Genomic DNA, 57,671 nt, shown 5'->3' on the forward strand with positions numbered 1-57,671 from the left:
CTGGCTATGTTTTGGATCGCGAAAAAGCAAAATGACAAGAGCATGGCGTCAACGTCCGCTTTGTCCGCTTACTTTGGCATCACGGAGCCAGCCATGTTTGGGGTCAACTTGTCAAATAAGTACCCGTTTTATGCGGCTATTATCGGATCAGCGACAGCTGCCATATTTATTACGTTAAATGATGTACTTGCACCTGCAATCGGGGTTGGCGGTTTGCCGGCATTTATCTCGATTATGCCTCAATCGATGGCCAGCTTCTTTGTTGGTATGGTGATTGCCGTTGTAATCCCAGTCGTCATGACCTTTGTACTGTCACGTTCCAAACGATTAAACAATAAGGCATAATAATTGTTCTGTTACGTTATAGGCTGTCCCGAAAGTGTCGCAGGACATGAGGGATAGCCCCTTTTGTTAGAGGGATAGTGCTACAAGTTGGTGCATGTCAGTTGGACAACACATGTTTACGTTAGTTATATGCGTTAGCGTATATGGGTTATAGGTATATTAATTTGAACCGTTACAACTAGAACAACAACAAATAGAGATAGGTCGGAATGTGAGGGGAGACCTGAGCGTCTTCGACAATTGGATAAGTATAGAGATAGGAGTGACCGGATATGGATTACACGCAGGGAGCGAAACCAATACTGTCAACGGACCGTGTAGCAGGTTCTGATCATGAGAAGGCGTTGGTGATGGATGATTGGCGCAAGTCGGTGGTGTATCAAATCTACCCCAAGAGTTTTAAGAGCAGCAGCGGGAGAGCAACGGGCGATTTAAACGGTGTGACGATGAAGCTTGACTACTTAAAACAGCTTGGCGTGGATTATATATGGCTGACGCCGATATACAAATCGCCACAGCGGGACAATGGATATGATGTCAGCGACTATTTTACGATTGATGAGAGCTACGGCACGATGGAGGATTTTGAACGCTTGGTGGCAGAGGCGGCGCAGCGCGGTATTCGAATTATGCTTGATATTGTTGTGAATCACACGTCTACGGATCACCCTTGGTTCCGTGAAGCGATTTCAAATCAGGCGGGGCCGTATCGCGAATACTACATCTGGCAGGATAAGCCCAATCAATGGCTGTCCAAGTTCGGAGGCTCGGCATGGGCAAAAGACGAAGTCTCAGGTCAGCACTATTTGCACTTATTTGATACAACACAAGCGGACCTAAATTGGGAAAATGAAGCGCTTCGCCGTGAGGTGTATGACATGATGCGCTTTTGGGTGAAAAAGGGTGTGACAGGCTTTCGTCTGGACGTTATTAATCTCATTTCCAAGGATCAGGCATTTCCAGATGATATCGGCATAAACGGAGTGGCTGGAGATGGACGCAAGTATTATACGGATGGACCACGTGTACACGAATATTTACAGGAAATGAACCGTGAGGTGTTTGCCGGTAAGGACCTTATAACCGTCGGAGAGATGTCCTCCACCTCTATTGATAACTGTATTAAATACTCAAATCCTGCACGCGGAGAACTCTCGATGACGTTTAGCTTCCACCATCTAAAGGTGGATTACCCAAATGGAGAAAAGTGGTCGCAGGCTGCGTTTGATTTTGAACAGTTAAAGCAAATTATGTCCGAGTGGCAGGAAGGCATGTATGCAGGTGGAGGATGGAATGCGCTGTTCTGGTGTAATCATGACCAGCCGCGTATCGTATCCCGCTTTGGCGAAGATGGCGAATATCGGGAGCTGTCAGCCAAGATGCTGGCTACTTCGCTGCACATGTTGCAGGGCACACCTTATATTTATCAAGGAGAAGAGATTGGCATGACCAATCCGAAGTTCGAGTGCATCGAGGATTATCGTGATGTAGAGACGTTAAATATATATGAGCTCAAGCGTAAAGAGGGGATGCCACTACATGAATTGATGGCCGCCATTCAGCAGAAGTCGCGTGACAACTCTCGTACCCCTATGCAGTGGGACGATTCAGCGTATGCGGGTTTCTCTGAGCATGAGCCGTGGATTCAAGCTGCGTCAAATTATAAAGAGGTAAACGTGAAAAATGCACTCTCACAGCCTAATTCTGTGTTCTATTATTATCAGAAGCTCATTCAACTGCGCCATGAGATGCCGGTCATTACATTTGGGAAATACGAACGTCTGGACCAGAACGACAAGCAAGTATGGGCGTATGCAAGAGTGATGGAGCACGAAGCGCTGATTGTGCTTAACAACTACTACGGCAAGGCAGCTTCTTTTGCGCTGCATGAAGAGGTACAGAACGTGTATGAGGGATGGAACTGTAAATTGCTGCTAAGCAATTACGAACATACGGCAGCAGCACCAGAAGCAGAGGCTTCATGCTTTGAATCTATCCAATTAAGACCTTATGAATCGATCGTATATTATCTTAAAAAATAACGGTGCAGATGATTCGGACGGTAGGAGTATGATACGATAGTTCCAACCAGAACGTTGGCAGGAACGAGGGATAGCGTCGTGAGCAAGTACGAACATATTATGGATGAAATTATTCAGCATATCGAGCATGGTAAATGGAAAGATGGTGTCAAAATTCCATCGGAGACGGAATTGATGGAGGGTTATGCGGCGAGTCGCGGTACAGTGCGCAAAGCAGTGGATCTGCTTCAGGAGCGCGGCTACGTTCAGAAGATACACGGCAAAGGGGTTTATGTTACTCGTAAGAAAAATATCGAGCTTAGCTTTGGCGGAATTGTCAGCTTCAAGGAAGCAAATGAAAGGCTAAAGCGGGGCTTTACGACTCATGTAAAAGAGATGTTACATCTGAAGGCGGATCGGGAGACAGCCAAGCTGCTTGGCGTGAAAGCAAAAACAGATTTGCATTTGATCAAACGTGTTAGACGGACGGAAAATGAAAATGTCATATTAGACATCAATTATTTTGTGACCGATATAATTACGGAATTAACTAAAGAGATTGCAGAGGACTCTATTTATGCGTACATTGAACAGCAGCTTCAACTGCAAATCAGCTATGCGCATCGTGTCATAGAGGTTCAGCCGTGTGGGGAAGATGATCGTCGTTATTTGGATTTGAATGGTACAGACTATGTTGTAGTCGTCAAGAACTTTACGTATTTATACGATGGCACACAGTTTGAATATACGGAATCACGTCATCGTCTGGACAAGTTTTATTTTTCTGATGTGGCACGCAGAATGTAGGCTGCGAGTTATACGAACAACAGCCTGCTATTCATTGACTACAATGAATAGCAGGCTGCCTTTATAAATATTGGATTATCCGGTTTGTATATAAAGACGATTGTGGAAGGGATCAGAAGGCATTATAGCTGACATACTCCCCGACAGGCTTGCGGTATCCACGTAGTCTGCGGCTGGTTGTGTCCTCTTTTCCGATCGTAATCAACATGACTGGCACATGGGTATCAGGTACATTTAGAATGGAGCACACAAGTTCAGGATCAAAGCCGATCATCGGGCAAGTATCCCAGCCCTTGTCCTTGGCAATAAGCATGAGCTGCATGGCCGATAGGCTTGCATTTCGAATAGCATCTTCACGCTGGAACGTCTCGCCTCTTTGCTCATAGAATTGTGTTGTGTTCTGAACATTCATATCGTACTCTTGCTTTGTCCATATGCCAAGATGCAGCATGCCTTCATAAATGCTGGCGGCTTGCTTGTGTGCTTGCGTGTCGCCAAGCACGAGAATTGCAGCTGAAGCCGTTTTGACTTTGTACTGTTTGTTGGCGGCTTCATATATTTGATCCAGCTTCTCGCGGTCTGTAATGGCAATGTAACGAGTATGCTGTAGGTTAAAGGCAGAGGGTGCATACTTGGTTAATGAAAAAATGTCTTCAAAATCTTGCTTGCTCATTTCAATATCGGTCTTGAATTTATTGGCGGAACGGCGATCCTTGACGATAGTTTCAAATGTATGCATAGGGCAAACTCCTTAATATGTATATTTTCGATTACAAGAAGTAGATTAGTTACAGTATATCATATAAACTATAAAAAAGTAAGTAGTTAAATAAAATTCACTAAGTTGTTACATTAATTGAACATAGCCTCGTTAATAGGGGAAAATTCCTTACTTTTCTTGTATTTTTAAATCGATCTGAGCTATAATCGTAAGGGTGTTTTAAATTACATATATTCTATGGAGAGGGGAATTTTGGTGAAGTCTAGCAAATGGAATATGTTGAAGCGTAGTGTGGCTAGCGGCTTAATTGCACTAGTCGCCATGCTGGGGATCGTCGTACCTGTACAAGCAAATGAAGCGTCTGCTTCTGTACCACAAATTAGCCCGTGGTCGATCAAAGTTTTAAATGAGGGGGAGAAGTACGGCATATTCCCACTGACGTGGTATTATGACGGTACATTCCAGAAACCGATTACACAAGACAAGTTTCAATCTCTTATAGCAGCAACATCTTCAAAGTTGGATGCTTTGGCATTAACGAAAAAACATAGTTATGCTGCACCTAAAGTTACAGGAGTAATTACTAGAGAAACAGTTATGACTTCCGTATACAGTGTGTTGGCACAGTATGAATGGCCTGAGACGCTAGAAATGGATAAATACGAGCCAATTGCGTATTTGCAGACGAAAGGCATAATTAATGGAACAGGCAAAGGGCTTGATCTGAATAAGCCAAGCACGGTCGAACATGCAGCGGTTATAGCTAGCCGACTGGTGGAATATGCTTATGATGCTGTCGGAGGCGGGGCAAAAGGACTGCTTTGGAAAGCAACACACGGTAAAAATACAATGTATTTGCTAGGCTCTATTCACTTGGGTGATCCTGTAATGTATCCGATGCAAAAGAAAGTAAGAGATGCATTTAAACAATCGGATTCACTCTGGGTAGAGGTGGATTTGCAAGGGAATCCAGACGCACTGGCGAGCTTCACCCAATTGATGTCCTACACGGACGGTACAAAGTTGAGTGATCATATCTCAAAGGAAACGTACGAGAAATTACAGAAGGTACTCACTAAATTAAACTTGCCAAAAGAGGTATTTGATACGTTTAAGCCGTGGGCAATCTCCAACAATCTCTCGACGTCGATGATGTCAAGCTCTTCTGAGGAGTCGGTGCAAGCGGCTGCACTAGGTATTGATATGTACTTTACTTCCTCTGCCTTGTTAACGGGCAAGCCAATCCATGAACTTGAAGGATTAAAACTGCAAGGTGATCTCTTTAACAACGTGCCGGCTGCGGTGCAAGAGAAGGAACTGAATGAAGCGTTGGATCAGGTTCTAACACCGACGGGCAAATCGGACGAAATGCTAGCAATGTTTAAGGGATGGCAGAAGCAATGGGCCAAAGGTGAACTGGAGCAATTTACGAAGTCATTCACTAGCTCGGAAGAGATGGTGCAAAGCGAGCAGGCTCAGCGTTTGTTCGGTGAACGCGATACCAATATGGCGAAGAAATTGATGGAACTGCTGGACAAAGAAGGCTCTTCCACTCATTTTGTAGTTGTCGGTGCAGGCCATTTTGTTATTAAAGATATGATCATTGATCAATTAAAGGCCAAAGGTTACGATATACAGTTTGTGCAATAAACCAGCAAGCAAGAGAAGCTGCTCTACGTTATCCAAGATGACGAAGGGACGCTTCTCTTTTTTTGTTCATCCTATTTAGTAAGGTATAGTTGTACTCGTTTAGGGAATCATTTTAAATTGGTAGCAGGAGATAAAGGAGGCAGCACTTATGGAAACGTGGTCGTCAGAGCAGGCGAAAAATGCGGTTTTGTTTCTTAAACAGGAAGCGCGGCCGTTAGAAAAGGTGCTATATGAGTGGGAATTTGAAGCGGGTTCCGTTGATGCGGTTATAGAGCAGTTAGCTTTATTTCAAAATAAAGATCGTGGGTTTGGCCGTGCATTGGAGCCGGATATCCGAATGAACAATTCATCGGTTATCGCTACTACGGTCGCGCTGCAAACGATGTCATATGTGAAGCTGCCCGTAGAGCATCCATTAGCAGCCGATGCGATTACCTATTTGCTGGATGCATATCAGACGGGCAAGCAAGGATGGAACATCGTACCCGACGAGGTAGAGGAGCATCCACGTGCACCTTGGTGGGATTATCGCGATATTTACGATGGATGGGGGAATCCGAACTTGGAAATTGTCGGTTACCTTTATGAATTCCCTCACGTTGCGATGGAGTTCAGGGAGAAGATTACGGAACATGCCGTACAATATTTGTTGGATCGTTCGCCTTTGAACGAATTCCATGAGCTGCTGTGTACATTGCGGATGGCTGCTCGTTTGCCGAAGGAGGTACTGGAACACCTGCAACCACAGATTGAAACGATGGTAGAGCAATGTGTCGTTGTTGATCCAGAGGCTTGGGACGGATACTGCCTCACACCGCTGCAAGTTGCCGATAGTCCGGATTCTGCTTACTATGAACGATTCGCAGCTGTACTTCCCATGAATCTGGCGCATTTGATTCACCAGCAGCAGCCAGATGGATCGTGGCATCCCGCATGGTCATGGGGACAATACGAAGCAGATTGGCCGCAAGCGAAACGAGAATGGCAGGGAATTCTAACCCTTCAAGCGCTTCGTACCTTGCGTGCTTACGGGCTGCTAGTTCTACAATAAAAAACGCAAGACGAATGCTCTTCTCGTCTTGCGTTCTCGTAATAACGGTAACAGTGCAGCCTGCGATAGATACAGTTTCTACACAGATCAAGCTAGTTTTGACGCAGGTTGGCCTGATGCAGGTGAGCGAGCAGCTCCTTCATATCTGCGAACAAACGCGCAAGCACCTCTGGTGACTGGCCTGCCTGGCTGTACAGCGCGCTTGGTATGCAGCGCGCTTCCTCCTTGAGGGAGTGGCCGCGCTGCGTTAACGTAATAATTACTTTGCGTTCATCTGTTTTATCGCGCTGACGGCTCAACAAACCTTGCGTTTCCATACGCTTGAGGAGTGGTGTCAGCGTGCCTGAATCCAGATAGAGACGCTGTCCCAGCTCTTTGACAGTTATTCCATTTTGCTCCCACAATACAAGCAGGGTCAAATATTGCGGATAAGTCAGATCAAGCTTCTCCAGCAAGGGCCGATAGAGCTTGGTCATTTCTCGTGAAGCGGAATAAAGCATAAAGCACAATTGATGGTCCAAGACGAATTGCTCATCCGTAGCTGGAGTAAGCTTATTTTGTGTAAACTGTTGCATGATGAATGCCCCTTATAGCAGCTTTTCGATATCCTTTGCCAGCTTCGCGGGATTGGTTTGTGGCGCATAACGGTCTACTACCTCACCCTTGCGGTTAATTAAGAACTTAGTAAAGTTCCACTTGATATCGGAACCGAGCAGCCCTTTCTTAGCTTGTGTCAAATACGCAAACAAGGGAGCAGCCTGTTCCCCTTTTACATCTACCTTTGCATACATCGGGAAGTTAACCCCAAAATTCAGCTGACAGAACTCCATCGTTTCCTTCATATTATCAAATTCTTGATTGTTAAATTGATCGCAAGGGAAGCCTAAGACAACAAGTCCTTGTTCTTTATATTGCTCATAGAGTGCTTGCAGCTCCTTAAACTGCGGGGTAAATCCACATTTGCTTGCTGTATTGACGATTAGCAGCACTTTTCCGTTATAGTCGTTCATAGATTGCGTTTCGCCATCTGGTTTGTGAACGTGAATATCATAAATAGTAGACAAAATAACCTCTCCTTTTGCTTGAATATTTGAAATGCTCTTGATTGCATGTAATATGTATAGTATACACATAAATTGTTCTAAATTCAATTGTGCACAATTTAAAATGGATGCAGAGGGATCTACTCGAGCTCTCTCCATTTTAAAAAGGAGTTTAGCTCACTAGGGCGCAGCTAATCCCATAAAGGAGCCAGATGTGCAGGGGGTAGATGACGTAGAACATATATTTAGCCCCACGAGCCTGATATCCACGTTCTCCGTTGTATAACGCAAACAGTATAGTTGCTCCGCACATCATCCACTGGTAGTTGACATACAAAAGATTATCCCACGTAAATACTTCTGCCCAAGGCAATGCAGTCAGATCGAGTCCGATGTTAATCGTGAGGATAGTTAGTAGGTATGCAGCGATCAGCGATGACTTTCGGTCACGGAAAGTATAAAAAATAAATACGCTTGCTACACCAAGCAAGGAGGCTTCCGACATTAAACCCCCGATTGAAGCTAGTAGAATGAATACACTTCCGAGTTCTGTCCGACCGCTTGTTTGTGTCCATTCTAGTGCGGTGAGCTGAAGGAGGGCAAAAGCAAGCGACAGAAAGATGTTATTAAAGATCGGATATTGTGGATTCGGCCAGAGGAACATAAGAAGCTGACTTCCAATCGCCATTACCACAGCAGCTGTTAGCATTCTGCTGATGTAGCGTCTTCTGCTGCTTGTCTTGTAAAATCCCTCGACAACTAAGTAGAAGAATATTGGTGCTACGATGCGTCCTATCCAATTCATCCATACAGGCATACCTGGGATGAATTGATGGATATGATCTACAATCATAAGTATTAGACCAATTATTTTTAAATGGAAGCTGTTTAACCGCATTGCTAAAGCTCCTTTGCTGCGGATACGGCGTTGCGTACAAGTGTGACTGCACACGAGTCTGATAGCCGTTCGTCTTTTTCCCATCATAAAACGAATGACGACCGAGCTACAAGCCATGACGTATAGGGATAGTCCATTAACGCCGTTTGCGGCAACAGTACACAAATGCGGGGGGAAAGTTCCACAGCACAAATCGGATGCGTTCCATATCAAAACGTTCAGCAAGCATCGCTTTCATTTGTAAGGAATATTGGAACGTAATAAATAAGCCGTCAATGGCAAGTGCTGCATCGACCTCATCCAAAATCCGCTTGCGGAGCTCTACTGTGAACATAGCAAATGGAAGACCGCTAATGACCGCATCCAGCTCTTTCAAGCCCTCTCTTTTCATTATTCGGGTAAGTTGCGTGGCATCTTCTTCACATACGGCTTTGCTGTATTGCTGACATAAAACTGCTCTCATATCGGGGTCCTTCTCAAATATGAGCGCTTTTACCAGTTGGGGCTGACCCATAATATGACGCGTGAATACACCCGTCCCTGCACCAAGTTCGGCTACTCTAGTTACGTTGGTACTCCTTAGGCAGCATGTCATCGCAGTTGCGAGCGCCTCTGAGCTAGGTATGAGACTGCCGATCTCATGAGGGTGCCGTATAAATTTATAAAAAAAGGCAACTGTGTCTCGCCATACCTTACGTTTCTTTTGATTGCTGTCCATCCGCATTTTCAAACGGTTGTCCTCCAACTATAAGTGACATTGACATACTAGAACTAAAATGCTGCATTAGCTTAGCTTGTCACATGAACGTTCAGCTCATTCATGATTCGTTTGCACAAGGCACGGAGTAAGCGATTGTGCTGCTCAGGGGATAGAGTCGGATAGATGAAGGTGGCTCCAAATGGTGTAATAGCCTAAACTAGAGCCAGACGATTACTGTGTTACCCATTCCATTCAAAAGAGGTGCATATTATGGATTTGCAATTGCAAGGCAAAGTTGCTATCGTTCTGGCTTCCTCCAAGGGCTTAGGATACGCAGCTGCTGAGGAGCTAGCCAGAGAAGGCGCATTGGTTACGCTAGTGGGCAGACATGGTGCGTTAATACATGAGGCAGAGGCCCGAATATTGGCGCAAACCGGAAGCAAGGCTATTGTGGTTCAGGGAGACATTACAAGAGCGGAACATATTGAGCGCATCGTTGCTAGCACGCTGGAGCAGCGTGGACGCATTGATATTTTGATCAATAACTGCGGCGGACCGACACCAGGCACGTTTGATCAGCTTAGCGACGAGGCATGGCAACAAGGATTCGAGTTAACGCTGCTAAGTTATGTGCGCTCGATTCGTGCCGTTCTCCCTTACATGCGCAAGCAGCAATTTGGACGAATCGTAAACATGACCTCTAGCACACATAAGCAGCCAATTGAAGCTTTGATGCTGTCATCTACATTTCGTGTAGGTGTGCTTGGATTAGCCAAAACACTTGCGCCTGACTTGGCGCGGGATCAAATTCTGATCAACACAGTGGGACCTGGCAGATATGCGACGGATCGTGTAGTTCAACTGGACCAGCTGGTCGCAAATTGTGAAGGTGTTGATCCATCATTTATTGAGGAGCGGGAAAAAGCATTAATCCCTTTAGGGCGTTATGGTCAACCAGAGGAAATGGGAAGGTTGATTGCTTTTCTGGCTTCACCAGCAAATAGTTATATGACGGGACAAGCGTTTCTGGTAGATGGCGGGGCGGTACGTGCACTTTAATCTGGACATTAAACCAAGCTGACGCAGCATTTCTATGTTTGATGTTTGTTCGCATTTGCCCGAGCCGCCGTCAGGTCAACGATATGTGCTGCATGATATAATGAGGGATACGCGTGTGGGAAGGCTGCCTTTATTGGCGCATACGCTGCGATGACAACGTAGTTCAGATTAGATAGAAACGGGATGTATGTAGGGTATTCAGGCCAACATTTGCGATACATAACGTGCATCCACACGATTTCAACAATAGGAATGAATGTAGAACATAGGAAGTAAATACATCATGTGCGTGTAGTGGAAGGAGAACGTATGAAATCTTTAGTATTGGCAGAGAAACCCTCGGTAGCACGTGAAATTGCAAGGGTACTCGGTTGCAGCACGAAGCATAAAAGTTATATTGAAGGCCCTGATTATATTGTGACCTGGGCGCTCGGTCATCTGGTCGGGCTGGCGGAACCGGAGGATTATGATCGTAAGTATCAGCAATGGAAGCTGGAAGATCTTCCGATGCTGCCTGAGCGGATGAAGCTGACCGTATTACGTGAATCGGCACATCAATATAAGGCTGTGCAGCAGTTGTGCAAGCGTGGCGACGTAAAGGAGTTGATCGTAGCTACAGATGCGGCTCGTGAAGGAGAATTGCTTGCGCGCTGGATCATGCAGATGGCGAAGTGGAACAAGCCGTTTAAGCGGCTGTGGATCTCGTCTCAGACAGATAAAGCCATTCGTGAAGGATTCCGTAAGCTGAAGCCAGGAACAGACTTTGATCGGCTGTATGAGTCTGCTCGCTGTAGAGCGGAAGCGGATTGGCTGATCGGCCTAAATGTGACCCGAGCGCTGACCTGCAAGTTTGAGACCCCATTGTCAGCTGGTCGGGTTCAAACCCCAACATTGGGCATGCTGATGACCCGCGAGCGTGAAATCGCCAACTTTAGCTCGCAGGAATTTGATCTGCTTGTAGCGGATTGCGGTGGTTTTGAAGCGATGTGGCGTGGAAGCAGCGGAGACGCCCGAATGTTTGATTTGACACAAGCGCAGCAGAAGGCTGCGCAATTGTCAGGCAAGCAAGCTATAGTGAAGGAGATCAACAAAACGAAGAAGCAGGAGCCGCATCCGCTTGCTTATGATTTGACCGAACTACAGCGTGATGCGAATCGCAAATATGGCTTCTCGGCGAAGCAGACTTCTAATGTGCTGCAACGATTGTATGAACAGCATAAGGTAGTAACCTATCCCCGCACAGACAGCCGATATTTGTCTTCCGATATGGTTGGTACGCTAAAGGATCGGCTGGAGGGGATGGCTGTCGGTCCATACGCTGCGTTAGCTAAGCAGCTAAAACGGACGCAGTTAGTTGTCACCAAACGAATTGTAGACGACAGCAAAGTTACCGACCATCATGCGATTATTCCTACGGATGAGCCGCTTCGTTATTCACAGCTCACGAATGAAGAGCGCAAGCTGTATGATTTAATTGCTCGCCGATTCCTCTCTTTGTTTATGTCACCTGTGGTGTATGAACAAGTGTCGTTGTCTTTAGCAATTGGGAATGAGACTTTTACGGCCAAGGGGCGTACGACGCTGGATAACGGCTGGCGACAGGCGTATGACAACGATTGGCATGAACTAGACGAGGAACAGATTCATAAGGTGGAACAACGTGATCAAGAACGTCTGCCTCAATTACAGCAGAACGACAAAATTTCAGTGAAGCGTGTATATGCGCAGCGCGATCGCACGAAGCCGCCTGCCCGTTACACGGAGGCGACGTTATTAACACAGATGGAGAAGCACAGTCTGGGAACTCCCGCTACACGTGCGGATATTATCGAGAAGCTTATTTCGAGTGATACGATTGAGCGTGTTGGCAATCAGATGAAGCCGACAGGCAAAGGCAAGCAGTTGATTGAACTAGTATCCTCGGAACTGCGCACACCGGAATTAACAGCAAAGTGGGAGCAGGAGCTTGAACGTATCGCTCGTGGTGACCGTCGATCGGGTGACTTTATGGCCCACATCCGGCAGATGACCGAGCAATTGGTGAGGGGCGTGAAGCAGAGCGAGGCCGAATATAAACCTCACAACTTAACACACAGCCATTGTCCGGACTGTAATGCACGGCTGATGGAGCGTAAGACCAAACGAGGGAAAGTGCTCATTTGTTCTAGCAAAGAGTGCGAATATAAGCGTTCAGCGGAGAAGCAGTTATCTAATCGACGGTGTCCAACCTGTCATAAAAAGATGGAAATCAAGCAAGGGAAGGCCGGTAAATTTTTTCAATGTTTACCTTGTAATTTCGTGGAGAAACTGGACGCAAGCGGCGGAAAGTTGCGTAAGCACGAGGAGCGTAAGCTCGTACAGCAATTTAGCAAGCAGGAGTCGATTGGCTCTAACTTGGGCGACTTGTTAAAGGCTGCACTGGAAAAACAGCAATCGGAATAATGGGCAGTTCGTTGTTCGTAGTGGAGGGAGGGGACATCGTGAATATTGTTATTCTGGATGGTTATACCGTTAATCCCGGTGATTTGAGCTGGGAGATGATTCGATCAGCGGCGGCAGGCAAAGGGACACTTGATGAGGTTCGAATGGATGTATACGACAGAACAGCTCCGGACCAAATTGTGGCGCGAGCTCACGAGGCTAATATCGTTCTGACCAATAAGACAACACTTGGTCCCACAGAACTGGCCCAGTTGCCGAAGCTGCAATATATCGGTGTGTTGGCGACGGGGTACGATGTTGTGGATGTGCATGCTGCTAGGCAGCAAGGAATAGTTGTAACCAACGTGCCATCTTATGGTACTGATGCGGTCGCGCAGTACGTGATGGCGTTGCTACTCTCCTGGTGCCATCGCATTGAACGTCACGACGATGCCGTGAAGCGTGGCCGTTGGACCCGACAGCCTGATTTTAGTTTTTGGCTCTCCCCACAGGTGGAATTGGCAGGAAAAACATTTGGCATCATCGGTTTTGGTCGTATTGGACAGCAAGTGTCCCGATTAGCACACGCTTTTGGCATGCATGTACTCGTTTCGACCAGACGTCCGCCAGATGTGATGCTTTTTCCGCATGTTGAGGCGGTACCGCAAGAGGAACTGCTCTATCGCTCGGATTTCGTATCGCTCCACTGTCCACTAACTGCGGACACACGGGAAATGGTCGACCGGCATTTTATTGCGCAGATGAAATCTTCTGCGGTGTTGATCAACACGGCTCGCGGGCCACTCGTAAACGAACCCGATTTGGCGGATGCGCTTCAACAAGGACGGTTAGCCGCCGCTTTGTTGGATGTGCTGTCAGTAGAACCACCTGCTGAGGAGCAGATTATGCTACAGCAAGAAAAAGCTATCATCACCCCTCATATGGCATGGGCGGCACAAAATGCACGGCGGAGATTATTACAGATTGCGGCTGATAACATCCAGGCCTATTTGGTGGGAAGCCCTATCCACACAGTTGGCTAGCAGAATAGAGGATAGGCATTTGACCCTGTAATAGTAGTAACTACATAGCACTTTCATATCCAAAGCTTGAATTGGATGTGAAGGTGCTTTAGTTTGTTCCTAACCGCGAAATGTTCCAATCAACCCTAATTGTTTGCACATTTTGGTTTGAATCACATACAACTAAAACAGCTTTAAAATAGTGACATCGTCCACAATATGCAGCAGATGCCCTCGTAATCTGGCTCATCACTTATATCATTACTTCTATAGGACGTGTACGATCTTTTTGCTATAAGGGCTAGTAGTTTCATTTTCTAGCGTATTTGTCACCGGTTCATGTCCATTTCACAAATCTTTCACCTCCAATACCGTAACAAAAGACTCACATATCTTGTATAACTTTGTATGTATCGTTTGATTTCGACAGCAAGGGGGATCAAACTAGGAAACTAAGCTGGGGCGTCATTCCTGAGACTGGAACGCGCCCGTGCGCTATTTTTGACACAAACTAACAACGCGTGGAAATGATATCCTTGCATTTACAGTCATAAGCATATTTAGCTCTCCATTTAGTAACAACATTGTATTTCTTTTGTTGTCGAATCTAGTGCTCTTGTAATGAATCTGTCATTCCCATCTGGTAGAATTGAGATATAGTATATTGTCGAAAGCTATTTTTTTAGTCGAAACAAGTTTATAAAGGAAGTGAGCTGCAACATGGGAGGACGTAACGTCGTGTCGGTAGGCCGCCGACGTCAGCGAAGAAACAAGAAGTTAATAGGACGCACCATTTTATTGTTTTTGATCATAGCGATAGGAGTCGGCATTTATTCGCTAGGACAAAGTCTGTGGGGAACAACGGCTAACGCGGCTTCAGAGCAGAAGTCGACGGTTGTGACAGAGGTTGCGGTCATTGCAACGGCTGCAAAGGAGAAGCAATCGCCTACTTTATATAATGGCTTGAAGCGTAAAGTGGCTTATTTGACATTTGATGACGGGCCGAATAGTCACACAGGTGAGATTTTGGACGTATTAAAGCAGAATAATATTAAGGCAACGTTCTTTATGCTCGGTGATAACATGCGAGACAATCCGGATCAGGTTAAACGAATGTTTGAAGAAGGACACTACCCGGGACTGCACAGTATGACTCATAATTTTGCAAAGTTATACAAGAGCGGCAGCAGCAAAAATTTTATTGATGAATTTACAGAAGCACAGGGCATTGTAAAGGAAGTAACTGGATTTAATCCGATATTGATTCGTGCTCCTTATGGCAGTGCACCGCAGATTAAAGAAGGTTTCCGGACCGATATTGCTAACGCTGGCTTTAAGATGTGGGACTGGACGCTGGATACATTGGACTGGAAATATGCGAACAATCCATCTGCAATTTTGGCGCAAGTGAAGGCTACATTAACAGAGGATACTGAAGTGATATTGATGCATGATCGGAAGCAAACGCTGAACCAATTGCAGCAAGTCATCGATTATATTCGTTCGGAAGGCTATGAATTTGAAGTGTACAACCCGAATGCTCATTTTGTATGTAATTTCCACAAAGATGAGCGTCTTTAATCGGGATAGGAGGGAACAAGTTTGACAGCTATGAAGAAGTTGGTCGCAACGACGGCTATGATGCTATCACTTGTCGTTGCGCTTGCAGGCTGCGGTACGGCACCGACACAGCAGTTGTTTGATGCAATCGAGAAGGCATCTGCATTAGAGACGACAGTACCTGCTTCCTTTGAGCAGTTAAAGCTGCTTGAAGCGAAGGATCAGAACCAATATGGTAATATTTTGACTAATGGTGCACAGAGCAACGCTAACGTGAAGGCACTTATTGAGAATACGTCCAAGGCTTTAGAGGATCGTCAGAAGGCACTTGATGATGCGAAGCTTCAGCTGGATGCAGGCTACAAGCTGGCTTCTGATTTTACGAAGTCGGCAGATAAGCTAAAGGATGAGCAGTTGAAGAAGCAGGCGGATGAAGTCATTACCGCATATACGAAACGATATGAAACATTCCAAACACTGCACAAACAGTATTCGCAATGGATTGCAGCGGAGAAATCGGTATATGAGGCGCTAAAAACGTCGGATACAAGCATCAAATCGATTCAAGAATCAGTTGCAGCTCGCAATCAAGTATTTCAGCAGGTTGAACAACTGAAACAGCAATTTAATGATTTTACGAAACAATTTAATGAAAAAAAGCAGACGTTTTATACAGCAGCGGGTATTCAACCTACACAAGTCGTTTCTTCAGGAGCAGCGGAAGAGAAGGCGAATGAAGGGTGAATACCCTTCTTTTTTTGGGTTATGGATAGCTGTGCAATCGAAGTATTGTCGCCTACTTTACCAAAAGAAATAATTTTTATGCTGTTTAGGTCCTAAAACACTTGATTATATGTGTCATTCCCTTGATAATATTTTTAATCCCTACATTAACGTAATACTTTTACCTATATTACCTACACCTCGTGATACACTTCTGAGACCTATCTTCCAGATATACACACCATGTTGCCTGATGTTGTTAGTTTATAGTTACTCATTTCCTACATAACGAAAGTTTCACCGTTTTAACTATTACATTGCAAAGATGAGGAATGTGCAATGAACAACATTAAAGTGCTGCTATTAGAGGACGATCCGGCATGGGGAAGTGTATTACTTGCTCAAATGGAGAAGGAAGCCGACATTCAGCTTATTTCGGTGTGCACATCAAGGGAAGCTGCGCTAGCGCTATACGCGCAGGAGCGTGTGGACGTAATCTTGATGGATATTCAGCTAGATTATAATAAGCAGGACAGTATTGATACTATTTTAGATCTTTATTACTATGACAGGAACGCTAAAATAATCGTATTATCCGGCTGCATCGAACCAGAACTAGTAGCCGAAGTGTTCATCAACGGTGCTTACAATTACATCCTCAAGGACAACTATCTTGACATTCCACTAGCCATTCGAGAAGCTTACGGCAATCATTCGAGTATTCACGCGTCTGCCTCAAACATTTTACGAGAGCAGATGAGAAGGACTTATCGTGAAATTTTGATCAATAAGCTCAGTTTAGACGATAAAGATTTGCTACAATATTTTGACAGAGGGCTTAATTTTTCTCAAATCGCAGACAAAAAAGTGATGGAGCTTCAGTCGGTGCGCAACAAATTTCAACGAATCGCAAAAAAATTAGGATGGCGAACAAATAACTCCAAAAAACTGGTGGACAAAGCTAAAAAAATGGGGCTTTTCTAATCAATGATGGAATTTAAAGTGGGGACGGAACGTAATTCATGAGATATCGAATTCACTGGCAGATCGTATTACAGCTTACGATCTCGCTAGTCGTAGTGTTTGTTCTGTTGTTTTTATGGATCTATGAGGTGGCAAGGGTCACATATGTAGATTATGCGGTTTCCAGTAAACATCACCAAGTAAGTTCCCTTGCCACTAAAGTAGACCAGTTTATCGCACATAACATTACGATCGTGGAGCATTATGGAAGAAGTATAGAGCACTTGTATGATAGACCCGATCATCGTCAACGAATTACGCATGTGACTCGAAATTTAATGGAGACAGAGCAGAACCATATTCAAGGTTATTGGTTTACTTACGACTCCGCTTATCGAGATCAAGGTAAAGGCTGTATTAGATATTTTAGAAACAACAGTGTCGTACGAAATAACTCCCAAGACCTCACAAAATCAAATGATGCAGATCCTTCTCAACCTCAGAATAAAGATCATCCAGATTATGATTTTTACTTCGGCGCAAAGCGAACCGGCAAAACCTACGTTACTTCACCTTATATTGATCCCTATATATACACTCCTATGATTTCAGTCAGCAGTCCTGTATATGATAATCAGCAACAATTGATTGGAGTTGCGGGAATGAATCTGTTGCTGGATGAAGTGAATCAGCTTGCAGCACAGTTAACAGAGCACCAGCAGGGCTACACGTTGATTATACGGAAAGACGGCGGGGTGATTTATCAGCGAGATACTGAGCTGGCAATGAATTTAAATGTATATCAGAACTATGATGCTGACTTTGTCAGGTTATATAACGACATCATGGCCAACCAGCTTAAACATAATTTAACACCGGTAAATAGAAATGGGATGTACTTTATTTCGGCTCATATTCCTTCCGCGGATTGGTCGTTAATTGTTGCCGTTCCTGAGCGAGTGATCGAGCGTAACCTTATTTATATTTTGCTAGGGTGCACGGCCATTTTGCTAGCTTTAATTGTGCTGTGTTACATCATAGTTAGAACATGGGTCCGTAGATCGGTATCACATCCGCTATCTCAAATAACAGAATGCATAGAAGCGGTGTCTAAAGGGGATTTCACGCAGCGGATAACTGTTCAAGCCCCCAATGAAATCGGACAATTGGCAACACGTTTGAACGAGATGATAGAAAATTTGCAGACGAGGGATCGTATGGAGGAAGAATTGAAGCGGATTAGCTCGTTTCAACTCATTGGCCAGATGGCCTCCACGATGGGCAATGAAGTCCGGCATCCCTTACACTCTATTCGACTGTGTCTTCATTTTCTAAGCTTGAAGCCGCAATATGCGGAGGATGCGCGTTATTTTCAGATGATGATGGAGGAAGTCGAGCGCATGGATGCAATGCTGACCGAGTATTTGCTGCTTACGCAGCAAAAGGTGCCGGAGTTAAAGCAACACAGCTTAAACGCGGTCCTCTATCAGATGAATCCTTTGTTACAGGCTTTAGCCTCAGAATATGGACAAAGCGTGCTTTTAGAGTTGCAGCCAGTACCCGACATTCCATTAGACGTTGCGGAAATTAGAAAATTAATTCATCATTTGGTACGTAACAGCATCGAGGCAATGGATGAAGGGGGAACGGTGTACATTCGAACGACGAAGACAGCTGATGGTGTGAACTTAATGATTGAGGATCAAGGAAGAGGGATTGAAGGCCACATTTTAGAACAACTGGGAACTCCCTTCTTAACGACCAAAGAAAATGGCTCGGGACTCGGTCTCCCTATTTGCCTAAGCATTTTGAATCGACATGGAGCCCACTTGGAAGTGCAGTCAAGTAATGATCACACACGATTTCATATACGTTTCCCAGGTCCTGATGACTGTACTTGATAATTAAAACGGTATCATACTCAATAATTTGAGTATTTTTTTTTGATAGACCAACAATTAAGTTGATAATAATTAAAGATTCGCCAAAATGTGATAGAAGGAGTTGACCTATGAAAGCGTTAGAGAAGTCTCTCATTTTGCTGGATAGTTATAAGTCAACCTTGAGTGACAGGGAGACTATTGCCGCCATCAACCAAGTCAAAAGATTGTTCGACTCCTTGTTTGCAGAGGCCTTGCATGTGACGCTTGTCCCTTCTCCGCTCTTTGTCCCTTCTTATACGGGCATTAATGATCAACTAAATGGAACGGAACAGCCGGTTTCATTTACAGCACCAGACGTAGGAGAATCGCCGATGGAACTGCTTCATTCTTTGGCGAAATGGAAACGTATGGCTTTGCAGCGTCTAGGTTTTGAGCCAGGTGAAGGTTTATACACCGACATGAACGCTATTCGGCGGGATGAGGTCGTAGATAGCTTGCATTCTATCTACGTGGACCAATGGGATTGGGAGAAAGTTATTACTGTGAAGGAGCGAAATCTCGACTTTCTTCAGGATACCGTTCAGCGTATTTACGGTGTGCTGCGGACGATCGGCAAGGAAATAACTGAGGCATATCCACAGTTGCAGCTTGAAATGCCGGAGGACATTTATTTTGTGACAACACAGGAACTTGAGGATATGTATCCTACTTTTACGCCTAAACAACGTGAGGATGCTTATGCAAAAGAAAAAGGTGCGATTTTTGTAATGCAGATTGGTGGTCTGTTGAAGTCAGGCCTCAAACATGACGGAAGATCACCGGATTACGATGATTGGTCGCTTAACGGCGATATTATTTTATGGAATCCGCTCTTGGAAATCGCTTTTGAAGTGTCTTCGATGGGGATTAGAGTGGATGCAGCTACCTTGAAGGCGCAGCTGCTTGCAGCCGGATGTCCGGAGCGTGCTGAACTTGCTTTTCACCGTGCACTGCTTGAGGGGCAGCTTCCCTATACAATTGGTGGCGGTATAGGCAAGTCTCGCTTATGTATGTTTTTGTTAAATAAAGCTCATATCGGTGAGGTACAGGTGTCGGTGTGGCCGCAGCATGTAATTGAATCGTGTAAGCAAGCGAATATTCATCTGCTGCCTGTATAGGTCATGCGGGGCAGACGAGCTAACGAATGATATCGTATATCCGATATGACAGCAGTATGAGCATCCTGTGTCTGTACTAGAGCAGGATGCTTTTTGTTGGACCAGGACAGCTACATTGACTGTCCTGCGCCAAAAACATCCCCCTCACAAAAGGGGGATGCAGGAATAAGCAATGCTGTTGGGAGCGGCAGCTTGTCAGGCCAATAGACGATCAGCCCCACGTATTGGCTACGATCTCAGCTACGATCATAAATACGACGTAGGAGACGATGGCCGAAATAATATAGCTGACGCCACTCTTTACTCTTTGTTGAAATAAACGTACGACGCCCAAGCTTATTAAAGGACAAACGATGAGCAAGAAAAATAGCACCGTAACAAACAACTGCGGGCTAATGTCGCTAATATTGACGTAGGTCATACTTTCCACCTCTTGTATCGCAATCCAGAATTCAGGCGTAACGCCGCCTTTTGAGTGTGATGTAGATCACACGAACGTATACACATTATTATAAACTTACAACCAATCCTAGTGCTGCTTTTTTTTCGTCCATTTTGCGTCAATTTTTTGGATTAATAGTGACAAATCTGGAAGAATGCAAGGAAAACCGCGCGTTTCGTTCAAACAAAATCAATTACATTTTTAGTCAACTGCTAGTATGATAATGCTATAATATAGGTTATGGCATAAATCAATTAGAGTCGTTGTCTGAGGAGGAGAAATCATGCGTTATATGATCGGCATGGATTTGGGCGGGACGAATATTGTATGTGGATTGGTGAACGAACATTATGAGTTAGTTGAAAAAATAAAAGCACCTACGGAAGCGGCGCTTGGCAGTGAGCATGTGCTGACCAAGATGGCCGATATGATCGGCGAAGTGCTCGCCAAGGCGGGGGTAGATCGCCAAGATTTGATTGCGGTTGGCGCAGGCTGTCCGGGATTTATTGATCCGGTGCGTGGTGTAACCGTCTTCGCCTCAAACCTGAAGTGGACGAACGTTGAGGTGTCGCGGATATTAGGGGACAAAGTAGGGGTTCCCGTATTTATCGATAATGACGTGCGGATGTACATATTTGGTGAAGCGATGAGTGGTGCAGGGCGTGGTGCAAAAGTAGTGCATGGTGTCACAATCGGTACGGGGCTTGCGGCTGCGACAGTCGTTAACGAGGAGCTTTATTATGGTGGCAATTTTATGGCGGGTGAGCTTGGTCATGTAGCCGTTGACGGGGAAAAGACGCCATGTGGCTGCGGTCTGGTAGGCTGTCTGGAAACAGTTGTTTCAGCAACCGGTATCGTGCGACAAGCCCGTGAAGCGTTGGATGCAGGCAAAGACAGCTTGCTGCGTGCTGCTTATGAGCAAGGCACCTTGTCGGCTGCTGATGTGTCAGCAGCATATGATGAAGGGGACGCGCTCGCGCAGGAAATAATGGAGCATACGGGGAAAGTGCTGGGCAAAGGCTTGGCCTATTCGATCACATTGTATAGTCCGGACGTAGTCGTTATTGGTGGTGGCGCATCGCTGGCAGGAGAACGTCTGCTTGCCCCTGTTCGCGAAACTTTAAAATCGATGGTGTATCACGGTTATCTTGATCGTCTGACGATTCGTCAAGGGGAGCTTATTGATGATGGCGGCGTGATTGGCAGTGCGGCGTTTGCAAAAAGTCGGGTAGAGAAATGCTCTAATGCACCTTATAAGGATGCAACTCACGTCTAATCGAATATACACGAGGAAGGAGGACCTTTACCTTTCATGTCCAATCGTATACCGGAACAAAGCACGGCAACAAATGAATCGTGCCATGTGACAGATCAATTGTTGGCAGAGCGGATCGTGGCCATCTTTCGTGGATACACTGGCAATCAGGCGGATGAAGCGGCGGCAGCCTTAATTCGGGGTGGTATCCGACTTTTGGAGGTAACGATGAATACGGAAGGCGCTCCGGCCATTATCGACAGATGGCGGCAACGTTATGAAGCAAAAGCATATATAGGGGCTGGAACGGTGCTGGATGTGGAGATGGCCCGTGAAGCTATCGCGAGTGGTGCACAGTTTTTGATCTCACCAAACTTGGATGAAGCGGTAATGGAATATGCCTCTGCACGAGGGATTGAGGTCTGGCCAGGTGTGTTTACACCTACCGAGATGGTGCGTGCATGGAAGGCGGGGGCTAAGGCACTGAAGCTATTTCCATTAGGCGCCCTCGGGCCTGAGTATATCCGTGAGGTGAGAGGCCCGCTTGCCGACATTCCGATTTTGGCAACGGGAGGCATCGATCTTGGAAACGCAGCCGCTTATTGGGCTGCGGGGGCGTCAGCGTTTGGCCTCGGCTCTAAGCTTGCGCGTGCCGATTATATTCACAATGGCCAGTTCGATAAGCTGGAGGAGCACGCGAGACATTGGGTACAGACGGTGCAGTCGTTTTAAGACGAGATAGCAATAGCATGCAGAGGGCTGTCATAATGTCGCCCCTACTAAGCTTGCATACTAGAATAAAGTTATATTGTAAAGTGAAATGAGAAGGATTATGTTACATTAAATTCCATGTTACAATAGTTGTGAGAAGCAAGCGTGAATATTATGTATCCCTTATAGCGTTAGGGTGAACGTACTGAAGCTACGGCAAGGCGCAAGGCTGATGAATCAGATGGAATAGAGGAGGCGTTGACGTGAACATGATCACGATCGTCATTATTGTGGCGGCCATATTGCTTTTAGCATGCTGGAGTGCAATCTGGTGGCTTGCTGCCAAGAGTCAGTCTCCTCGCCGAGCCCCGATTCATCGTAAGCCGGAGCAGCGTTATGATACCGTTACGTTTGAGGGGAAGGCACAGTTGACGGGGTGGCTGATCTGGCCAGACCCAATCCAGCATCCATTACGTGACGAGCAGGAGCGGTATCCCGCAATTGTCATTTCTCACGGATGGGGATCTAACCGGGCGCGCGTGCTTCGATACGCGAATCGATTGGCAGACGCGGGATATGTCCTGCTGCTGTACGATGTGACCAGTCACGGGGAAAGCGAAGCAGTCAAAGCGCCTTCTGCCCTGCTGTTTCGTGACGATATAATGGCTGCCGTACAATATTTGCGCAGGCGCCCTGAGATTGATCCTGCACGTATCGGTGTTCTCGGGCATTCATTGGGCGGTTTTGGCACACTTCTGGCGCTTGATGAAGGACTGGAAGTAGCGGCAATCGTCACGGATTCGATGCCATCCAGACCATTTACGATGGTGGCCGCCGAATTGAGAAGACGCAAGCTGCCATTATTCCCGCTTGCGTGGATGATTCCTCGTATATGGCTTTGGCGAGCGCGTATTCCAAGGGCAGATTATGATGGTTTGAATCTAGCATCAACCCTCGGCAATAATGCGCAGAAAGGTGATGCGCAAGTTCCCGTGCTCATGGTGCATTCCAATGGAGATACATTTATTCCAGTAACAGAATTAACGGGAACGATCCAACGGTTGTCATATGAGCAGCCACATGTGCTTGTAGATACACCAGGGCATAGCTGTTCCGAGCAGGATGAGCGTTTTTGGGACGCGGTGCTGCCATTTTACGAGACGTATGTGAGAGACAGACAAGCAGCGACATAACCATATAATAGAATTGATTAAGCGGGTTGACCTAAGCAACACTGAAGGTCAACCCGCTTTTGTTTGCCCAATGTAAGATGAGTAAGGCGGTTATTTATTTTTATTTTACAATAATTCACATTCATACATCACGCATAGAGAGGAATAATGCGCTCCTGTTGAGCAATGCCTATGGTTCTGTCGAGCGATGCTTATGGAAAAGTCAGATGATCTAAATGCTGCTATCTCTAAATTATTTTTAGTCATTTCACGTCTTGATTCGCCAAATAGTTGGAATACCGGGCTGCTCGAATATGTCATTGTAATGCGTGCAAGAAGCGGCATACGTTGCGCCTTGACAGTCAATGTCGAGTGGGAGCGAACAACAGCGAAAGGCATTCGTGTCAACATTTCCATAACTAGACAGTGTTCTCACATGAGCTATGGTACCATTCTTATCACCGCAGCCGAAAAGGGCTTGTCAGTACCGGAGGTGATCGTATTGGATGGGCGAGTGTATCTGCAACATGTTGGTCAAGCCCCTGAGCATGAGGGCGTGCAGCTTAGACGAGTTCGACCGAAACGAGGATGGAGGCGGGTGGTGCGTGGACTGCTAGTTACTGTTTTGCTGTTTCTGTTTGTTGTGCAAACTATAACGTGGTCCACAGCAGAAGCGGAATCTGCCAAAATGAGCTTTAGTGAAACGACCACTATGAGGCAGTGGATGACGGAACGGTTGGCAGAGCGAGAAGGGCTGTTTACATTTAAATATAGTGGAGATACAGGGAAACTGACTGCAAATTTGTCTGAAGCTATGAATGTTGCGCTTCACTCGGACCCCTTTATTCGTTACAATGTCAGCCGGTATTCTTTTCATTGGAAAGGGACAGAACAGTCTGCTTTGGTTACAGTAACAGTTGAATACCGTGAAACGTACGCGGAGTCTTTATATGTCCGCCAAGAGGCCAAAAGAATTGTGAAAGAACTGCTGTCTGCTAAAATGTCCGACTATGAGACGGTGAAGAAGCTTCATGATTATGTCGTACTTCATGTGGCCTATGATGAGAGCTTGAACAAGTTTACTGCATACGAGGCATTAGTTGACAAGAAGACCGTTTGTCAAGGTTATGCGTTGTTGATGCAGGCCTTGCTGGAAGAAGCAGACATTCCAAGCATTGTGCTTGAAGGGCAGGCTGGTGGCACCTTACATGCTTGGAACGTCGTACAGGTGGATGGACTGTGGTATCATCTCGATACGACATGGGACGATCCGGTGCCTGATCAGAAGGATGGGCTTCGACATACGTATTTTTTACTGTCAGATGAAGAGATGAAGGTGGATCACCGATGGGATGTATTAAAGGCTCCCCGTGCTGACAAAGCTTTTTCTATAAAATAGGGGCGACAAGTGCGGAAGAAAGTGTGAGCTATGACTTGTAGGGAAGAGGCAGTGATAAAAGCAGAGCCTAACACAGAAGCCCCAGCCGCTCAAAAGAGCATGTTCGAATTGACATGCTGCTAGAGCAGTTGAGGCTTTTTGGATGGTATGCGAGTAAGAAATGGCATGGCAGTATGAAACGCCAGCAATGTTATTCTTCTATGCTGACTATTCTTGTTTGAGGTAGCGCTTATCTTTCAAGAACAGCTTCCAAAACAGTATAAATACAGGAATAAGCAGTATCGTGCTGACGGTATAACCAATTAGGAGTGAGCGAAACATGGCCGGATTGGTGATACCTGATTCTAGTGTAACATAAGGATACAGAATATAAGGCAGATGTGCTCTGCCATATGCAAAGCTGGCAATCGCATACTGGATTGCCACACAGATTACTGTAATACGTGTTCGTCCAATAGAACCGTCTGCTCGTTTCACGAACAAGAACACGTAGCCGACAGCAAACGCAGCGATGGACAGCAGGAACCATAACATTTCGTGCTTCAGGTTCTCGACGAGCCAAGAGGCTTCCACTGGCATAGACCATGTAACGAGCAGTGCCGTCAGCAAATTAAGCGGTCCGAAGATGACCGCGAGACGACGATAGACACGATACGTGGAGGCATCGTGTGCCTCTTGTGCATAATCCGCCAGAAACAAGGCGGAGAAGAACAGTTCAGTCGCATAACCGAAGGCGAGATGCGCATACAACGTAGGGCTTTTTAGCAGGGCACCGTAATCTAAGGCCAAGCCACCATCTGGCAATTCCTCTACAAAGCCGCCTAGTGTAACGGCCAGTACACCAACAAGCAGGCCAGGAATAAGCAAACCCGTTATACCTGATATAATCCGAAGCGTGCGGCCGTATTTGGATACGGAATACGCATACACCATAAATGCGCTTCGTATGGTCAACAGGACAAGCACAAGGCAGACAGGGACGAGCAGCAGGGAAGCGAGTGAATAGGTAGCTCCCGGAAAAAAGCCCACCAGTGCCACTACAAACAACACCAGAAATGTATTTGTCACTTTCCAGGAGGGTGACAAGAAATTGTTAGCGACTACAGCAGCACGCGCATCCTTATCGTTACTATCACGACCGAACAGCATAGACCAGAAGCCCGCTCCAAAATCGACGGACCCAAGCAGTGAGTAAATAAACAAAAATACCCATAGAATGGTAATGGCAATAGTAGCGTCTGTCATAGGGTGGCCTCCTTGTGCTCAGGCAATTCAGATGACACGGGATGACGTTTGAAATAAAATCGCATAACAAGTGAAGTCAGAATAAGCAGCAGCACGTATACAGACACAAACAGTATGAATAGAGTGCCCATGCTGTCGCTCTTTAGTGCAGCCTCCGACGTCCGTTGTACATGATAAATGGTCCAGGGTTGTCTAGCAGAGCAGCTAAAGATCCAGCCAATCTCAATGCCGAGCAGCGATAGGGGGCCTGTCAATGAAAATATATACACGGCCCAGCGCGGAAATTGCCGTCCTGTTTTCCGATAGCGGAAATGCCAAAACACCGCAAACATAGCGAGTGCCAGCAGGCCAAATCCGATGCCTACCATCAAGTTAAACAACGTATGGACGAAAAGTGGCGGCCAGTCTTCGCGCGGAATTTCGTTTAACCCTTTTACTTCGGTATCAAAAGAGTTTCCTGCCAAAAAGCTGAGAAATCCAGGGAGTTCGATGCCATACTTTACCGTCTGCGTGTCTGCATCCACGATGCCGCCGATCAGCAGCGGCGCATGTGTTGTCGTCTCGAACAGTGCCTCGGCTGCGGCCAGCTTCTCAGGATTGTTGCGGTGCAGCGCTTGGGCTGTCTCATGGCCGTTAATGGCCGTGAGGAGTGACATGAGCAAGCCAATGACGATCCCTAACATCAGTCCTTTACGATGATAGGCGATCACACGAGCTTGTTGATTACGCTTCAACAAATAATAAGCGGCACTAGTCACAACAAAAAAAGCACCCGTCATATAGCCGGTAGTGAGCACGTGCTGCGCTGAAGTGAAAAAGCTAGGGTTAAAGAACGCGGCCCACGGATCAACATCTGTAATTTGACCATTTATGAGTTTAAATCCTGTAGGTGTATTCATCCAAGCTTGTGCGTCGGTAATTAGAACGGCTGATGCACTGGCGCCAACCATAACAAAGAAGACACTTAACAACCGCAGGCCGTTTGAAAGCCTGTCAGCTGCGTAAATGTAAATGGCCATAAACAAGGCTTCAAAGAAAAAAGCCCACATCTCAATCTGGAAAGGCAGCGCGATCACTTGTCCTACAATTTCCATAAATCCAGGCCAAAGCAGCGCCAACATAACACCAACAATAGTGCCAGAGGGAATCGCAACCCCAAGCAGTATACCAAGCGCTTTTGTCCAACGTCGGGCAAGAATTGCGTAGTCTCGGTCTTTACGCCTCCAGTACATGATTTCCGCACACACAATCATAAGGGGCAGTCCTACGCCTAGCGTAGCAAATATAATATGAAAGGCCATTGAGGTGCCAAATAAGGCACGAGCCATCGTTACTGCATCCACGTCAATATCAACCATCCTTCCGCCATTTTCCAATCGTCGGTTCTATTGTGTGGATGTAATACTCTTTTTATGCAACAGTTGCCAATTCATTTAAAATGAAGCTGCTGTGCAGTCGGTGTTAAGGAGATATGAGGTGCAACCAGCGTGTGATCGCTGCTCAAAAAAAGCCCGCCGCAACCTTAAAGCAAGGTCGAGACGAGCTTGGAATTGTTAGTGTAGTTGGTTTAATGTTTAATCCAGTTGGCATTGCTCCAAGGGGATAATTTTAGTTTTGTGCTTTAGCTTGTAGCCGAGCCACACAAGTAGGAACAGCGGTAAACCGATGTAAGGCATAAGCAGGTCAAGCCAGTGATAATTACCACTTGTCACAATTGGCAGAGACTGCCCAATGATGACAACAATACATAAGGCAAAGGCGAATAGAGGCCCAAATGGGAACCAGCGCGCCGTATAGGCTAGGTCCGCGAGACTTCTGCCTTGCTTCACATAGGCGCGACGGAATCGATAGTGACTAATCGCAATGCCGAGCCATGCAATAAACCCACACATTCCGGACGCGTTTAACAGCCAGAAATAGACGACGCCATCACCAAAGAAGGAAGCGAGAAATGCAATCATCCCAACCGCACTTGTCATAAGAATAGCGTTAACTGGAATGCCACGCTTGCTCAATTTACCCAAGAAGCGAGGAGCTTTTCCTTCTTTGGCAAGCACCCATAATATACGTGCAGAGGCGTACATGCCAGAGTTTCCGGCGGACAATACCGATGTCAAAATAACGGCATTCATTACAGAGGCAGCAAAAATAATGCCTGCTTTTTCAAACACTAACGTGAATGGACTGACACTAATATCGGTAAGATCACCTTTAAGTAAGTTCGGACTTGTGTAAGGGATCAGCATCGCAATAACAAAGATAGCTAATATATAAAACAAGAGAATACGCCAGAAAATTTGCCGAATGGCACGTGGGACGCTCTCGCGTGGGTTATCACTTTCTCCGGCTGCCACCCCTACGAGCTCAGTTCCCTGGAAGGAATAACCTGCCGCCATAAAGACGCCTAGCAGGGCAAAAAATCCGCCGTGGAACGGTGCGTCACCTATCGTAAAGTTGTCGAATCCGATAAACCCAACTTTTTCACCGCCAAGAATACCAAAGATCATCAAAATACCGACGCCAAGAAAAATGATAACTGTTGTTATTTTGATGATAGCGAACCAATATTCCGATTCCCCGTAGCCTTTCACTGACAAGAGATTTAAGAACATGATGATGCCAAGAAACAGTACGCTCCAAAAAAAGGAATTGCTGGACGGGAACCAATATTTAATGATCAGAGTTGCCGCTACTAATTCAGAGGCGATCGTAATAGCCCAGTTAAACCAGAAGTTCCAGCCGAGCGCAAAGCCAAGCGCAGGATCTACAAATCGTGTGGCATACGTGCTAAAGGAGCCGGATTCCGGCATATACGTTGCTAGCTCTCCCAAGCTTGTCATTAGAAAATAAACCATAATGCCGACCGCGGCATAGGCGAGTAGTGCTCCGCCTGGTCCAGCTTGCGCAATTGCGCCACCGCTGGCTAGAAAGAGGCCCGTTCCAATGGAACCGCCGAGCGCGATCATCGTCAGATGTCTAGTCTTGAGATGCCTTTTTAATTGTTGTTGGTTGCCTTGACTCATGAGTCCAGTTCACTCCTTAATACGTGTAGTATGAGCTGGAAAGGAGCAGGTTACAACACAAAAAAACCGATAAAAGCGCTAGATGCTTAAACGGTTAATACTATGCCGTCCCCATCATACCCTTCCTTAAAGATAGCGCACCATGCAGATACGGGTAATACTTGCATGACAGTGCTGCACCTTTCGGCAACAGCCCCAACCCTTACGCCCGGAAGTGGGCCTATGGATTTCGGCGGTCGTTCCTTTCCCGCGGCATCAGTGACACTTCCTGTCTCCGCCAGCGGTACTCCTAACGATCGCAACCTCTACCTCATCAGAATTGGATGAGGATTTATTTGCACTATGATGATGCTGTGCACCATTTTTACAATATACTGAACAGTATATAAGAATGGGTTTGGACGAAGCAACTACAAAAATTTTACATCTTTTTATATCACTGGTGGGGAGTCTCTTACCGAGTGCCTTGAGCGTCTGAGTCACACGTGCAGCTAATGTAAGGAGTGATCTCGCTGTTTCCAATACCAGATTGCTAGCTGTGTACGGTCCCGAAGCGCGAGCTTGGACAAAATGTCAGTTACATAATTTTTAACGGTTCCTTCGCTTAAAAATAGTGCAGAGGCCACCTCTTTATTTGTCATGCCGTTTGCAATATGTTTAATAACGCCTTGCTCCGATGGCGTCAGGTCAAACCGCCCCCAGTCGGGCTCACTTGTTGATGTAGCCACTGACTTCACAGCGTCGGGATCGGGCTGCTTTGGTGTCTGAAGAAGTTGAGTCAGCTTCAATGCGATTACAGGGTCCATCAACACGTTGCCAGCATGAACGCTGCGTATGGAATCCATCAGCCGATCAGGAGGGCTGTTTTTTAGAAGATAGCCGCTTGCACCATAACGGAGCGCGTCAATGATGTACTGCTCATCGTCAAACGTAGTCAAAATAAGTACACGTGTGGAGGGACTTTCGCATTTTACGAGTCGTGTGCCCGCTACCCCATCGTATTCCGGCATCCGCATATCCATAAGGATAAGATCTACGTCTGCAGCTGCTGCAAGGTCTGCGGCTTCACGGCCATTGCCGCAAGTCCCTACAACCTCAATATCGGGCTGCAAATTAATGATTAATTTTAAGCTCTCCCGTATAAATAGATCATCATCACAAATGACGAGTCGGATTAAATGGTTCATCCTCTTGTGTCCCCTTTAGCGTTATATTATAAGGTTTGCTCGACAGGGCCCGCAGCATGGAGCGGCACAATAGTGCGAACCATAAATGCAGGCTTGAAGGAGGTTTCCACCTGCCCATTTAGCGCAGCGGCCCGATCACGCATCCCTCGAATGCCCATGCCTGCGGCAATGGAAGCTTCGGGAATTTGTCCATTGTTGGACACTTCAAGAACGAGCCGATCCGGTTCATATCGTAGCATCAAGTGAACCTCAGTCGCGCCCCCGTGGCGGACAGCATTCGTAATTGCTTCTTGCGCATTACGAAATAACGTAATTTCTATGCTTGGATACAGGGTATAAGGAATGCCCGCAATCTGATAAGTTATTCGCAAATTAGCATGTTCACTATCAAGCGCGAGCTTCTCAAGTGAATAGGCGCGCATGTTTGCGTCTGAAGGCTTCATACGTTTCACGGTGGAGCGCATCAGCTCCATGCAGCCGCTTAATTGGTCACGTACTTCCGAGAACAGCTTCCTAGCATGCTCGGGATTTAAACGCGACACCTCGACAGAGGCGTCCATCATCATTTTTAATCGGACAAGTTGATGCCCCAGCTCGTCATGGAGATCGTGCGCGATCCGATTACGCTCTTCCACCTGCGCAGTATGTTCTACCATACGTGCGTATTGGATTACTTCCTGTCTTGCTTGCATTAATTCATAGGTTTGCCTGCGAAGATCATCGTTGTTGTTCATCATCATGTTGTGTTGTAGCTGCTGATAAAAGGTGTGTATGACAAAAGCAACAACAACTAGCATGCAAATGTTCATGACAGCGTACCATATTGACTCATGCGGCAAAAGCGCAATGTTTAATCCAAGCCAAGCGGCAATGCAGCCGCTAAAAGCCATAGTACGGGATACAGGTGCAGGCAGAGAGAGGATCGAAGCCATCATAAGGAACCCAAGTATGCCAGAATGCGTATACGTCAGCCAGCCGGCTGTTACGAGTTCGCAGAGAAAAAGAAGCCATTGCACATGTGGCCCACCCCATGCTCGACGAAATTCAGTTAAGCCCATAATGAGCAGACCAGCAAACATATATTGCTGCACGTCATTCCCTCTATATAGAAAAGTATCCGAATACAATACGTATACAAACGGCACAAGCGTAAAGCTGTATCGCAACAAAAACTGCATCCACACGGCCAATGGAGAATCGACTCCTTTGTTTCTCTTTCATCGTCTCGTTACGTTTCGTTGATTCATTATAGCATGTTGGAGGAGTGTCCACGTGCGAACGGATTTAAATATGACTTAAGTCATCCTTATAAAGTGACTTGCTCTACCTGATGTATAGCCAGTAATGATTTATATTTGGGTGAAGAGCAGGGGAAGCGGAAAAGTGTTGATAGAGCTTCACTGAGCTTGACCGGACTTGACTGAATTTGACCGTAAAAATAAGGGAGGTTGTATAGATGAGCTTATTGCGCGTGGAGCAAGTAGTAAAGCGGTTTGACAACCGTGTAGCAGTTGACCATTTAAATATTCAGATTGAAAAAGGTGAAATATATGGGCTTCTCGGCCCTAATGGAGCGGGAAAAAGTACGACTATTCAGATGATTACAGGGCTGCTTCCTATCGATAGTGGTGATATCGTGCTGGAGGGGAAGTCAGTTAAACAATCGCCGCTTCATACGAAACGTAAGATTGGCATCGTGCCGCAAGATTTGGCTATTTATGAAAAGGTATCTGCGCGCCATAATGTACAGTATTTTGCCCGCTTGTATGGTCTGCGCGGCAAGCTGCTGCAAGAACGGGTTGATGAAGCGCTGGAACGTGTCGGGCTGAGTGAACGGCAGCAGGATCTGGCAGCTTCCTTTTCGGGTGGGATGAAGCGCCGGCTTAATATTGCTTGCGCGATTACGCATAGACCGCCGCTAATTATTATGGATGAGCCGACAGTAGGGATTGATCCGCACTCACGCAATCATATTTTGGACTCGGTGAAGAAGCTGAAGGAAGATGGTTCTACGATCATCTATACGAGTCATTACATGGAAGAAGTGTCTGCCGTGTCCACTCGAATTGGTATTATGAATGATGGACGACTTATCGCTACCGGAACGGAAGCGGAGCTGCGCCAACAGTTCGGGACAGACGAGAAACTAACGATTGAGACCGTTGAAGTGCTGGATCATCATGGGGCGGCAGCTATTAACGAACTGCAGAAGCACCCTCATGTTCGTCAAGCAAGTTTACTCGGCAATACGATGGAGCTTTTGTTAAAGCCTGGGGAAGGCAGCTTGCAGGACATTTTGTTTATTATGGCCAAACATCAACTATCGATTCGCTCGATGAAGCGAGAAGAGCCTAACCTGGAGACGCTGTTCTTGACGTTGACTGGACGCCAGCTTAGGGACTAAGGAGGAGTTACAGGTGACGATATGGACCATTGCACGGCATGAGTTGGCGCTTCGCTACCGTGATAAAGGATCGATTGTTCGTAATTTTTTAATGCCGCTGCTGCTTATTTTTATTCTCGGTTCTTCCTTGTCGGGGATGGATGCTTTTCAGCAGACGGAACGTGAGAGCAGGGTAGTAAAAGTAGGTGTCGTTCAACAGGATACAGGAGCATTAAATACAGCGTTTGATGCTTGGAAAAAAAATGAACAAGTGAGCAAATATGCGGGGTTTAAGCGCTATGTGGATCGTAAGGAGCTTGAGACGGAGTTAAGGGACCAGCGGATTGACTATGGTATAATCGTGCCTGCTCGAGAGGTGACAGCACAAGTGCCTCTTAAGCTGGTGACCATAAGAGGCAACGATACCATTGTTAATATGACAATGGATACATTGTTTGATTATTTTGTTAGTGAAATCGGCACTGCTCAAACAGCAGCCTCCTTACAGCCGCATAAAAAAATAGCGTACGGATCAACAAAGGCTGTCAGTGCACCAAATGATACAGGCGGTGTTGTGGTGGGCACAACAGCTAGTCGTTCAGTTAGTGCGATGCAATACTATTCCGTATCTATACTCGTTATGTTCTTAATGTATTCAGGGATGAGCTTCGGCGCATCGATGTATAAAGACAAGGAAAATCGAACGTTAATGCGTGTGATGGCCGCTCCTATAAGACCGTATCAGATTGCGCTTGGCAAGATGCTTGGCCATTTTATCGTGGGTCTAGCTCAAAGCGCTGTCATCGTGATCGTATCCCGCTTCGTGTTTAGAGTCGAATGGCACGGGGGATGGGGGATTATATCGGCTGTTACGGTATTGCTTGTTTTTTGTTCCCTTTGTATAGGCTTGCTGGCAGTAGGATGGTTCAAAAATCAGCAAACGATGTTTGCCTTTATGCAAACCTTAATCATTTCGATGGTTGCAGTTAGTGGGGGATACGCTTTGATCCCATCCATACAAGAATCACTTGGGGTTTTTACGATTCCTTATTGGGGGATGCAGTCTTTGCTCGATATGATGATGGGGAAAAGCGCAGCGCAAATATATGCATCAGTGCTTAAACTGTCATGTATGACGGGAGTTATTGCCGTCATCTCATTTTTTCTTCACCGAAAGGCGGTGGTCCGATGAACACTTTTCATATTGCGCGTCACTTCATATACCGGCTGCTCATGAATAAACGTTCGTGGGTGTTTACATTTATATTGCCTTCCTGTCTAGTCGCATTTATTATGTTTCAAGTGCACGAGCAGCAGCAAGCGAAGCCGACAGTTTCCTATGTGGATCAGGATGGAAGCGTGTGGTCTAAAGCACTCCTTAAGCAGTTAGGCGCATCGTTTGAATTGTCAGCCGAGTCTGATGCCAACTTAATGGAAGCCAAATTAACGGATCGAAAGCTGAGTCATGCTTTACTCATTCCTCAAGATTACGGTGATCGTCTGATGTCTGGTCAAACGCCGAGTGTACGATTAATGCGGCTTGGTGTAAGTGAAAGCAGCGTGACAATTCAATTGGCCTTGGAGCAGCAAACCCGCGAGTGGGCTGCATTGGCAGCAGTATTGGCGCAATCCGGCAAGTTGGATCAGCAAGCGCACGTCGAGCAGGGCATAAACGATTACTTAAACCATAAGCCTGTAGTAGAGAAGCTGGATAACAGTAAGAAAATACCGATCAATTTACGAATCTCCATGGGACTGTTTATGATGTTTATGTTAATGACGGGATTAAACTCGATTGTTGTTATGCTAGAGGATAAGCAAAACTATACGATGATTCGTACGTATGCAGCTCCAGTTCGATCGTGGGAAATATCTGTCGGATATTTTGGAGGGGCGGTTGTGTATGGCTCCATCCAGATCGGGATCGTCTTATTTTTGACGAGGGTGCTAGTTGGTATTGATATGGGATTGTCGGGCATCGAACAATTTATGTTTTTGGAATTATTTTTGTGGGCGGGACTAAGCATTGGCTGTATGCTTGGCGCACTGTTTCCGACATCAGAGGCATTTGCTCAAATTGGGTTTGTGCTTGTGATACCCATGAGTATGCTTGGAGGGTGTTACTGGCCAATATCCGTTATGGAGCCATACATGCAAAAGGTTTCCTATTTTGTTCCGCAGCGCTGGGCGCTGGATGCGATTGAAAAATTAGCAGCAGGCGGAAGCTTGGCGTCAGTTATGATTCACGCGGGTGTACTGCTCTTGTTTACGATTATTTTTCTTGGCATCGGCTCTGTTGCTCTGCGTCCGTCGTATAGAAGTGTGGCCTAACGCGTGAAAGCAGCCGTTTTGTTTCAAATTAAGACCATGCTCCTTGTTTAGATCCTCGCGCTGCGAGGGTCTTTTTAGGTTGAAGCGGGATGGAAGATAACTCCACTGAAATCGGTTACGCAAGTAAGAGCAGAGACTCTTTTAGGTGTATGGTAATTTCACCACTATTTACCTGAAGCTTAATCGTGTTGTAAGTATTCATTAGTAAGCCCCAAATACCGATAAAGGTAAGAAAATATGTAATTTCAGGACTTGGAGCAACGAGGAGGCACATCATGAATTACGGTTGGGTTCGTAGTATACGCAAATCGCTAAGATTGAAAATTATCCTTATGCTTATCGTGTTGATTGTACTTCCGACAATGGGCTTGGTGTACGGACTTGCGGAAACATCTGCAGGCCATACTCGCGAGCTTATTCGGAATGAAGCGAATCAGATGAAAGTAACGATTGAACAGGTGCTAGGCGACATTTATGAAGATGCTGAATACATGATCAACAGTCTGGAGAAGGATCGTGCAAGTCTGATGCAGAACAAATCGGTGTTGTTGAACCGATTGCAAGGCATGGCTAAAGACAATCATGATATTTTGTCGGCGTATACGATTCTAAACGGGGTATTTTATGATAGTGACCGCTCGTCAGACATCAACTTCGATCCAACTACAAGGGAATGGTACAAGAAGGCTATCGAGAATCCGGGTAAATTATTTATATCGGAACCTTATCAGGATTATATGACAAAGGACATCGTCATTACGTTTTCTAAAAAAGTGGGAACGGCGGACGATGTCCTTGCACTGGATATTCGTATTCATAGTCTTGCTGAGATGGTTAGCCAATTTAAAGTGGCGGAAAGTGGTTATATTGGACTGCTGGACTTAAAAAATCAAGTCATTGCTTATCCTGGGATGAAATCAGGAGACAAGCTGGAAGGTGAACAGTTTGCAGCGATGCTTGGTACAAAAAGTGGTACGTTTGACCTGACGCAAGGAGAACAAAGTGCATTTGTGTCTTTTAACAAGGATAATCCTTTAAGATTAAATATCGTGTCCGTAGTTCCAGAGCAGGATATTACAAAATATGCGAATGTGATTTATACGAGAGCAGCTGTGTTTTTAGTTATTTTACTTGTATGTATTGGGTTGTGTTCGTTGGCAATGACCCGCTACGTCATTAAGCCAATTGTAAGAGTGCAGCGTCTAAGCGGCAGCATCGCAGCTAGAGACTTGTCCACACGTCTTGAGATCGGAAAAAATCGTACGGACGAAGTAGGGCTTATGGAGCAAAATGTGAACACAATGGCTGAATCATTGTCTGACATGATGATGCAGCTAAGAGAAGCTTCTGATACTGTTGCCGCATCTGCGGAGGAGCTTTCTGCCAATTCGGAGGAGAATGTAGCGTCGATTCAGCAGGTATCTGCTTCTTTACAAGAAGTGAATTCTCGTTCAAATGCCACAGGAATGCAGCTTGCCCATGTCCATCAGATGGCACAGCAAGCGGAAGCAGAGCTTGAGCGTGTCGTTCAACTGCTCAATACCGCAACAACTGATGTTATTCATATCAATGAATGGTCAGTGGAAGGACAGCGTTCGATTGAAGAAGTGAACACGCAGATGAAGGCTATTCAAGAGCGATCCGAGCATTCGCTTCAAGAAGTGAACTTGCTGAACGAGCAGTCGGTTCAAATTCAACAAATTGTAGTGTTTATTCAACATTTGGCACAGCAGACGCATTTGCTCGCTCTTAATGCGGCTATTGAGGCAGCGCGTGCTGGTGAACATGGCAGAGGCTTTGCGGTTGTAGCGAGTGAAGTTCGAAAGCTGGCGGAACAGACAGGCGAAGCGACGGATCAGATTACGACGATTATTGAGGAAATTGGCCAGCGCACAGTGTCCGTATCCCGTGCAATGGAAGATGGGGCGGAATCCATCGCAGTTGGTCAGGAATTGACTCAATCAGTCACGGGACGCTTATCGGAGATGTTTGCTGCCGTGCAGTCCATGAATACTAATATGAAACATTTGGCTGACATTAGTGAGCATTTGACGGATGCTAATCAAACGATGATGACATCGTTTAACGAATCGATTGAAATGACCAATGGTGTCTCGGCGGAGATGGAAACAGTCGCCGCTGTGAGTGAGCAGCAAAGTGCTGCAATGGAGGATGTGGCCTCTGCCGCAAACCATTTGGCGAGTATTGCGGAGCAGTTGCAGCAAATCGCCACTTCATACAAGCTTTAAAAAAAGGCCCTGTCTCATGTGATACTATATGAGATAGGGCCTTTATTATTATTCGTCTTGCCGCGAGCGTGCCATCTGCTGCCACACCGTTCCAGCAGCTTCCTCACCCGATTGAATTCGTTCAAGCGCCATACGTGCCTGAAGGGCGACTTCGAATTCGGTATCATCAAGTGCAGCGGTAAGTACCTCGATTGATTGCTCATCGCCGACTTCGTAAAGGAAGCGGGCAGCGCGCCAGCGAACTAACTTGTTGCTATCTTGCAGTGCTGCTTTCATCGGCTCTATTGCACTAGGATCACCAATATCAGATAACGTATCCCCTGCAGTGCGGCGGACGCTAACTGAACTGTCTGTTAGTGCTGTGAACAGATACGGCAGTACAGAAGGCGTATTAATAGCACCTAAATAGATAACAACGAGCCGTCTTATCTGGCTTTGCGGGTCATGAAGCAATTGACCTAACAACGTAAGGTGCTCCTCCGTGGCTTGCAGCTGATCTAGCGCAGCGTACCGCGTTCGCCAATCCGCATCTGTCAGCATACGATGGATCGTAGCTTCATCCCATGTCTTACGCTCCTCTACAAATGGAGCTTCTTCTGATTTCTTGGCAACTGCTTGCTCCACAAGGGACTTCAGGCGGTCGTCTGAGTAAGTTGCTTCCAGTTCTTGTTCGACTTCTCTTGCAATGTCAGCCAACTCTCCATAACGAATCCCGTAATCGCTCAGCTTGCGTTCTTTGATCAGTGTGGCGCTCGCTACTTCATGCACGGCATTTAAGAAGCGCGCGGACAGACCGATTCGTTCTTCCTTGCCGTCGCCTTGTACTCGAACTTGCATCGGTATAGCACGGAAATACTGCACATATACTTGCGCTTCCCCAAAGCTGTATGCCGCATTCTCATCCAACTCGGCTTGAGCAGCATCCTTGGACCAGCCGAATGCCTGCTGCACATGAGCCAATATACCGGCCCAATCTGCTTGGGGTTTACGGTCAAGTGCGATAAAATCGGCAGTATGAAAAATACTCTTTACGCCATCAATTTCTAATAATTGCTGAATGAGCGCAGGCGCATTATGTTTATGCTGTAGAGTATAGGTTCTTCTTACTCCATCAGGCAGATTCGTATCCAAGTGAAGCTTCATCGAGTTCGGACTTGGGGTTGGTTCTATACGTAATAGCTGCATTCCATTTCCTCCTTTAGTGAAGCAGGTATTTCCATTTTACATGATTCGACGTTACCACTCAATGAATCACCTAATAATAAGGTGGGTAAACAGAGTAAAGAGACTCCGTCCACGTCGGTGCTGCGGTGCTGCAAGCGAAAAGGGCTTCTATTGGTGTGGTCACCTCATTGGTGTTATGATGACGTAAGAAGCGGTAACTGAAGACAATGAATAGACCGAATAGACTAAAAAGGCTAAAAAGAAATGCTGATGAGGCAAGCTCCACGTGATGAAAAGAAGCACTCTAATATAAAGCGAGCTTTTAATAGGGGAGACAGGACATAAGAAGCTGTGGCGGAAGTGGCAGGGAAATAGCAGGGTAACAGCATGATAACAGCACGGTATGACTAACATTCGACAAAAACGCACCACCACATAGAATATACTCAAGATGGAAGAAAAGAACTGGGATGTGCGTAGAGTTAAATAACATGATGACATGTATAAATAAGACGTATCCTCGTGAGTAGAAGTAGGCGTGTCATTTGGTCCAGTTATTTGGTTAATGATGAGGTGGGCTTATATGCAGCGGCAACAATATCGAAATATGGACAATATTATGACAGAAAAGACGTGGAAACAATTCCAACGTTGGCGGACAGAACGGAAAGTACGCTTGCAGCATAAGGACTACTCCTATGCAGTGCCCCATGTTCAGCCAGACATGCAACGTCTGATTACGAATCGGACAGACACTACCGCAACTTGGATTGGCCATTCGACCTTTCTGTTGCAAATGGGAAGTTTAAATATGGTGACTGATCCGATATGGGCGTCATCGATGGCAATGCAAAAGCGTCTAACTGAACCGGGAATCCCGATTGAACAGATGCCGTCTATTGATGTGATTTTGATTTCACATTCTCACTATGACCATTTGCATCTAAAGTCATTAAGGCAGCTTGCCACTGACAATACGCTAGTCATTGTCCCTTCAGGGCTTTGCTCCAAGATGAAACGAAAAGGATTCTCGAACACGATTCAGTTAAAATGGTGGGAGTCAGCAACCGTAGGTGACGTTCGTATTACATTTGTGCCCGCACAGCATTGGACACGACGGACGTTGACGGACACGAACCGTTCGCATTGGGGCGGCTTTGTGCTTGAATATGTGGATGCGTTGTGTAGTGAAGTGAAGGAGACGATTTACTTTGCGGGCGACAGTGGTTATTTCCGCGGCTTTAGGGAGATTGGTGAACGCTTTGCCATCGATATAGCGATGCTGCCAATTGGGGCATACGAGCCTGAATGGTTTATGGGGGCACAGCATGTTACGCCTGAAGAGGCATTACAAGCTTTTATCGATGTGCAGGCCAAGTTGATGCTGCCCATGCATTACGGGGCCTTTAAGCTGGCAGACGATACGCCAAAGGAAGCCATTGATCGGCTGTTGGCTGAGCGGGAGCGTCTTGGGATTGATGAAGAACGGGTACGTCTTATGGCCTTGGGTGAGACGTGTGACCTGAGTCAAGTTGAGAATAGGCAGTGCGTATATGAAACAAAACAAAAAGTGGCTCAACAGGGAGCAGTGGATAAGTCGCTGCTTAGAAAAAGATAATGTTTCTTATGAAATAAATAGGCCGCGCCTCTGATTGAAGATCAAGAGGTGCGGCCTATAGTTTATTTAGGGCTTAACACAACATGGCGTAGACACAGTTTGAATCCAAATCCGAGTCTGTATCCGATTTTGTATCCGCATTGAGATGCGGATTTGTAGCAGGTGTGAACGATCGGCGCAAACGCGAGCGTTAATGTGAGTGTCTGATCGGTTATTATTAACGCTGCTTCTTATGACGCACAGCAGCTTTATAATTACGTGCAAGCTGCTTGTTTGAGCTCTTGTGCTCGCGCTGTGCACGGGCATCCTCTGCCCGCTTCATGAAGGCGAACTCGCGCTCTAACTTGCGGTAGGCCGTAAGTCTGGCTGCCGCAAGCTCGCCGCTTGCGATGGCTTGCTGTACGGCGCAGCCTGGCTCTTGTTGGTGTTCGCAGTCGGTGAAGCGGCATGCGGCAGCGAAGTCCGCCACATCTTCGAAGGCATCGGACAAACCGTGGCCATCATTGCCTTCCAGCGTGACGAGGCCGACTTCACGCATGCCAGGCGTATCAATCAGCCAAGCACCATGTGCAAGCGGCAGCAGTTCACGATGCGTAGTGGTGTGGCGACCCTTGCCATCACCTTCGCGTATATCTTGTGTCAGCATATGCTCAGTGCCAGATAAGGCGTTCGAGAGTGTAGATTTGCCGACACCTGATGAGCCTACTAGTACTACCGTACTTCCGGCGGGAAGGGCGGCTCTCAGCTCTGCGATCCCTTCATTCGTTAAGGAGGAGACAGTGTACACTTGCGCGCCAGGTACAGCATTCATCGCTTGTGCGACGTAGTCCGCTGCATCGGCCGGATCTGTGACGGCATCGGCCTTCGTCAGTACAACAAGCGGCATAGCACCGCTGTCGTAGGCGAGAGCCGCATACCGCTCCAAGCGGCGCGGCTCAAAATCTACCGTCATCGCGGTGACTAGCAGCGCGATGTCAACGTTGGACGCAATCACTTGCGCGTCCTTGCGGCCGCCGGCCACCTTGCGGGCGAACACGCCGCGCCGCGGGAGCACGCCGGCAATCGTGGCCCGCCCTTCGGCAGGGCGAGGGGCGACGGCTACCCAGTCGCCCACGGCTGGCCAATCGCTTGGCATAAGCATAGCCGCGCGCGCTTGGCCGGACGGCTCTGCGAGCCATTCGCCGGCTTCGCCGTACACCCGGTACAAATGCTTGTGCGCAAGCGCCACTCGCGCTGGCACAAGCGAGTCCCCAAAGCGGCGCGCAACCGCTTCGTTCAGCTCCGCGAGCCACGTGGTCCAGCTCGCTGACCACGACTCGTCCCAGCCTAGCGAGCTCAGGCTGGTCCAGCTTGGTGAAGGAGGCTGCGAAAGCCTATCGCTAACGGAGGCGATCGCCTCCATTGCCGCCAAATTAGCAGCCTCGGCAGCTGTATGATCCATGATGGATGCTGATTCATACTTACTATTGATCATATGTGCACGTGATGATAACGTGCTGTCTTCATTTGATTGATTACTATAATTATTGTTCAAGTCTGTATTCTCCCTATTAGGTAGGAAGACGCCAGCCAACGAACAGCTTTAAGTCGATCTAACGTCTTCTCCTCGATTGTGAACTTGCAGTGACACGGACGACTAAGCGACAGTGAACAAGTTCGGGAGCAGACGGGGTTCACACCTTTCCACACAGGTGCTTAATGGCTTAATGGATCAGCTATTGCAGAAATGCCGAATACACGGCTATCGGATGAACCCTACCTCCCGAACGTCACATACAATGGATAATTTCACCATATAACATCCCTCGCTTTCTTCAGGTTCATAATGAGATATGAAATGGAATCTCTTGAGGCGTTCCCTTCATGCCCTTATTATATCCAAACTTCCTGACCTTGGAAACCGAAATTTACAATGCAATCCGTTGTCCGCGCATGCATATTTTCTACAGGTATGTTATAATAATCGCTTGGAAACCTATAATTGTTACAAAGGACGGGAATGCCATGATTAGTACAACAGGCGTCACGCTCCGCTACGGCAAGCGCGCGCTGTTCGAGGACGTTAACATTAAGTTCACTCCGGGCAACTGCTACGGTCTGATAGGCGCGAACGGGGCGGGCAAGTCAACATTTTTGAAAATATTGTCTGGTGAAATTGAAGCCAATAGCGGGGAAGTTCATATTACACCTGGCGACCGTATGTCGGTGTTGAAACAGAACCATTACGAATATGACGAGAACAAAGTGCTGGAGACCGTTGTTATGGGTCACCAACGCTTGTATAACATTATGAAAGAGAAGGACGCTCTTTATGCGAAGACGGACTTCACTGAAGAAGACGGCATGCGTGCAGGCGAGCTGGAAGGCGAATTTGCAGAGCTGAACGGTTGGGAAGCGGAGTCGGATGCAGCAGCGATGCTGATCGGTCTTGGTATTCCAAGAGAGCTGCATGAGAAGCTGATGTCTGAGCTTGACGGCAACGAGAAGGTTCGTGTCTTGCTTGCGCAAGCGTTGTTCGGCAGCCCGAACATTTTGCTGCTCGATGAGCCTACCAACCACTTGGACTTGGAGTCCATTAACTGGCTGGAGAACTTCTTGATGGACTATGAAGGTACTGTTATTGTAGTATCCCATGACCGTCACTTCTTGAACAAAGTATGTACCAATATTGCGGATATCGATTTCGGTAAGATTCAATTGTACGCGGGTAACTACGACTTCTGGTACGAGTCGAGCCAATTGGCTACGAAGCTGGTGCGCGACGCGAACAAGAAGAAGGAAGAGAAGATTAAAGATCTGCAAGCGTTTATTCAACGCTTTAGCGCCAATGCTTCGAAATCGAAGCAGGCGACGGCTCGTAAGAAAATGCTCGACAAGATTACGTTGGACGATATTCGTCCATCGAGCCGCAAGTATCCGTTTATCAACTTCAAATCCGAACGTGAGGCAGGCAAGCAACTTTTGACCATCGAAGGATTAACGAAGTCTGTCGACGGCGAGAAAGTGTTTGAGAACTTGCATCTTGTTGTCAATAAAGGGGATAAGATCGCGCTTGTTGGACCAAATGGTCTGGCGAAAACGACATTGTTCCAAGTTCTGATGGGCGAAGTGGAGCCAGATGCAGGCGAATTCACATGGGGTGTTACAACTTCGCAAGCGTATTTCCCTAAAGACAACTCCGAATACTTCGACGGTGTGGAAGACAATCTGGTAGATTGGCTGCGTCAATATTCGAAGGATCAGGACGAGACGTTCCTGCGTGGCTTCTTAGGACGTATGTTGTTCTCTGGTGAGGAAGCGCTGAAGAAAGCCAGCGTATTGTCCGGGGGCGAGAAAGTACGTTGTATGCTGTCTAAAATGATGATGACGGGAGCCAACGTGTTATTGCTTGATGAGCCAACGAACCACTTGGACCTCGAATCCATTACAGCGCTTAACAATGGTTTGATCGACTTTGACGGCACGATGCTGTTTACGTCGCATGACCATCAGTTCGTACAGACGGTAGCTAACCGCATCATCGAAATTACACCAAATGGTGTCATTGATCGTGTAACTACGTTTGATGAGTACTTGGAGAGCGATGAGATCAAAGGTTTACGTGCGAATTTGTATCCAGCAGAAGAGAAATAAAGTATATATAAGAAGCGCGGATTGTCTGTTAAGGACGGTCCGCGCTTCTTTATGGCATACGTGTGACGTTAAAAGACGTGTAAGTGACGTAATAATAGCAGTCACAGGCGCATAAATAGCAGCAAGGGGACTTCTCTATTGGGAAGTCCCCTTGCTGTCTGCTTGCTTCACTGATGCAAGTGGAATGTCTAACGGAACATGCGGAAATCTATGTAGATCGTGAGGTGTTCAGTGCGTATTGAAACGCATGGAGCAGCTTAACAAAGGCCCGCTTGCGGATCTGGCCATATGTGACCGCACTGATTGGCGGGTCAAAGCAGAAGCTGTATACTTTCGTGTCAGTCATTCGTGCCGCCTTCATATATCGTTCTCGGATAAGCAATTGCTCATCCGCTTCCAACTCATCGACGATGGATTCGATCAGCCCGCAGAAGGCGAGGCATTCGTTCGCCTTGTCCATATTGTGAATGGCGATGGCAGATGTAGGATCGCCAATCCGATTCGTAGCTCCGTTCTCCCTTGCTTCATAATTGGCCGTAATGCGTGCTTCACGCACGGTAAACTTCATCACCTTGCACATTCTATACTTGGAAAACACTTGTTCAATCTGCGCTTTAGCTTGCTTTGCATTGAGCGGCTCCTCTTCTGGCATCTCCATAAAATAAGTTGATATCATCATCAGGCAAGTCCTCCTTCATTTCCATCCGAACTATGGAACACCGTGGGCAGGTATCTTTATTATACCACAAAAAGAGAACAAATGTTCTTATAAATATTAAAAAGAAATCAAAAAGAAACTAGCAAAAAGCAATAAACCAAACATGCGTTCGGTGTTTTATACTATTAACGTGGACATCGTGAGCACAGGGAAATGATCTCTCATCTAGCTTGTTTGGATCGTGGAGTGAAGTTCAGTTGGTAGATTGCGATGTTAGCAAAGGAGGTGATGTGCATTGATTGCGTACCGCAACATCGTCCAGCAATGGATTGTACCTATGGGGGAAGCCCTTAAGCTGCCTGTAGTTAGCATGGATTCGCTGCGCACGAATAACACGCTGCCATTACTCGTCTACGATGTGACAGAGCCTTATATCGATTGCAGCCCACATCCGGTAGATACGGGAACTGGAGATGTAGAGAAGCTTGTGGAGATGGAATGGCAGCTGCTCATTTGCGGTGACGACCGCATGGAAATGGTAGAAGGCTGTCGGGATATGCTGGGCTGGTTGTGGACCGAGGGACTAGAGCATCTGGCGAAGTTATCGGTCTCGATGGTTCGAATTAGCCCTGCGCAATGGAAGACAGATCCTCATGCCGGGCTTGGTCTTCAAGTGAGGCTGCGAATGAAAGATCGCTTTGTGCGTTCTTTTACGTCGATTGACAAGGTTGAATTGACTTCAACAGAAAAAAAGGGAGTGGATGATTAATGACAGTACAAGACGTGCAAGTAACGATCGATTTACAAAAGCCGACAGGACGGTTGTCTTTGGCGACACCATTGATTCTCGGTAAAAAGGCCGGCGGGTTTGCCTATAAAGAGTTCGGTGATCTCGACGCTGTAAAAGTTGAATTTGCAGAAACAACGACCGAATATAAGATGGCGCAAGCGTTGTTTGGTCAGGGAGACCGCTCCCCAAAACGAATTGCCATTACAGCTCATGATGAGACAGAGGAACCTGCTGCACGTCTGCGTGCTGTGCTGGATAATAGCTGGTATTTCCTTCTTTCAGCGGATAACAGTACGACTGTTGTAGAGGCGCTGGCTGAAGTGTTAGAGCAAGAAGACTACCGCTTGTATGTTACTCGTATTGCAGACAAAAACAAGCTGCAAGTGCTTAAAGCCAAGGGGTACACGCGAACGGTCGTATTCTACCATACGGATGCTGCAACTTATCCCGATGCGGCATTGGTAGGTGCGGTTGGCTCTGAGGATGTAGGTTCGGTTACGTGGAAGTTCAAAATTTGCACGGGTATTTCTCCATTGAAGCTGACATCTACTCAACTGCTGGAGGTGCATGACAATGGTGCGATTACATATGTAAATAAACAAGGTGAAGCACGAACATCGGAAGGAAAGACCGTATCTGGCGAGTATATCGACGTTATTATGTCTCGTGATTTTGTACGTGCTCGCATGGAAGCTCAGATTCAAAACTTGCTTAATCAATCCGATAAGATTCCGTATACAAATGCTGGTATTGCCCAAATCGAGAGTGCAGTGGTGAATGTGCTGCATGAAGCCTTTCGTATGGGAATAATCGCGGAGGATGAAAGCGGCGAGCCGTTGTTTGGTACTTCGTTCCTGCTGCGAGATCAGGTGGAGCCAGGAGATCGCGTTAATCGCAATTATAAAGGCGGTTCATTCTGGTTTGAGATTGCAGGTGCCGTGCATCAAGTGCTGGTCAAAGGTGTTATTCGTTTCTAAGTCCGGCATAAGGGCAAAAAGTATTGAGGCTTTATATTAGCAAAAAAAGAGGATGGTGTTTATTCATGATTATGGGTATTTACGATGCAAAAAATGTGTCAGTTATCGTCAATGGCGAATATATTACGGGGTTTGGTGAGAATACATTTGTATCCTGCGAAAAGGATGAGGACATGTCTGTAGCGCATGTTGGTGCACATGGTGAAGTTGCGATCGCTCATAAGAACAATCCACTAGGTACGATCAAATTAACCTTGATGTCCACTTCTCCCTATTTGACCAAGCTTCACCAGTTAGCGCGCGAGAAAAAAATATTTGATATTTGGGTCGTATCCCATAATGAACCGCGCGAACGCATTGGTAGTGCACAAGCGATCATGAAAAAACTTCCGACGGCTGCCTTTGGCTCTGAGTTGGAAGACCGTGAATTTGAAATTCAATTGCTGAAATATACACATACAGTGTAATACCTTTAACACAAGAAGAAAGGGTGAATGTAAATGAGCAAGCAAAAGATCGTCACGATTGATGGAGAAGAATTGGTGCTACAGCATCCAGGAGCGCGTGCTCTAATGCGGCTGTATGATGTCGCGCTAAAGGCCGATGGCGGCTGGAAACTCGAAGCATCGATGGATTTCTTCCTTCAGCATGTCATCGTATCTCCGCGTCTCCATTGGGAGGGGCTTGAAGATAAATCTGATCTTTTGACTCCGTTATGGCTGGAATGTGCACGATTCCTGGGGATGGTTGATACACCCTTGGAATCCGAATCATCCGACGTATAAGCAATCCATCACCCTGAATCCGCTCCGGCAGCTGTTCTGGCAGGTCGTCTTGAACAACCGGGGCGGCGTTTCATATACAGAGGCGAGCAGCATGAGCATTGAGGAACTGTGTGAGGCTGCGGCGGCGATGGAATGGATATACGGGAAAGGAGGGAAATAAACAATGGATGATCGGATTGTTAAAAATACACACCGTGAGCTCCGCACGATGAACGGGAAACTAGACGAGCTTGAATTGACGTTGAATATACTGACGAGTACGATTCGCAATCAGTCAAATTTATTGTTCTCTACAATGAAAATGAAGTCAGCAGCAAGTGCTCACCCACTACAGCCAACTCTGAATACAACTCGTTTGGAACTGGCGTTGGATCGAGTTCAGGTGGCTATGGTTCACCAGGGCGATGCTATGCGGCAATTGTTCGCTTTAAAGTCAGGTGCAGCAAATGTACAAGGTGCCGCTGCCGCCAAGACTTCGGACGATAAGCCGAAGCTGCAACCGTGGGCTGAAAATTTCCAGAAATCTGATTTTGGCAAGACTATCATTAGCAGTAATGAAGTTTTGAAGCCTTTTAAGGAATTGGGGGATACGGTTGTAGCTCTGTTTGAAGGCCCTCAGAAAATTAAAACTTCTATTGATGAGTATCGGAAATGGTTTCAAGGGAAAGGAGGGGAATCCGGCAATAACAACAGTGACAGCAATGGAGGTTGCACTTGTAGCTGTTGTGCTCCTGCTAGTGGTGGAACAGGCGGGAATGGAGGAGGCTCCCCTGATACCCAGAGCGATTCGAGGCGTAGAGATTCACGCCGTGCCCGTGGTCGCCAAGGACGTCAAGATTCAGAACCTACGCAGGAGTCAAGGAGAAGTTCGAATAACGGGGGCAGAAGCAGACGTAATCGACGAAATACCGGTGCGAATCAGCGGAACTCAAGAAGAGGCTCTTCTTCGGGCGGATCTTCCGCACCTCCTCCTGAGCCTAGCACTGGAGCGGGTAGACAAGAGTTAGGACGTGCAGCCCAAGGTGAGGATGGCTCTGGATCACGCACAAGAACAGACAGGCACGGACCAGCGTGGAAATTATCCCATTTGCTGCCGAAAAGCCGGAAAGGCAGAGCAGCTTTAGGCATTGCAGGTGCCGCCGGGGCCATTGGAGCAGGGTATGCCTTATTTGGCGGAAGCAACAAAGAAGGGCAGCAGCCTGACGATGGAAGCAGTCAGCCATCTGCCACGTTAACTAATGTCGCAACTGTCGCTCAATCTTCTATGGATATGGTCCAAGCGGTACAGTCGATGCGTGGAGCGGCTGATGTAACAGCAGGGGCGGCCCAGCAAGCAGCAGCTCCGACAACTGCAAACGCGATTAGAGCTTCTGCTCAATCGGCATCCGCCGCAACAAGAACAGCTTCAGCTGCCAAAAAAGTCGGGTGGTTCGGCAAGTTGCTTAAAGGCGCCAAAGTAGTTAGTAAAGCAACCAAGCTGCTGCGGCTTACACCGGCCGGCTTTTTGGGAGGGCTGGCGCTTGATGCCGGTTTATGGGCGGCTGAGAAGTTTTTGCTCCCAAAAGAGGAAGACCAAGGCAAGGATGAGCTTCAAAAGCTGCCGTCCCCTCAAACGTTAACGAACAACATAAGCAGAGCTGGAACTGCTTCACCATTGGCTGCCACAGCACGAGCACCTATGGTGCCCCAAACAGGCATAGGTCCTGCGACTGCTTCCGCTGCAACAACTTCTTATCGTCCTTATTCTGATATGACAGGCACGGGAGTTCCTGTATCTACGTCGCCGACGTTAAATATGCCACCACCGATACCAGGACGAACAGGGACGATGGATGTAAGTGCAAATAGCAACGTGGTGATGAACCTGAATGTAAATGGGTATGTTGATATGCGGATGATTGATGAAATTAAACGGATTGCGCGCGAGCAATTTGATGCTTCATTCCGCTCGTTTGAACGAAGTATTACAAGTAAGATGCCTAAGCCGCAGGTTGGTCCGGGAGGGGTGACTTCTCATTAAGCAAAAATCAGCACAAAAGTTAAGTCGTTTAGGTGGAATAGATTTATTTGTGACATCAGAAGAGCCGGAGTATGCGGTGCAGGTGAGTAGTCACAGTGTTGAAAAAGGTGGAACGATAACAGATCATATCCAGAAAGATACGGTTAGTCTCCATCTCGAAGGACTATTAATTGGACCTAAAGCAGATCAATATCGGCATCGTTTAGTTAAAGCAATGAACGCAGGAACACTGCTTCAATATTCAGGTCGTAATTTGCTATTAAATTGTGCGATTACAAGCTTGAGAACGGCGCATGACAATTCCATCTCTAATGGGATGAGCTTTTCCATGACGCTCAAGCAAATTCATGTAGTTACGGTTAGCTACAAGAAGCTGCCTCCCAAACGGAAGGTGGTCTTGAAGCCGATAACCCGTGTCGGGCAAAAAAATGCAACGTATCGTCCCAAAACGATTTCACATACAGTCCGTAGAGGACAGACATGGGAGCAAATTGCTGGTTACTATGGCACAAGTTCCTATCAGCTTCGTAGTTGGAACTCACATTTAGATGCTCACGTTCCACCACCAGTAGGCATGATCCTGTCTATAGGGCAAAATGCGAGTGCTAAACAAAAAGCTATGAACCCGAATTTGAAGCATGCGGCACGAACTCACACGGTAGTATATGGTGAGAGTTGGAATTCAATAGCTTCTAGGTATCGTACAAGCCCCGATATATTAAAAGGATTAAATCCTAACATTAATGGCTACACCATACTGAAGTCTGGAATGGTGATCCGTGTTCTATAAATAGCAGTCACTTTTACGACGGTAAAGCTGTTTCTGGGGAAGGAGGAGTGTGTGTGGCAATTGTTGTCATTGATAAGGAGTTGGTTCCTTACTCGTTTGAGATGGACTTAGGTGGTCGTATGTATACGTTTGAAATTCGTTATAACAATAAACATGATTATTTTACAGTGGACTTGCTAATAGGCGAACGTGCGCTTGCATTAGGTGTGAAACTAGTGTGGGGTGTGCCTTTGTTTGAAGCCATTGAGACACCTTTGTTTCCGTTGGAAGAGATTGTACCTTATGGAGATAATCTGAATGAGCATGTAACCTGGGATACGCTTGGGCGATCGGTGCACATTCATTTGGGAGAAGATGATGGAATATTTATATAATCGCCAATGTGAAGTGCTTGTTGGAGGATACAAATTTACGTATCAAGACCTGACCATGCGTGTTGTGGTTGACTTTGATGATGATAAAGAAGCCAACGAATCTACCATTGAGTTATACAATTTATCCAAGCATACACGAGCAAGTCTTCGTAATGGCATGCGTGTCATCGTGAATGCGGGATATGGTCGTACTTTAGGGACGGTACTACAAGGTAATATCGTTGAGATTCGAACGAAGCGCGAGCAGATGGATCAAATTACGACCATTCAAGTGAAAGACGATTTAACTGTATCTGTCTATCATGTGGTGCAATCTTATCGAAAAGGTATAAAGGCAAGTGAAATTATTCGCGATCTACTAAATCAAGCGCAAATTCCTCATGGAGAAATAGCGTTGCCCTCTGATTATACGTATGCCAAAGGTTTTGTTGTAAAAGGCGATCCTGTAGCAGCCATTCGGAGAGCTGCTGCGGCCTGTGGAATTATGACTTATACAAGGCAAGGCAAGCTGCATTTTCAAGCATCGGGCAGTTCTGCCGCCAATCGAACCGCTATTCGTCTAGCTGCAAGCAGTGGTTTGCTTGATAGCCCACAAACTTTTGTAGATGGGGATATAAAGGGGGTTCGGGCAACCTCATTATTAAATCACCGTTTACATGCTGGTGCGCTCGTCTGGTTGGAGAGCGAGGACAATAACGGAGTGTATCAAGTCAGACAAGGTAGACACACCATTTCGGCGGAACAATTTGTTACAGATGTGGATTTAGTGAAGGAGTCCTAGTTTTTAGTTGGTACAGAGAACTGTTTCATAGTCGAGGAAGGAGGAGCACAATGGGGGCCAATCGAGCGGTTGGAGCGTTGGATGCTTGGATGGAGCATAAGCTGTCTGGCACAGTAGGAGCACAAATAGGGACAATTCTTAATATGGAAGCAGGCCGTGCAGACGTGGAATTGGAAGGCGAGATTGGGGCGATTCGCTATCAATTGCCTATGCTAGAGCTTTCGCCTGATGTGATACTTGAGAACGGCAACCGAGTATTGGTTGTATTTACTGAAGCAAACAGTGGTGGCGGCATTATTGTTGGGAAGGTGGCGGCCGAATGAGAACTTGGCAGCTGCTAGATGGGGATATTCAACTGATAGATGGACAAGTGGCTTGGATTGATGGACGGGATGAGCTTGCACAGGCTGTGCGAATCAGATTGGGAACTCGCTTAGGCGAGTATTTTTTTGCCCCAGAAATGGGGTTGGATCATGAAAAGTTGCTCGGAAAGCAAGTTAGTGAAGAAGGAATTCGCGAAGCGATCATGTTATGTCTGGCGGAAGAGTCACGTATTTTATCGATCGATGAAATGGAACTGGAATGGGATGTGAACACCCGTCAGCTTTCAGTTCAGTTGACCCTCACAGGTACGGATGGAGAGGAGGTTACACTTCGATATGCTGAATTCAGCGGGATTGAAACGCAAAACGTATAACGAGATTTATGAAGAGATGGTTAATGAGCTTGGAAAAAGGCTTGGTCAAGATATGAATACATCGGAGTCGTCTCCGCTTGGTATGATGCTCCAAGTATTTGCATGGCACTTGTCAGTGCTGTGGGAAGACGTGGAGCAGGTTTATCATGAGTCGTATATTCAATATGCAACGGGTGTCCAACTGGATGCATTAGCAGTGTTCTACGGATTGCGCCGCAAGTTGGAGCAGCCTGCACACGGCGTGGTGGAACTGAATGGGGTGCCTGGTTATATCGTACAACCTGGTTATCGGGTAGGAACAAAGACAGGCATTTGGTTTACAACGATTGCGCCATGCGCCTTGAATGATCGTGGCAAAGGAACTGCTGCCATCACTGCTGTTATACCTGGCATTATGGGGAATGTCCCTGCTCACTCTATCGTCGAGGCATTTAGTCCTTTGAAAGAAATTACGGGTATTACGAATTTGCGGGAAACTGAGGATGGGCGTGAACAGGAAAATGATGTGGAGTTTCGTGACCGGTTGCGAGCGGCACGGGATGGCAGTCATGCTGCTACTATTGATGCGATCGTTTCTGCACTGCTGCAACTACCAGATGTGAAGTCCGCTGCCGTGCAAGTCAACGACACGATGCAAACAGACGAACAAGGAATACCGCCCAAATCTATCCGTGCTTATGTCTATGGCGGACAGTCCGAACAAATTGCCAAAGCCATCTTTGACAAAAAGGCGGCGGGTATTGGGACGGATGGTAGGGAAAGTGTTGAAGTGAAGGATATTAGTGGTCATCTTCATAAAGTACAGTTTAGCCGCATGACGATGCTGGACGTTCATGTGGAGGTGTCTGTGGCTGCCAATTCTGCATTCCCTGCAAAAGGGCAAGATGAGATTATTACGGCCATAGCTCAATATATTGGTGGCATTGGCGCTGATCAGCAGGATTACACAGGCTTGGCTCAAGGTTCTCGTATCGTATTTAGCCGTCTTTTGACAGCAATACAAAATGTGCCAGGGATAGAGGAAGTAATGGATTTGAAAGTGAAGCTGGGTGATCGTGAGTATGTGTCCGGTAACGTTGATGTTCCGCTCTACCACGTATCAAGGGTGGCACCAGATCGGATTAAGGTGGCGGTGAGCCATGTTTAAGCTAGAACAAGTGATGGGGATGCTGCCGGAATTGGTATCGAGAGAAGGAAGCCATTTCTCCAAGCTTGTTGATGTTTGGCTGGTGCAGATGAACGAGCTAAGTGAGACCATTGCGCGCATTTCTTCGTGGAAGAGTATCGATAATGCAGAGGGCGCTGCACTTGACATGATTGGCGGTAATCTCGGTCAACCTCGTGGTCAAGCGACAGATGAGGTTTACCGCATGCTGCTCCGTTCCAAGCTGGCACGTATGAATGCCAGCGGTAATCTGAACTCTGTCATTGAAGTGTTGGCGTTGGCGTTAAACACGTCACCTGACGAGTTTCGTCTTTCTGAGCGGTACAACGATCTTTTTGAGCCTGAGCCAGCAGCAATTCACGTTAACGAAGTACCTTATGAAAAGTTGAACAGTGTTGGCTTGAGCCCTGGCCAATTTGTGTCGCTTGTTGAGAAGCTGGTTGCAGCTGGCGTTCGTGTTGGCCAGGTTGAGCTAATGGGTACGCTTGCATTAGCTTCATTGTCAGACACACTGGAGTCCAGTGATTACGGCCTGGCCGATGAAGCGATGACTGTTGGCGGCACGCTTGGTGATTTGTATGTGCCGGGGAATGATTATGAGCTACCTATGTGAAGTTAGCGGCTTCACTTCATAGGTTAGATTCGCACACGAAATGAAATTAGAGGTGAACATGTATGGCATATGAAAAGGAACTTCCCGAATGGAAAGCCAAGGGGGTTAAGCCCCCGCAAAGTAAGCTGGACGAAGGTTGGAAGGTTCAGGATAAGCCCCCTGCGGCTTGGCTCAACTGGCAGATGAATGCGACGTATGAAGCGTTGAAGGAGTTGCAGGAGAAGGCTGTTAACAAAAGCGGGGATACATTTACTGGTGAAGTTGTTGTAGGTAATAAATTAAAGGCTAAAGGGATTAATATCACTGAAGGTTATTTTGAAGTGAGTTCTTTGGGATCAGCGTATGGGATTGGCAAATTTCAATCTTTCTATGATGCAAATAATAAGACTTTGCAAATAAATGGACGTGATAGTTCCGATGCGCTTACAACTGTGGACTTGCAGTTAAATGGACGTATGCATGTAAATAGAAGCGGCATCCAACTAGGGATTGGTTTACCAGCGACAGCTAATTTTCATATGGTATCGGATGATGTAGGTGGTCGCCCAACCTTGCGAATTTACAATGGGGACTATGGAGCTGGCACAAGGATGTTTGCTATAGATAATCAAGGGCATGCGATGCTAGGGAATCAGACGAGTCCAAGCAATGTGGAAGGCTGGTCCAGAATATTTGATGTTTATTCCGGAAGTAACGCTCAGATCAAAGTAAGAACAGACTTAATAGATAGTCGTTTTCAGGTGCATGATCAAGGATTTTCTGGAGGTGCTCCAGGGTTACTCATAGGTACGGCTTCTAATCATGATGTGACCTTCCTGGTCGGGAATCAAAATAGGATGAGTATTACTAAAGATGGTTCCCTCAATATAAGTGCGGCTATAAGAATGAATTCAGGTAACACTTGGAAATTTTATGTTGATAATGCAGGGTCTGTGCATTCAAATGCTGGATCTAATGATGGAGGATTACTTCATTATCAGCTCAGAAATAACACCGGCTTACGATGGGGTATTGGTCTAACGGGAAATGAAAATGGTCTCAACAACGGCTCGGATTTCTCTATTTGGTCTTACGATAATAATGAAAATATGATTCATAGACCGTTAATTATTACAAGGAAAAATAGTGCGCTTCTATTCGGCTCTCCCCTTCGCGCAACTCATGTTTACCCTCATGCCCCTGCTAATCATGAAGGGAATGAAGGCGAGATTTGGATTCAATATTAAGGAGTGATCTGATGCCTATCAGCGTTAAGCAGGCCGGAGAATGGAAAGCTGGTAAATTAGTTTATGCTAAAGTGGGAGGAGTTTGGCAGCAGGCTAAACGTATTTTTACGAAAATAGGTGGCATTTGGGTAGGTATTTGGTCAGCCGCTTATTGGACACAAAAGTCTAATTTTCAATATGCCAGAAAACAAGGCCAAGCGGTTGGTGTAAATGGTTATCTATATTATATAGGTGGCAGATATAACAATGATTACAGCGGCAGCGGGACTTACACGAATGAAAGATGGGACCCCAACACAAATACATGGACATATTTAGCTAATTGTTTATACAAGAAAACAGATGGCTGGGTTGCGGCAAGAGGGCAATATATTCATATTGATTCGGGTACAGATGATTACTATACACATGTCATGTATGACACTGTCGGAAATTCATGGCAAACTAAAAATAACATCGTATACGCTCAAGGCCCCTGTGCTGCTCACGCTGGCGATGGTAATACACTCTACATTGCAGGCGGATGGAATGGCGGGAGTTATTATAGTAGTTTTTACAAATGGCAGGACAGTGTGGGTTATTCTACAGGTCTTATGAGCATGCCTTTACAAAGAGCTTGGGCTGCTGGTGGGTTTATCCATAATAAGTTCTATGTTATGGGAGGCGAAATATCGCTTGGACAACTAACTAATCAGTGCCATGTATTTGACCCTAATACTAATGCTTGGACACAAGTAGCGGATTTACCAGAGCAAGTCTCCCAATCCCCGCATTGGGTGTTAAACTCAAAAATGTATGTTATTCAAAATTCAACTAGCAGTAAAACGTTTTGTTATGATCCTACTACAAATGCTTGGATTATAGGACCTATTTGCCCGTCCAATGTGTATTATGCTAGAGGGGCTAGCCTTAATGGAAAAGGATATGTTGTTGGGGGCATACAGCAAGGCACCGGAAACATCACACAAACCTTGTACGAATTAACGATGTAATAAGGGGATGGAAATATGATTTATAAAAATATACAACTTACGTGTAGCGAAACAGAGCTAGATACATTTGTAAGTCAACTTTCTTGCCAGTACAGTGTTCATAAATTTGAGGAACAATATGCAGGTCATTTCATCGAAAATCAATTTGAGGGGCAGGAAGATGCAAGATATTATATTTTGGTTGTTGATAATCGTACTTTTATTCAGCCCTATCTTCCTTTCGTTCAAGGATATCAAAAAATTACAACCGAAAATGCACTTGAAAGTATTGAGCATCATAAAGCGGCTATTGTTGATGATATTATTTTCACACAATTTGCAAAGAAACCCGAGGATCAGATCTTTAAGCTGGAGCAGAAAAATCTGAATACTATGACTGCTTTAGCAAGTGTATATGAAGAAATGCTAGCTTTGAAAAAGGAATTAAATCAGCTATCGACAAAGGGGTGAGAATCGGATGATAGAAAATATGGTTTATATATATGCAGAACTTATATTAGCAGGACGTCGTGACATCGAAAGTGTACCAGAAGAGTTGCAGGATGCTGTAAATTTAATCATTAATGGGAAAAACATAGCACAAATATAAAGTTAATGAGGTGATTTTATGACCTATAATAAGGAAAAGGAAAATTTACAATTCCAATTAAATGTGATTGATGCTTCTTTGTATAGATTATTAGAGGAGCGCAAGCAGGTGAATGTAGCTTTGCTAGTATTCGAACAATTGGAGAAAGAACATCATAATCAATCAGAAGTTGAGTAGTATATTGGAGTTGATTTGTATAGATTTACGCCAAAAAGCCCTCGGCCCACGTCGAGGGCTTTACATTTGAAAGGGGGAACACGGATGGACACGCAGACTCGCATGCTCTCCGATATTCGCGAGCGCATCGTACGCGTCGAGACCAAGCTCGACTCGATGACGGACGTCCGCGAAGTGGCGGACGACGCCAAGGAAGCGGCCCATAAAGCGCTCGAATCTACGCGCTCGGCCCATCATCGTCTTGATCGCATCGACAAGACGATCTTTTGGCTTGCTACGACCGTTGTCGGAGCAGTCATTATGGGACTAATCAAACTTGCTATGGATGGGAGGCCGTAACCAATGGAAGTGATCTCGAATGATATTTTGACACTGGCGGCGCTTGTGGCCGCTTACGTCGGCGTTGCACGAGGCTTTGGCCTCGCTGACAAATGGACACATGTGACGGCGCTATTGGTAGCGGCCGTATTTGTGCTAGTTCCTGTATTTATTCAGCAGAAGCTAGTGCTGATCTCCGTCATTGGCCTGTCTGCAACGGGGGCCTATCAATTTACAAAAAAGAAAGAGGATACCTATGAACATTAAATCGATGCTCCTCCCCGCAGGAGCCCCAAATAAACCAAACCGAAGCATGAAACCTCGTTATATTACGGTCCATAACACCGACAATACAGCGAGAGGTGCGACAGCGGAAGCACACGCGCGTTTTCAGCTTAATGGCAGCGGCGGCGGCATAAGCAAAAGCTGGCACTATACGGTTGATGATCAGGTGATCTATCAACATTTGCAAGATCACGAACAAGGCTGGCATGCCGGAGATGGAGATGGTCCGGGTAACACGTTGTCTATCGGCATCGAAATTTGTATGTACGACGGAATAAATGAGATGCTGGCCTGGCGCAGCGCAGCGGAATTGATCGCCAGCTTGATGATAAAACATAGCATTCCACTGCAAAATATCGTCCCGCACAAGCATTGGAGCGGCAAAGCATGCCCGTCCCGCCTGCTTCCGCATTGGCAAACATTTATGCAGTTGATTCAACGTCAAGCGGAGCAGATGAATAACAGCGATCAACCGGGTTCTAAAGATGCAGGTGCAGAGGCGGTTAAGGTCAAGATTGTATGCAGTGACAATAAAACGCCAGTTATGCTGAACGGTTTGCTCGTTGATGGGCAAGTGTATGTTCCAGCAAGGGCATTG

General features: G+C 46.4%; 57 protein-coding genes and 1 riboswitch (2 of these 58 cut by a window edge). Of the genes, 43 read left to right on the forward strand and 14 right to left on the reverse strand.

Translation table 11 applies throughout. The features are described from left to right. The 3 genes from treP to treR form a co-directional block, all read left to right on the forward strand. Positions 1 to 345 carry the 3' end of a PTS system trehalose-specific EIIBC component gene (gene treP, locus H509_RS0114440; RefSeq protein WP_028545710.1) on the forward strand. The gene continues 1,092 nt to the left of window position 1, outside the view, so 345 of the gene's 1,437 nt are visible here — the last part of the coding sequence; the start codon falls outside the window, past its left edge; the stop codon is at positions 343 to 345. A 350-nt stretch (positions 346 to 695) separates the two neighbouring features. Next, positions 696 to 2,387, forward strand: a complete 1,692-nt coding sequence (gene treC, locus H509_RS0114445) for an alpha,alpha-phosphotrehalase (RefSeq protein ID WP_028545711.1) — start codon at positions 696 to 698, stop codon at positions 2,385 to 2,387. A 54-nt stretch (positions 2,388 to 2,441) separates the two neighbouring features. Further along, the gene (treR, locus tag H509_RS0114450) at positions 2,442 to 3,173 is read left to right on the forward strand and encodes a trehalose operon repressor (RefSeq protein ID WP_425414234.1); all 732 of its coding nucleotides are present in this window, start codon (positions 2,442 to 2,444) and stop codon (positions 3,171 to 3,173) included. Positions 3,174 to 3,285: 112 nt separating this feature from the next. Here the strand turns inward: treR and H509_RS0114455 are convergent, their stop codons facing one another. Further along, positions 3,286 to 3,912, reverse strand: coding sequence for a nitroreductase family protein (locus H509_RS0114455; protein ID WP_028545713.1), 627 nt, complete (start codon positions 3,910 to 3,912; stop codon positions 3,286 to 3,288). 237 nt (positions 3,913 to 4,149) lie between these two features. Here H509_RS0114455 and H509_RS0114460 point away from each other — a divergent pair, with 237 nt between their 5' ends. After that, complete coding sequence (locus H509_RS0114460; RefSeq protein WP_028545714.1) at positions 4,150 to 5,544, forward strand: TraB/GumN family protein; 1,395 nt, start codon at positions 4,150 to 4,152, stop codon at positions 5,542 to 5,544. A 148-nt stretch (positions 5,545 to 5,692) separates the two neighbouring features. After that, positions 5,693 to 6,595, forward strand: a complete 903-nt coding sequence (locus tag H509_RS0114465) for a hypothetical protein (protein WP_028545715.1) — start codon at positions 5,693 to 5,695, stop codon at positions 6,593 to 6,595. 92 nt (positions 6,596 to 6,687) lie between these two features. On the opposite strand, the gene H509_RS0114470 is transcribed toward H509_RS0114465, so the two are convergent. The 4 genes from H509_RS0114470 to H509_RS0114485 all read right to left on the reverse strand — a co-directional run bounded on the left by H509_RS0114470 (position 6,688) and on the right by H509_RS0114485 (position 9,260). Further along, entirely contained in the window at positions 6,688 to 7,170 is a 483-nt protein-coding gene (locus tag H509_RS0114470; protein ID WP_051287174.1) for a MarR family winged helix-turn-helix transcriptional regulator, read from the reverse strand. Positions 7,171 to 7,182: 12 nt separating this feature from the next. Further along, the gene (locus H509_RS0114475; protein WP_028545717.1) at positions 7,183 to 7,659 is read right to left on the reverse strand and encodes a glutathione peroxidase; all 477 of its coding nucleotides are present in this window, start codon (positions 7,657 to 7,659) and stop codon (positions 7,183 to 7,185) included. 151 nt (positions 7,660 to 7,810) lie between these two features. Then, complete coding sequence (locus H509_RS0114480) at positions 7,811 to 8,536, reverse strand: TraX family protein (protein ID WP_028545718.1); 726 nt, start codon at positions 8,534 to 8,536, stop codon at positions 7,811 to 7,813. A gap of 136 nt (positions 8,537 to 8,672) precedes the next feature. Beyond that, complete coding sequence (locus H509_RS0114485; protein WP_028545719.1) at positions 8,673 to 9,260, reverse strand: class I SAM-dependent methyltransferase; 588 nt, start codon at positions 9,258 to 9,260, stop codon at positions 8,673 to 8,675. Positions 9,261 to 9,506: 246 nt separating this feature from the next. Here H509_RS0114485 and H509_RS0114490 point away from each other — a divergent pair, with 246 nt between their 5' ends. From H509_RS0114490 to asnA, 8 genes are all read left to right on the forward strand, one after another. After that, complete coding sequence (locus H509_RS0114490) at positions 9,507 to 10,295, forward strand: SDR family oxidoreductase (RefSeq protein ID WP_028545720.1); 789 nt, start codon at positions 9,507 to 9,509, stop codon at positions 10,293 to 10,295. Positions 10,296 to 10,604: 309 nt separating this feature from the next. Further along, positions 10,605 to 12,737: a DNA topoisomerase III gene (locus H509_RS0114495; RefSeq protein ID WP_028545721.1), complete on the forward strand. Its 2,133-nt coding sequence runs from the start codon at positions 10,605 to 10,607 to the stop codon at positions 12,735 to 12,737. Between the two features lie 38 nt (positions 12,738 to 12,775). After that, complete coding sequence (locus H509_RS0114500) at positions 12,776 to 13,759, forward strand: D-2-hydroxyacid dehydrogenase (protein ID WP_028545722.1); 984 nt, start codon at positions 12,776 to 12,778, stop codon at positions 13,757 to 13,759. A 699-nt stretch (positions 13,760 to 14,458) separates the two neighbouring features. Further along, on the forward strand, positions 14,459 to 15,319 hold the full coding sequence (locus H509_RS0114505; protein WP_051287176.1) for a polysaccharide deacetylase family protein: 861 nt from the start codon (positions 14,459 to 14,461) through the stop codon (positions 15,317 to 15,319). 30 nt (positions 15,320 to 15,349) lie between these two features. After that, positions 15,350 to 16,042, forward strand: coding sequence for a YkyA family protein (locus H509_RS0114510; protein WP_036697822.1), 693 nt, complete (start codon positions 15,350 to 15,352; stop codon positions 16,040 to 16,042). Positions 16,043 to 16,360: 318 nt separating this feature from the next. After that, entirely contained in the window at positions 16,361 to 17,005 is a 645-nt protein-coding gene (locus H509_RS0114515; protein WP_028545725.1) for a response regulator, read from the forward strand. A gap of 38 nt (positions 17,006 to 17,043) precedes the next feature. Then, positions 17,044 to 18,885 (forward strand): sensor histidine kinase, encoded by a 1,842-nt coding sequence (locus H509_RS26835; RefSeq protein WP_051287178.1) that lies wholly within the window; start codon positions 17,044 to 17,046, stop codon positions 18,883 to 18,885. Positions 18,886 to 18,995: 110 nt separating this feature from the next. After that, positions 18,996 to 20,024: an aspartate--ammonia ligase gene (gene asnA / locus H509_RS0114525; protein WP_028545726.1), complete on the forward strand. Its 1,029-nt coding sequence runs from the start codon at positions 18,996 to 18,998 to the stop codon at positions 20,022 to 20,024. A 211-nt stretch (positions 20,025 to 20,235) separates the two neighbouring features. Here the strand turns inward: asnA and H509_RS0114530 are convergent, their stop codons facing one another. Further along, a complete protein-coding gene (locus H509_RS0114530) occupies positions 20,236 to 20,445 on the reverse strand; it encodes a hypothetical protein (RefSeq protein ID WP_028545727.1) in 210 nt (69 codons plus the stop codon). Positions 20,446 to 20,749: 304 nt separating this feature from the next. Between H509_RS0114530 and H509_RS25425 the strand changes: the two genes are divergently transcribed. The 4 genes from H509_RS25425 (at position 20,750) to H509_RS25435 (ending at position 25,003) form a co-directional block, all read left to right on the forward strand. Beyond that, entirely contained in the window at positions 20,750 to 21,742 is a 993-nt protein-coding gene (locus H509_RS25425) for an ROK family protein (RefSeq protein ID WP_036697562.1), read from the forward strand. Positions 21,743 to 21,778: 36 nt separating this feature from the next. After that, positions 21,779 to 22,453, forward strand: coding sequence for a bifunctional 4-hydroxy-2-oxoglutarate aldolase/2-dehydro-3-deoxy-phosphogluconate aldolase (locus H509_RS0114540; RefSeq protein WP_051287180.1), 675 nt, complete (start codon positions 21,779 to 21,781; stop codon positions 22,451 to 22,453). Positions 22,454 to 22,701: 248 nt separating this feature from the next. Beyond that, on the forward strand, positions 22,702 to 23,625 hold the full coding sequence (locus H509_RS25430) for an alpha/beta hydrolase (protein WP_084159264.1): 924 nt from the start codon (positions 22,702 to 22,704) through the stop codon (positions 23,623 to 23,625). A 193-nt stretch (positions 23,626 to 23,818) separates the two neighbouring features. After that, on the forward strand, positions 23,819 to 25,003 hold the full coding sequence (locus H509_RS25435) for a transglutaminase domain-containing protein (RefSeq protein WP_051287184.1): 1,185 nt from the start codon (positions 23,819 to 23,821) through the stop codon (positions 25,001 to 25,003). A 207-nt stretch (positions 25,004 to 25,210) separates the two neighbouring features. On the opposite strand, the gene H509_RS0114555 is transcribed toward H509_RS25435, so the two are convergent. The 5 genes from H509_RS0114555 to H509_RS0114580 all read right to left on the reverse strand — a co-directional run bounded on the left by H509_RS0114555 (position 25,211) and on the right by H509_RS0114580 (position 31,642). Next, positions 25,211 to 26,248, reverse strand: a complete 1,038-nt coding sequence (locus H509_RS0114555; protein ID WP_028545729.1) for a cytochrome d ubiquinol oxidase subunit II — start codon at positions 26,246 to 26,248, stop codon at positions 25,211 to 25,213. Further along, a complete protein-coding gene (locus H509_RS0114560) occupies positions 26,245 to 27,591 on the reverse strand; it encodes a cytochrome ubiquinol oxidase subunit I (protein WP_028545730.1) in 1,347 nt (448 codons plus the stop codon). The genes H509_RS0114555 and H509_RS0114560 overlap by 4 nt, the downstream gene beginning before the upstream one ends. Before the next feature lie 231 nt (positions 27,592 to 27,822). Then, positions 27,823 to 29,271, reverse strand: coding sequence for an amino acid permease (locus tag H509_RS0114565; protein WP_028545731.1), 1,449 nt, complete (start codon positions 29,269 to 29,271; stop codon positions 27,823 to 27,825). A 125-nt stretch (positions 29,272 to 29,396) separates the two neighbouring features. Continuing rightward, positions 29,397 to 29,587, reverse strand: a riboswitch (Lysine riboswitch). Between the two features lie 175 nt (positions 29,588 to 29,762). Further along, positions 29,763 to 30,458: a response regulator gene (locus H509_RS0114575; protein WP_028545733.1), complete on the reverse strand. Its 696-nt coding sequence runs from the start codon at positions 30,456 to 30,458 to the stop codon at positions 29,763 to 29,765. 26 nt (positions 30,459 to 30,484) lie between these two features. After that, positions 30,485 to 31,642, reverse strand: a complete 1,158-nt coding sequence (locus H509_RS0114580) for a sensor histidine kinase (protein ID WP_245596152.1) — start codon at positions 31,640 to 31,642, stop codon at positions 30,485 to 30,487. A 272-nt stretch (positions 31,643 to 31,914) separates the two neighbouring features. On the opposite strand from H509_RS0114580, the gene H509_RS0114585 reads away from it, so the two are divergent. From H509_RS0114585 to H509_RS0114600, 4 genes are all read left to right on the forward strand, one after another. Continuing rightward, entirely contained in the window at positions 31,915 to 32,862 is a 948-nt protein-coding gene (locus H509_RS0114585) for an ABC transporter ATP-binding protein (protein WP_028545735.1), read from the forward strand. Between the two features lie 13 nt (positions 32,863 to 32,875). Continuing rightward, positions 32,876 to 34,033, forward strand: a complete 1,158-nt coding sequence (locus H509_RS0114590; RefSeq protein WP_028545736.1) for an ABC transporter permease — start codon at positions 32,876 to 32,878, stop codon at positions 34,031 to 34,033. Next, positions 34,030 to 35,172: an ABC transporter permease gene (locus H509_RS0114595; protein ID WP_028545737.1), complete on the forward strand. Its 1,143-nt coding sequence runs from the start codon at positions 34,030 to 34,032 to the stop codon at positions 35,170 to 35,172. The genes H509_RS0114590 and H509_RS0114595 overlap by 4 nt, the downstream gene beginning before the upstream one ends. Positions 35,173 to 35,447: 275 nt before the next feature. Further along, entirely contained in the window at positions 35,448 to 37,421 is a 1,974-nt protein-coding gene (locus tag H509_RS0114600) for a methyl-accepting chemotaxis protein (protein ID WP_028545738.1), read from the forward strand. 48 nt (positions 37,422 to 37,469) lie between these two features. On the opposite strand, the gene H509_RS0114605 is transcribed toward H509_RS0114600, so the two are convergent. After that, a complete protein-coding gene (locus H509_RS0114605) occupies positions 37,470 to 38,606 on the reverse strand; it encodes a virulence factor (RefSeq protein WP_028545739.1) in 1,137 nt (378 codons plus the stop codon). A gap of 562 nt (positions 38,607 to 39,168) precedes the next feature. Between H509_RS0114605 and H509_RS25440 the strand changes: the two genes are divergently transcribed. Then, positions 39,169 to 40,203 carry an MBL fold metallo-hydrolase gene (locus tag H509_RS25440; protein ID WP_051287188.1) on the forward strand — a complete coding sequence of 345 codons (1,035 nt, stop codon included), beginning with the start codon at positions 39,169 to 39,171 and terminating at the stop codon, positions 40,201 to 40,203. Between the two features lie 217 nt (positions 40,204 to 40,420). On the opposite strand, the gene rsgA is transcribed toward H509_RS25440, so the two are convergent. Then, on the reverse strand, positions 40,421 to 41,737 hold the full coding sequence (gene rsgA / locus H509_RS0114615) for a ribosome small subunit-dependent GTPase A (RefSeq protein WP_245596095.1): 1,317 nt from the start codon (positions 41,735 to 41,737) through the stop codon (positions 40,421 to 40,423). Positions 41,738 to 42,207: 470 nt separating this feature from the next. On the opposite strand from rsgA, the gene H509_RS0114620 reads away from it, so the two are divergent. After that, complete coding sequence (locus H509_RS0114620; RefSeq protein ID WP_028545741.1) at positions 42,208 to 43,836, forward strand: ABC-F family ATP-binding cassette domain-containing protein; 1,629 nt, start codon at positions 42,208 to 42,210, stop codon at positions 43,834 to 43,836. A 208-nt stretch (positions 43,837 to 44,044) separates the two neighbouring features. Here the strand turns inward: H509_RS0114620 and H509_RS0114625 are convergent, their stop codons facing one another. After that, complete coding sequence (locus H509_RS0114625) at positions 44,045 to 44,515, reverse strand: ArpU family phage packaging/lysis transcriptional regulator (protein ID WP_028545742.1); 471 nt, start codon at positions 44,513 to 44,515, stop codon at positions 44,045 to 44,047. Between the two features lie 274 nt (positions 44,516 to 44,789). Between H509_RS0114625 and H509_RS0114630 the strand changes: the two genes are divergently transcribed. The 20 genes from H509_RS0114630 to H509_RS0114725 form a co-directional block, all read left to right on the forward strand. Beyond that, positions 44,790 to 45,263 carry a phage neck terminator protein gene (locus H509_RS0114630; RefSeq protein WP_028545743.1) on the forward strand — a complete coding sequence of 158 codons (474 nt, stop codon included), beginning with the start codon at positions 44,790 to 44,792 and terminating at the stop codon, positions 45,261 to 45,263. Then, positions 45,263 to 46,261 (forward strand): DUF3383 family protein, encoded by a 999-nt coding sequence (locus H509_RS0114635; RefSeq protein WP_028545744.1) that lies wholly within the window; start codon positions 45,263 to 45,265, stop codon positions 46,259 to 46,261. Before H509_RS0114630 ends, H509_RS0114635 begins: the two co-directional genes overlap by 1 nt. Before the next feature lie 65 nt (positions 46,262 to 46,326). Further along, on the forward strand, positions 46,327 to 46,728 hold the full coding sequence (locus tag H509_RS0114640; RefSeq protein ID WP_028545745.1) for a phage structural protein: 402 nt from the start codon (positions 46,327 to 46,329) through the stop codon (positions 46,726 to 46,728). A gap of 33 nt (positions 46,729 to 46,761) precedes the next feature. Next, a complete protein-coding gene (locus tag H509_RS0114645) occupies positions 46,762 to 47,046 on the forward strand; it encodes a hypothetical protein (RefSeq protein WP_028545746.1) in 285 nt (94 codons plus the stop codon). A gap of 163 nt (positions 47,047 to 47,209) precedes the next feature. Next, the gene (locus tag H509_RS0114650) at positions 47,210 to 49,066 is read left to right on the forward strand and encodes a hypothetical protein (protein WP_028545747.1); all 1,857 of its coding nucleotides are present in this window, start codon (positions 47,210 to 47,212) and stop codon (positions 49,064 to 49,066) included. 49 nt (positions 49,067 to 49,115) lie between these two features. Next, positions 49,116 to 49,856 (forward strand): LysM peptidoglycan-binding domain-containing protein, encoded by a 741-nt coding sequence (locus H509_RS0114655; protein WP_028545748.1) that lies wholly within the window; start codon positions 49,116 to 49,118, stop codon positions 49,854 to 49,856. A 53-nt stretch (positions 49,857 to 49,909) separates the two neighbouring features. Further along, a complete protein-coding gene (locus tag H509_RS0114660) occupies positions 49,910 to 50,230 on the forward strand; it encodes a phage baseplate plug family protein (protein WP_028545749.1) in 321 nt (106 codons plus the stop codon). Further along, positions 50,214 to 51,011 (forward strand): phage protein, encoded by a 798-nt coding sequence (locus H509_RS0114665; protein WP_028545750.1) that lies wholly within the window; start codon positions 50,214 to 50,216, stop codon positions 51,009 to 51,011. The genes H509_RS0114660 and H509_RS0114665 overlap by 17 nt, the downstream gene beginning before the upstream one ends. A gap of 50 nt (positions 51,012 to 51,061) precedes the next feature. Continuing rightward, on the forward strand, positions 51,062 to 51,334 hold the full coding sequence (locus H509_RS0114670) for a hypothetical protein (protein ID WP_028545751.1): 273 nt from the start codon (positions 51,062 to 51,064) through the stop codon (positions 51,332 to 51,334). Beyond that, a complete protein-coding gene (locus H509_RS0114675; RefSeq protein ID WP_028546429.1) occupies positions 51,331 to 51,708 on the forward strand; it encodes a contractile injection system sheath initiator in 378 nt (125 codons plus the stop codon). Before H509_RS0114670 ends, H509_RS0114675 begins: the two co-directional genes overlap by 4 nt. Continuing rightward, complete coding sequence (locus H509_RS0114680) at positions 51,671 to 52,855, forward strand: baseplate J/gp47 family protein (RefSeq protein ID WP_028545752.1); 1,185 nt, start codon at positions 51,671 to 51,673, stop codon at positions 52,853 to 52,855. The genes H509_RS0114675 and H509_RS0114680 overlap by 38 nt, the downstream gene beginning before the upstream one ends. Then, complete coding sequence (locus H509_RS0114685) at positions 52,848 to 53,486, forward strand: hypothetical protein (RefSeq protein ID WP_028545753.1); 639 nt, start codon at positions 52,848 to 52,850, stop codon at positions 53,484 to 53,486. The genes H509_RS0114680 and H509_RS0114685 overlap by 8 nt, the downstream gene beginning before the upstream one ends. Positions 53,487 to 53,548: 62 nt before the next feature. Next, complete coding sequence (locus H509_RS26840) at positions 53,549 to 54,712, forward strand: hypothetical protein (RefSeq protein WP_028545754.1); 1,164 nt, start codon at positions 53,549 to 53,551, stop codon at positions 54,710 to 54,712. 11 nt (positions 54,713 to 54,723) lie between these two features. Next, entirely contained in the window at positions 54,724 to 55,704 is a 981-nt protein-coding gene (locus tag H509_RS0114695) for a Kelch repeat-containing protein (protein ID WP_028545755.1), read from the forward strand. 15 nt (positions 55,705 to 55,719) lie between these two features. Continuing rightward, a complete protein-coding gene (locus H509_RS0114700; RefSeq protein ID WP_028545756.1) occupies positions 55,720 to 56,154 on the forward strand; it encodes a hypothetical protein in 435 nt (144 codons plus the stop codon). A 7-nt stretch (positions 56,155 to 56,161) separates the two neighbouring features. After that, the gene (locus H509_RS28605; protein WP_281169738.1) at positions 56,162 to 56,293 is read left to right on the forward strand and encodes a CD1375 family protein; all 132 of its coding nucleotides are present in this window, start codon (positions 56,162 to 56,164) and stop codon (positions 56,291 to 56,293) included. Positions 56,294 to 56,311: 18 nt separating this feature from the next. Then, positions 56,312 to 56,470: a hypothetical protein gene (locus tag H509_RS27725; protein WP_157277739.1), complete on the forward strand. Its 159-nt coding sequence runs from the start codon at positions 56,312 to 56,314 to the stop codon at positions 56,468 to 56,470. 84 nt (positions 56,471 to 56,554) lie between these two features. After that, positions 56,555 to 56,809, forward strand: coding sequence for a hemolysin XhlA family protein (locus H509_RS0114715; protein WP_028545757.1), 255 nt, complete (start codon positions 56,555 to 56,557; stop codon positions 56,807 to 56,809). Between the two features lie 3 nt (positions 56,810 to 56,812). Beyond that, positions 56,813 to 57,055, forward strand: a complete 243-nt coding sequence (locus tag H509_RS0114720) for a hypothetical protein (RefSeq protein WP_028546430.1) — start codon at positions 56,813 to 56,815, stop codon at positions 57,053 to 57,055. Then, positions 57,045 to 57,671 carry the 5' portion of an N-acetylmuramoyl-L-alanine amidase gene (locus H509_RS0114725; protein WP_342663654.1) on the forward strand. Its footprint extends 72 nt past the window's final position, so 627 of the gene's 699 nt are visible here — the first part of the coding sequence; it begins with the start codon at positions 57,045 to 57,047; its stop codon lies beyond the right edge, outside the window. Before H509_RS0114720 ends, H509_RS0114725 begins: the two co-directional genes overlap by 11 nt.

Source organism: Paenibacillus taiwanensis DSM 18679 (assembly GCF_000425125.1).
GTDB classification, from domain to species: Bacteria; Bacillota; Bacilli; order Paenibacillales; family Paenibacillaceae; genus Paenibacillus_B; species Paenibacillus_B taiwanensis.

Bases quoted from the DNA above. Each gene is read 5' to 3' on its own strand.
- H509_RS0114665 (WP_028545750.1), top strand. From the start codon at position 50,214: ATGGAATATTTATATAATCGCCAATGTGAAGTGCTTGTTGGAGGATAC.
- asnA (WP_028545726.1), top strand. From the start codon at position 18,996: ATGAAAGCGTTAGAGAAGTCTCTCATTTTGCTGGATAGTTATAAGTCA.
- H509_RS26835 (WP_051287178.1), top strand. From the start codon at position 17,044: ATGAGATATCGAATTCACTGGCAGATCGTATTACAGCTTACGATCTCG.
- H509_RS0114505 (WP_051287176.1), top strand. From the start codon at position 14,459: ATGGGAGGACGTAACGTCGTGTCGGTAGGCCGCCGACGTCAGCGAAGA.
- H509_RS0114510 (WP_036697822.1), top strand. From the start codon at position 15,350: ATGAAGAAGTTGGTCGCAACGACGGCTATGATGCTATCACTTGTCGTT.
- H509_RS0114680 (WP_028545752.1), top strand. From the start codon at position 51,671: ATGCTGAATTCAGCGGGATTGAAACGCAAAACGTATAACGAGATTTAT.
- H509_RS0114720 (WP_028546430.1), top strand. From the start codon at position 56,813: ATGGAAGTGATCTCGAATGATATTTTGACACTGGCGGCGCTTGTGGCC.
- H509_RS0114455 (WP_028545713.1), bottom strand. From the start codon at position 3,912: ATGCATACATTTGAAACTATCGTCAAGGATCGCCGTTCCGCCAATAAA.
- H509_RS0114555 (WP_028545729.1), bottom strand. From the start codon at position 26,248: ATGACAGACGCTACTATTGCCATTACCATTCTATGGGTATTTTTGTTT.
- H509_RS25425 (WP_036697562.1), top strand. From the start codon at position 20,750: ATGCGTTATATGATCGGCATGGATTTGGGCGGGACGAATATTGTATGT.
- H509_RS27725 (WP_157277739.1), top strand. From the start codon at position 56,312: ATGACCTATAATAAGGAAAAGGAAAATTTACAATTCCAATTAAATGTG.
- H509_RS0114585 (WP_028545735.1), top strand. From the start codon at position 31,915: ATGAGCTTATTGCGCGTGGAGCAAGTAGTAAAGCGGTTTGACAACCGT.
- treC (WP_028545711.1), top strand. From the start codon at position 696: ATGGATGATTGGCGCAAGTCGGTGGTGTATCAAATCTACCCCAAGAGT.
- H509_RS0114565 (WP_028545731.1), bottom strand. From the start codon at position 29,271: ATGAGTCAAGGCAACCAACAACAATTAAAAAGGCATCTCAAGACTAGA.
- H509_RS0114495 (WP_028545721.1), top strand. From the start codon at position 10,605: ATGAAATCTTTAGTATTGGCAGAGAAACCCTCGGTAGCACGTGAAATT.
- H509_RS0114715 (WP_028545757.1), top strand. From the start codon at position 56,555: ATGGACACGCAGACTCGCATGCTCTCCGATATTCGCGAGCGCATCGTA.
- H509_RS0114490 (WP_028545720.1), top strand. From the start codon at position 9,507: ATGGATTTGCAATTGCAAGGCAAAGTTGCTATCGTTCTGGCTTCCTCC.
- H509_RS0114515 (WP_028545725.1), top strand. From the start codon at position 16,361: ATGAACAACATTAAAGTGCTGCTATTAGAGGACGATCCGGCATGGGGA.
- H509_RS25440 (WP_051287188.1), top strand. From the start codon at position 39,169: ATGCAGCGGCAACAATATCGAAATATGGACAATATTATGACAGAAAAG.
- H509_RS0114700 (WP_028545756.1), top strand. From the start codon at position 55,720: ATGATTTATAAAAATATACAACTTACGTGTAGCGAAACAGAGCTAGAT.
- H509_RS0114685 (WP_028545753.1), top strand. From the start codon at position 52,848: ATGTTTAAGCTAGAACAAGTGATGGGGATGCTGCCGGAATTGGTATCG.
- H509_RS0114540 (WP_051287180.1), top strand. From the start codon at position 21,779: ATGTCCAATCGTATACCGGAACAAAGCACGGCAACAAATGAATCGTGC.
- H509_RS0114640 (WP_028545745.1), top strand. From the start codon at position 46,327: ATGATTATGGGTATTTACGATGCAAAAAATGTGTCAGTTATCGTCAAT.
- H509_RS0114575 (WP_028545733.1), bottom strand. From the start codon at position 30,458: ATGAACCATTTAATCCGACTCGTCATTTGTGATGATGATCTATTTATA.
- H509_RS0114595 (WP_028545737.1), top strand. From the start codon at position 34,030: ATGAACACTTTTCATATTGCGCGTCACTTCATATACCGGCTGCTCATG.
- H509_RS0114625 (WP_028545742.1), bottom strand. From the start codon at position 44,515: ATGATGATATCAACTTATTTTATGGAGATGCCAGAAGAGGAGCCGCTC.
- H509_RS25435 (WP_051287184.1), top strand. From the start codon at position 23,819: ATGGAAAAGTCAGATGATCTAAATGCTGCTATCTCTAAATTATTTTTA.
- H509_RS0114605 (WP_028545739.1), bottom strand. From the start codon at position 38,606: ATGCAGCTATTACGTATAGAACCAACCCCAAGTCCGAACTCGATGAAG.
- H509_RS0114470 (WP_051287174.1), bottom strand. From the start codon at position 7,170: ATGCAACAGTTTACACAAAATAAGCTTACTCCAGCTACGGATGAGCAA.
- H509_RS0114620 (WP_028545741.1), top strand. From the start codon at position 42,208: ATGATTAGTACAACAGGCGTCACGCTCCGCTACGGCAAGCGCGCGCTG.
- H509_RS0114485 (WP_028545719.1), bottom strand. From the start codon at position 9,260: ATGCGGATGGACAGCAATCAAAAGAAACGTAAGGTATGGCGAGACACA.
- H509_RS26840 (WP_028545754.1), top strand. From the start codon at position 53,549: ATGGCATATGAAAAGGAACTTCCCGAATGGAAAGCCAAGGGGGTTAAG.
- H509_RS0114670 (WP_028545751.1), top strand. From the start codon at position 51,062: ATGGGGGCCAATCGAGCGGTTGGAGCGTTGGATGCTTGGATGGAGCAT.
- H509_RS0114465 (WP_028545715.1), top strand. From the start codon at position 5,693: ATGGAAACGTGGTCGTCAGAGCAGGCGAAAAATGCGGTTTTGTTTCTT.
- H509_RS0114695 (WP_028545755.1), top strand. From the start codon at position 54,724: ATGCCTATCAGCGTTAAGCAGGCCGGAGAATGGAAAGCTGGTAAATTA.
- H509_RS0114635 (WP_028545744.1), top strand. From the start codon at position 45,263: ATGACAGTACAAGACGTGCAAGTAACGATCGATTTACAAAAGCCGACA.
- H509_RS0114530 (WP_028545727.1), bottom strand. From the start codon at position 20,445: ATGACCTACGTCAATATTAGCGACATTAGCCCGCAGTTGTTTGTTACG.
- H509_RS0114480 (WP_028545718.1), bottom strand. From the start codon at position 8,536: ATGCGGTTAAACAGCTTCCATTTAAAAATAATTGGTCTAATACTTATG.
- H509_RS0114675 (WP_028546429.1), top strand. From the start codon at position 51,331: ATGAGAACTTGGCAGCTGCTAGATGGGGATATTCAACTGATAGATGGA.
- H509_RS25430 (WP_084159264.1), top strand. From the start codon at position 22,702: ATGATCACGATCGTCATTATTGTGGCGGCCATATTGCTTTTAGCATGC.
- H509_RS0114650 (WP_028545747.1), top strand. From the start codon at position 47,210: ATGGATGATCGGATTGTTAAAAATACACACCGTGAGCTCCGCACGATG.
- H509_RS0114600 (WP_028545738.1), top strand. From the start codon at position 35,448: ATGAATTACGGTTGGGTTCGTAGTATACGCAAATCGCTAAGATTGAAA.
- H509_RS0114645 (WP_028545746.1), top strand. From the start codon at position 46,762: ATGAGCAAGCAAAAGATCGTCACGATTGATGGAGAAGAATTGGTGCTA.
- H509_RS28605 (WP_281169738.1), top strand. From the start codon at position 56,162: ATGATAGAAAATATGGTTTATATATATGCAGAACTTATATTAGCAGGA.